At 39.9% G+C, this 57,671-nt stretch carries 48 protein-coding genes and 2 pseudogenes (1 of these 50 only partly in view); 15 read left to right on the forward strand and 35 right to left on the reverse strand.

The annotated features are described in order from the left end of the window. Positions 1-312: 312 nt before the first annotated feature. Positions 313-678 (reverse strand): winged helix-turn-helix transcriptional regulator, encoded by a 366-nt coding sequence (locus NSQ84_RS15255; RefSeq protein WP_063387824.1) that lies wholly within the window; start codon positions 676-678, stop codon positions 313-315. Positions 679-994: 316 nt separating this feature from the next. On the opposite strand from NSQ84_RS15255, the gene NSQ84_RS15260 reads away from it, so the two are divergent. From NSQ84_RS15260 to NSQ84_RS15275, 4 genes are all read left to right on the forward strand, one after another. Next, the gene (locus NSQ84_RS15260; protein ID WP_063387825.1) at positions 995-2,161 is read left to right on the forward strand and encodes an iron-containing alcohol dehydrogenase; all 1,167 of its coding nucleotides are present in this window, start codon (positions 995-997) and stop codon (positions 2,159-2,161) included. A gap of 119 nt (positions 2,162-2,280) precedes the next feature. Beyond that, the gene (gene zwf, locus NSQ84_RS15265; protein ID WP_327873417.1) at positions 2,281-3,738 is read left to right on the forward strand and encodes a glucose-6-phosphate dehydrogenase; all 1,458 of its coding nucleotides are present in this window, start codon (positions 2,281-2,283) and stop codon (positions 3,736-3,738) included. Positions 3,739-3,839: 101 nt separating this feature from the next. Beyond that, positions 3,840-4,733, forward strand: a complete 894-nt coding sequence (gene gnd / locus NSQ84_RS15270) for a phosphogluconate dehydrogenase (NAD(+)-dependent, decarboxylating) (RefSeq protein WP_327856695.1) — start codon at positions 3,840-3,842, stop codon at positions 4,731-4,733. Between the two features lie 123 nt (positions 4,734-4,856). Beyond that, the gene (locus tag NSQ84_RS15275; RefSeq protein WP_063387828.1) at positions 4,857-6,191 is read left to right on the forward strand and encodes a glucose-6-phosphate isomerase; all 1,335 of its coding nucleotides are present in this window, start codon (positions 4,857-4,859) and stop codon (positions 6,189-6,191) included. A gap of 131 nt (positions 6,192-6,322) precedes the next feature. Here the strand turns inward: NSQ84_RS15275 and NSQ84_RS15280 are convergent, their stop codons facing one another. Further along, the gene (locus NSQ84_RS15280; RefSeq protein WP_327873429.1) at positions 6,323-6,505 is read right to left on the reverse strand and encodes an IS3 family transposase; all 183 of its coding nucleotides are present in this window, start codon (positions 6,503-6,505) and stop codon (positions 6,323-6,325) included. Between the two features lie 84 nt (positions 6,506-6,589). Between NSQ84_RS15280 and NSQ84_RS15285 the strand changes: the two genes are divergently transcribed. Further along, the gene (locus tag NSQ84_RS15285) at positions 6,590-6,916 is read left to right on the forward strand and encodes a hypothetical protein (RefSeq protein WP_327873419.1); all 327 of its coding nucleotides are present in this window, start codon (positions 6,590-6,592) and stop codon (positions 6,914-6,916) included. Beyond that, complete coding sequence (locus NSQ84_RS15290) at positions 6,870-7,250, forward strand: hypothetical protein (RefSeq protein WP_327873420.1); 381 nt, start codon at positions 6,870-6,872, stop codon at positions 7,248-7,250. Before NSQ84_RS15285 ends, NSQ84_RS15290 begins: the two co-directional genes overlap by 47 nt. Positions 7,251-7,791: 541 nt before the next feature. Here the strand turns inward: NSQ84_RS15290 and NSQ84_RS15295 are convergent. From NSQ84_RS15295 to NSQ84_RS15325, 7 genes are all read right to left on the reverse strand, one after another. After that, positions 7,792-8,571: a 4'-phosphopantetheinyl transferase superfamily protein gene (locus NSQ84_RS15295; RefSeq protein ID WP_327873421.1), complete on the reverse strand. Its 780-nt coding sequence runs from the start codon at positions 8,569-8,571 to the stop codon at positions 7,792-7,794. 328 nt (positions 8,572-8,899) lie between these two features. Beyond that, positions 8,900-9,118 (reverse strand): MbtH family protein, encoded by a 219-nt coding sequence (locus NSQ84_RS15300; RefSeq protein ID WP_063387831.1) that lies wholly within the window; start codon positions 9,116-9,118, stop codon positions 8,900-8,902. Then, the gene (locus NSQ84_RS15305) at positions 9,096-16,286 is read right to left on the reverse strand and encodes a non-ribosomal peptide synthetase (protein WP_327873422.1); all 7,191 of its coding nucleotides are present in this window, start codon (positions 16,284-16,286) and stop codon (positions 9,096-9,098) included. Before NSQ84_RS15305 ends, NSQ84_RS15300 begins: the two co-directional genes overlap by 23 nt. A 16-nt stretch (positions 16,287-16,302) precedes the next feature. Further along, positions 16,303-17,214 (reverse strand): isochorismatase family protein, encoded by a 912-nt coding sequence (locus tag NSQ84_RS15310; protein ID WP_327873423.1) that lies wholly within the window; start codon positions 17,212-17,214, stop codon positions 16,303-16,305. A 4-nt stretch (positions 17,215-17,218) separates the two neighbouring features. Continuing rightward, positions 17,219-18,859, reverse strand: a complete 1,641-nt coding sequence (locus tag NSQ84_RS15315) for a (2,3-dihydroxybenzoyl)adenylate synthase (protein WP_327873424.1) — start codon at positions 18,857-18,859, stop codon at positions 17,219-17,221. Between the two features lie 483 nt (positions 18,860-19,342). Continuing rightward, on the reverse strand, positions 19,343-20,584 hold the full coding sequence (gene dhbC / locus NSQ84_RS15320; protein ID WP_327873426.1) for an isochorismate synthase DhbC: 1,242 nt from the start codon (positions 20,582-20,584) through the stop codon (positions 19,343-19,345). A 22-nt stretch (positions 20,585-20,606) separates the two neighbouring features. Next, positions 20,607-21,392, reverse strand: a complete 786-nt coding sequence (locus NSQ84_RS15325) for a 2,3-dihydro-2,3-dihydroxybenzoate dehydrogenase (RefSeq protein ID WP_063387836.1) — start codon at positions 21,390-21,392, stop codon at positions 20,607-20,609. Between the two features lie 1,533 nt (positions 21,393-22,925). Here NSQ84_RS15325 and NSQ84_RS15330 point away from each other — a divergent pair. Beyond that, positions 22,926-23,203: pseudogene (locus NSQ84_RS15330) on the forward strand (hypothetical protein); the annotation flags it as partial. Between the two features lie 2 nt (positions 23,204-23,205). Then, positions 23,206-24,135: a hypothetical protein gene (locus tag NSQ84_RS15335; protein ID WP_339212065.1), complete on the forward strand. Its 930-nt coding sequence runs from the start codon at positions 23,206-23,208 to the stop codon at positions 24,133-24,135. A 598-nt stretch (positions 24,136-24,733) separates the two neighbouring features. Here NSQ84_RS15335 and NSQ84_RS15340 read toward each other — a convergent pair. The 3 genes from NSQ84_RS15340 to NSQ84_RS15350 form a co-directional block, all read right to left on the reverse strand. After that, a complete protein-coding gene (locus tag NSQ84_RS15340; RefSeq protein WP_144598184.1) occupies positions 24,734-25,351 on the reverse strand; it encodes a hypothetical protein in 618 nt (205 codons plus the stop codon). 103 nt (positions 25,352-25,454) lie between these two features. Continuing rightward, on the reverse strand, positions 25,455-26,099 hold the full coding sequence (locus tag NSQ84_RS15345; RefSeq protein WP_063388946.1) for an ABC-2 transporter permease: 645 nt from the start codon (positions 26,097-26,099) through the stop codon (positions 25,455-25,457). Positions 26,100-26,106: 7 nt separating this feature from the next. Then, on the reverse strand, positions 26,107-26,955 hold the full coding sequence (locus tag NSQ84_RS15350; protein ID WP_066248045.1) for an ABC transporter ATP-binding protein: 849 nt from the start codon (positions 26,953-26,955) through the stop codon (positions 26,107-26,109). Positions 26,956-28,112: 1,157 nt separating this feature from the next. On the opposite strand from NSQ84_RS15350, the gene NSQ84_RS15355 reads away from it, so the two are divergent. The 4 genes from NSQ84_RS15355 (at position 28,113) to NSQ84_RS15370 (ending at position 33,403) form a co-directional block, all read left to right on the forward strand. After that, positions 28,113-29,729, forward strand: a complete 1,617-nt coding sequence (locus NSQ84_RS15355) for an alpha-glucoside-specific PTS transporter subunit IIBC (protein ID WP_066250752.1) — start codon at positions 28,113-28,115, stop codon at positions 29,727-29,729. A 188-nt stretch (positions 29,730-29,917) separates the two neighbouring features. Beyond that, entirely contained in the window at positions 29,918-31,276 is a 1,359-nt protein-coding gene (locus NSQ84_RS15360) for a 6-phospho-alpha-glucosidase (RefSeq protein WP_327874081.1), read from the forward strand. Positions 31,277-31,584: 308 nt separating this feature from the next. Further along, the gene (locus NSQ84_RS15365; protein ID WP_094244504.1) at positions 31,585-32,376 is read left to right on the forward strand and encodes a MurR/RpiR family transcriptional regulator; all 792 of its coding nucleotides are present in this window, start codon (positions 31,585-31,587) and stop codon (positions 32,374-32,376) included. Positions 32,377-32,902: 526 nt separating this feature from the next. Beyond that, positions 32,903-33,403: a PTS glucose transporter subunit IIA gene (locus tag NSQ84_RS15370; protein ID WP_144598524.1), complete on the forward strand. Its 501-nt coding sequence runs from the start codon at positions 32,903-32,905 to the stop codon at positions 33,401-33,403. Positions 33,404-34,164: 761 nt separating this feature from the next. Here NSQ84_RS15370 and NSQ84_RS15375 read toward each other — a convergent pair. From NSQ84_RS15375 to essA, 14 genes are all read right to left on the reverse strand, one after another. After that, positions 34,165-34,404 (reverse strand): hypothetical protein, encoded by a 240-nt coding sequence (locus NSQ84_RS15375; RefSeq protein ID WP_130157206.1) that lies wholly within the window; start codon positions 34,402-34,404, stop codon positions 34,165-34,167. A gap of 67 nt (positions 34,405-34,471) precedes the next feature. Continuing rightward, complete coding sequence (locus NSQ84_RS15380) at positions 34,472-35,098, reverse strand: hypothetical protein (protein WP_327873752.1); 627 nt, start codon at positions 35,096-35,098, stop codon at positions 34,472-34,474. Between the two features lie 402 nt (positions 35,099-35,500). Continuing rightward, complete coding sequence (locus tag NSQ84_RS15385; RefSeq protein WP_066251020.1) at positions 35,501-36,142, reverse strand: hypothetical protein; 642 nt, start codon at positions 36,140-36,142, stop codon at positions 35,501-35,503. After that, a complete protein-coding gene (locus tag NSQ84_RS15390; protein ID WP_327873495.1) occupies positions 36,139-36,861 on the reverse strand; it encodes a TNT domain-containing protein in 723 nt (240 codons plus the stop codon). The genes NSQ84_RS15385 and NSQ84_RS15390 overlap by 4 nt, the downstream gene beginning before the upstream one ends. Before the next feature lie 54 nt (positions 36,862-36,915). Further along, entirely contained in the window at positions 36,916-37,320 is a 405-nt protein-coding gene (locus NSQ84_RS15395) for a hypothetical protein (RefSeq protein ID WP_063389154.1), read from the reverse strand. A gap of 17 nt (positions 37,321-37,337) precedes the next feature. Continuing rightward, positions 37,338-39,239 carry a hypothetical protein gene (locus NSQ84_RS15400; protein ID WP_327873494.1) on the reverse strand — a complete coding sequence of 634 codons (1,902 nt, stop codon included), beginning with the start codon at positions 39,237-39,239 and terminating at the stop codon, positions 37,338-37,340. Positions 39,240-39,243: 4 nt separating this feature from the next. Continuing rightward, a complete protein-coding gene (locus NSQ84_RS15405) occupies positions 39,244-39,573 on the reverse strand; it encodes a hypothetical protein (protein WP_066249523.1) in 330 nt (109 codons plus the stop codon). Next, complete coding sequence (locus NSQ84_RS15410; protein WP_066249519.1) at positions 39,566-40,270, reverse strand: DUF5081 family protein; 705 nt, start codon at positions 40,268-40,270, stop codon at positions 39,566-39,568. Before NSQ84_RS15410 ends, NSQ84_RS15405 begins: the two co-directional genes overlap by 8 nt. Then, positions 40,267-40,566 carry a WXG100 family type VII secretion target gene (locus NSQ84_RS15415; RefSeq protein ID WP_066249517.1) on the reverse strand — a complete coding sequence of 100 codons (300 nt, stop codon included), beginning with the start codon at positions 40,564-40,566 and terminating at the stop codon, positions 40,267-40,269. Before NSQ84_RS15415 ends, NSQ84_RS15410 begins: the two co-directional genes overlap by 4 nt. Continuing rightward, positions 40,553-40,945, reverse strand: coding sequence for a hypothetical protein (locus NSQ84_RS15420; RefSeq protein ID WP_066249513.1), 393 nt, complete (start codon positions 40,943-40,945; stop codon positions 40,553-40,555). Before NSQ84_RS15420 ends, NSQ84_RS15415 begins: the two co-directional genes overlap by 14 nt. Beyond that, positions 40,938-45,473 (reverse strand): type VII secretion protein EssC, encoded by a 4,536-nt coding sequence (gene essC, locus NSQ84_RS15425; RefSeq protein ID WP_327873493.1) that lies wholly within the window; start codon positions 45,471-45,473, stop codon positions 40,938-40,940. The genes NSQ84_RS15420 and essC overlap by 8 nt, the downstream gene beginning before the upstream one ends. Positions 45,474-45,633: 160 nt before the next feature. Continuing rightward, on the reverse strand, positions 45,634-46,944 hold the full coding sequence (gene essB, locus NSQ84_RS15430; RefSeq protein WP_327873492.1) for a type VII secretion protein EssB: 1,311 nt from the start codon (positions 46,942-46,944) through the stop codon (positions 45,634-45,636). 57 nt (positions 46,945-47,001) lie between these two features. Then, a complete protein-coding gene (locus NSQ84_RS15435) occupies positions 47,002-47,253 on the reverse strand; it encodes an EsaB/YukD family protein (protein WP_066249503.1) in 252 nt (83 codons plus the stop codon). 14 nt (positions 47,254-47,267) lie between these two features. Next, entirely contained in the window at positions 47,268-47,651 is a 384-nt protein-coding gene (essA, locus tag NSQ84_RS15440; RefSeq protein WP_339212794.1) for a type VII secretion protein EssA, read from the reverse strand. A 146-nt stretch (positions 47,652-47,797) separates the two neighbouring features. On the opposite strand from essA, the pseudogene NSQ84_RS15445 reads away from it, so the two are divergent. From NSQ84_RS15445 to NSQ84_RS15455, 3 genes and pseudogenes are all read left to right on the forward strand, one after another. Continuing rightward, positions 47,798-48,218, forward strand: a pseudogene (locus NSQ84_RS15445) (transposase); the annotation flags it as partial. Positions 48,219-48,448: 230 nt separating this feature from the next. Further along, positions 48,449-48,760, forward strand: a complete 312-nt coding sequence (locus NSQ84_RS15450; RefSeq protein ID WP_207225826.1) for a cupin domain-containing protein — start codon at positions 48,449-48,451, stop codon at positions 48,758-48,760. Between the two features lie 8 nt (positions 48,761-48,768). Further along, the gene (locus tag NSQ84_RS15455; RefSeq protein ID WP_130158898.1) at positions 48,769-48,999 is read left to right on the forward strand and encodes a hypothetical protein; all 231 of its coding nucleotides are present in this window, start codon (positions 48,769-48,771) and stop codon (positions 48,997-48,999) included. 132 nt (positions 49,000-49,131) lie between these two features. On the opposite strand, the gene NSQ84_RS15460 is transcribed toward NSQ84_RS15455, so the two are convergent. From NSQ84_RS15460 to NSQ84_RS15500, 9 genes are all read right to left on the reverse strand, one after another. After that, positions 49,132-49,527: an HI0074 family nucleotidyltransferase substrate-binding subunit gene (locus tag NSQ84_RS15460; protein WP_063389150.1), complete on the reverse strand. Its 396-nt coding sequence runs from the start codon at positions 49,525-49,527 to the stop codon at positions 49,132-49,134. Beyond that, positions 49,515-49,826, reverse strand: a complete 312-nt coding sequence (locus NSQ84_RS15465; RefSeq protein WP_130158900.1) for a nucleotidyltransferase domain-containing protein — start codon at positions 49,824-49,826, stop codon at positions 49,515-49,517. Before NSQ84_RS15465 ends, NSQ84_RS15460 begins: the two co-directional genes overlap by 13 nt. An 86-nt stretch (positions 49,827-49,912) precedes the next feature. Further along, a complete protein-coding gene (locus NSQ84_RS15470; protein WP_339212072.1) occupies positions 49,913-51,820 on the reverse strand; it encodes an ATP-dependent endonuclease in 1,908 nt (635 codons plus the stop codon). Positions 51,821-51,907: 87 nt separating this feature from the next. After that, positions 51,908-52,108 carry a hypothetical protein gene (locus NSQ84_RS15475; protein ID WP_327873271.1) on the reverse strand — a complete coding sequence of 67 codons (201 nt, stop codon included), beginning with the start codon at positions 52,106-52,108 and terminating at the stop codon, positions 51,908-51,910. Positions 52,109-52,393: 285 nt separating this feature from the next. After that, positions 52,394-53,788 (reverse strand): 23S rRNA (uracil(1939)-C(5))-methyltransferase RlmD, encoded by a 1,395-nt coding sequence (gene rlmD / locus NSQ84_RS15480; protein ID WP_339212073.1) that lies wholly within the window; start codon positions 53,786-53,788, stop codon positions 52,394-52,396. Then, positions 53,785-54,675, reverse strand: coding sequence for a DNA-3-methyladenine glycosylase (locus tag NSQ84_RS15485; RefSeq protein ID WP_144598477.1), 891 nt, complete (start codon positions 54,673-54,675; stop codon positions 53,785-53,787). Before NSQ84_RS15485 ends, rlmD begins: the two co-directional genes overlap by 4 nt. Positions 54,676-54,734: 59 nt before the next feature. Continuing rightward, complete coding sequence (gene pdaA, locus NSQ84_RS15490; RefSeq protein WP_327856984.1) at positions 54,735-55,532, reverse strand: delta-lactam-biosynthetic de-N-acetylase; 798 nt, start codon at positions 55,530-55,532, stop codon at positions 54,735-54,737. 123 nt (positions 55,533-55,655) lie between these two features. Beyond that, a complete protein-coding gene (locus NSQ84_RS15495) occupies positions 55,656-57,200 on the reverse strand; it encodes a fumarate hydratase (RefSeq protein ID WP_144598478.1) in 1,545 nt (514 codons plus the stop codon). A 147-nt stretch (positions 57,201-57,347) separates the two neighbouring features. Beyond that, positions 57,348-57,671: the end of a pyridoxal phosphate-dependent aminotransferase gene (locus tag NSQ84_RS15500; protein WP_339212076.1), read on the reverse strand. It continues 840 nt past the right edge of the window; only the last 324 of its 1,164 coding nucleotides appear in the window; its start codon lies beyond the right edge, outside the window; the stop codon is at positions 57,348-57,350.

Genomic DNA, 57,671 nt, shown 5'->3' on the forward strand with positions numbered 1-57,671 from the left:
TGATAAGTGATAATGTTATTATAAAGTACATCATCAACTTTACCAAGTACATACTTTTACGTAATATAGTGTGAAAAAGTATACTATAAGTAAAAATGTACAAATTAATGAGTGATCAACGTACATGCAGAAAAACCAACGGGAAGCGATCTGCCCGTTGGTTTTTTAGTGTTTGACTCACTTATCATTCATTTTCGTTGCTTTTTTGTTAATCGCTATCTTGGAGGGAAGGGATCTCTACAAATTGCGCGTCAATAAAAGCGCATAATAACAAAAGAAAGTTTGTTTTGAACCTTTAAATAGAGAGAGTTTTTACTTGACGGACTCATGAATTTTTACTTGGTCTTTCACAACAGTCTCCATGTAGTTTTTGCCCCATTCATACATAGCATCGAGAATCGGCATTAGACTTTTCCCATATTCGGTCAGTGAATATTCCACTTTTGGCGGAACAACGGGATAGACTTTGCGATGAACAATGAGGTCTTCTTCCAGCTCCCGCAATTGGTTAACAAGCATTCTTTGGGTGATGCCTGGCATGAGAGCCTTCAGTTCACCAAATCGCTTCGTCCCCCATTTTCCTAGATGCCATAAAATAAGCATTTTCCATTTCCCCCCGATGACAGCAAGCGTCAATTCTTTTTCACAGTTATATACCTTACCACAAACATGTCCCATTTCTTGCACCTCCGTATCTATTATGACAGATAGTATACTTTTTATCACTATATGCTAAAAATGCACATACTTACAAACAAACATTATACACATTTAAGTACTTCATTTCCACAAATAATAGTCAGTGTTTTTTCCTTCTCATGGGAATATGTCCCATTCATCGTATCTCTTTGTCCATTATAACATTTAGGTATACTTTTATATACTATATTGTATTTTTATCACTACATGATAATAAAGTGCGTACTTTTAAAAATATATTATACCTATTATACTAGCGTCTGTATAACAAATCATAAGCACAGGAGGGAACAACATGAATCGTTTTACTATTCCACGCGATATTTATTTCGGAGAAAATGCTCTCGATGTTTTGAAAACGTTGGAAGGATCAAAAGCTGTTCTCGTCATTGGTGGTAGCTCCGTCAAGAAAAATGGGAATCTTGATAAAATTCAACAACTTCTTTCAGAAGCCAATATAGAAACAACAGTGATCGAGGGGATTACGACGGAACCGACGACCCAAATGGTCAAAAAAGGTGTACGTGTTCTTAATGATTTTCAGCCTGACTGGGTAATTGGAATTGGCGGTGGATCGGTAATGGATGCGGCGAAAGCGATGTGGCTGTTCTATGAGCATCAAGAATTAACATTCGAAGAAGCGACTCGTCCATTTAGTTTGCCGCGATTGCGTACAAAAGCAAAATTCGTGGGAATTCCAACTACAAGCGGAAGCGCATCTGAAATATCCAATTTATCAGTGATTACCGACGCGGAAACAGGTGTCAAATATCCATTGGCTGATTTCGAATTGACACCAGATATGGCAATTATCGATCCGGTTATGGTTCAATCCATGCCGAAGCATGTGATAGCTTACAGTGGAATGGACGCGATCACACACAGCATTGAAGCATATGTAGCTAAGCCTCGTACCGTTTTCACCGATTCGATGGCGATTGAAGCTGCTGAAGTACTTAAAGAGAATCTTCTCGCTTCTTATCTGGGAGATCTAAGAGCTCGTGAGCAAGTCCATTATGCTCAGGCGATGGCCGGCATGGCATTTGCTAATGCGGTACTAGGAAACGTGCACAGTCTTTCGCATAAAAGTGGTCCAACCTTTAATATTGCGCATGGATGTGCCAATGCGATTTATTTACCATATGTGATTCAATTTAATCGCAAGGTAGTCGAGGACCGTTATGCATCAATTGCAGAACGACTCGGTTTGAAAGGTGAAAACAATAAAGAATTGGTAGATTCTCTTATTTCTTGGATTCGTGACTTGAATCAAAACATGAATATTCCAAATACACTCCAAGAGTACGGAGTATCCGAGGAGATGTTCCACGCACACGTAGATGAAATGGCAGTCAATGCCGTGAAAGATCCATGTACAAGCACCAATCCGCGTGAAACATCTGTAGAAGAAATGAAAAAATTATACATCGCAGCGCTTTATGGTCTAGATGTTAACTTCTAATTGACAAGCATCATCAAAATTTCTTAACCAAAGATAAAAAGATCGGATTCCATTTGAATCTGAATCTTTTTATCTCACTGTATTTAAATGTTTTCGGTTTAAAGATGGGGGAATGAAAATTGGATTCTATGACCTTTGTCTTGTTTGGAGCAACAGGGGATTTAGCTAAAAGAAAAATTTTTCCTGCATTATATCATTTATTTCTCGATCAAAAAATGCCTCATTCGTTTTCCATTATTGGTTTAGGTAGAAGAGAATGGTCGGATGATGAGTTTCAAACACATGTGGAACATTCAGTAAAAACATTTTCTACACGTTTCATCCATGACCGTTCGAAATTGGAAGAATTTCTTCGCGCATTTCGTTATAGTCCTTTAGATGTAACGAATATGGACGGGTATAAAAAGCTACTGAAAATCGTTCAGCAACGTGAAAAAGAGTTGAATATTCCTGAAAACCGCATGTTTTATTTATCTGTTGCGCCAGAGTTTTTTGATGTAATTACGTCGAACATCAAGGAAAGTGGATTAGGCTCTACAAAAGGTTGGAAACGTCTAGTTATCGAAAAACCATTTGGGCATGATTTGAAATCAGCCCAAGATTTAAACGAAAAGTTAAGTCAAGCTTTCGAAGAAGATGAAATTTATCGGGTAGATCATTATCTCGGAAAACCAATGGTCCAAAACCTCGAAGCTTTAAAATTTGCCAACCCTGTGTTTCAAGCATTATGGAACAATCAGCACATAGCCAATGTACAAATTACAGCTAGTGAAACGGTTGGGGTAGAAGAAAGAGCGGGTTATTATGACCGGGCAGGGGCGATTCGCGATATGTTTCAAAATCATATGCTGCAATTGTTAATGATGACAGCCATGCACGTGCCAAAACGGATCAGCTCACAAGACATCCGTAATGAAAAAATAAACATCATGGAATCTCTTCGACTACTACCAAAAGAAGAAGTAGGTTTACACGTTGTTCGCGGTCAATACGGTCCGGGAGAAATCCATGGCAAACGAGTTGTTGGATATAAAGAAGAACCTGGGGTTGATGCTTCTTCCACAACGGATACATTCGTTGCGGCTCGTTTATGGATTGATGATGAGTTTTGGAACGGGGTGCCATTCTATATTCGTACAGGTAAAAGAATGAAGGAAAAGTCCACACGTATTGTTATTGAATTCAAAAATCCATTAAAGGAATGGTACTTTCCAAAAAATGAGAAAACGGCTCCTAATCTTTTAGTGATTGAAATCAATCCGAACGAAGGGATTTCGTTGCAATTCAATAGTAAAAATGTATTAAACGATGGAAAGATGGAGACCGTTCATATGCGCGTTGCGACTAACCAAAAAAATGTACCCGAAGCCTATGAACTCTTAATTTTTGATGCTTTACATGGCGACACGACTTTCTTTGCTCATTGGAAAGAAGTTGAATTATCTTGGAAGTGGATACAGCCTGTTTTAGAAGCGTTTGAGGAAAATCTTCTTCCTCTTCACACATATCGTTCAAGTTCGATGGGACCAGAGGCTTCTCATAAATTATTAGAAGAGGACGGATTTCATTGGTGGTAGCTCGTGTCGAACTTCATTCTCATCAAATGAACTATAGGTTAGCTGTGCGTATATACGTATAAAATGTGAATGGCTAAAGGTAAATCTAGGAGGCAATGAACATGAAAGTCGGATTAATCGGTTTAGGAAAAATGGGATTAAACTTAGGTAAAAATCTCATTGACCATAAGCACGAAGTAGTGGCATTCGATGTAAATTCAGAAGCGGTTGAAGAAATAAAAAAATATGGGGCTACAGGTGTATCCAGTTTAAGGGAACTCGTTTTATCATTAGAAAAGCCAAAAATTGTTTGGATGATGATTCCACACAACGTTGTTGATTCGGTGATTCGTGAGATTATACCATTTCTAAGCGAAGGCGACATTGTGATTGATGGTGGCAATTCTCACTATAAGGAATCGATTCGTCACTATAATGAGCTAAAGGAGATTGGAATTCACTTTATGGATGCGGGAACTTCTGGCGGAGTCGAAGGTGCTCGAAACGGAGCATGTTACATGGTTGGAGGGGATCGTGAAGCTTGGAGCATTGTCGAACCTCTTTTCCGAGATACAGCTCTACAAAATGGGTATTTATATGCGGGAAAAGCAGGCAGCGGCCACTTTTTAAAAATGGTTCACAATGGAATTGAATACGGTATGATGGCTGCCATTGGTGAAGGATTCGAAATATTAGAGAAAAGCGAATTCGATTATGACTACGAAAAAGTAGCAAGAGTGTGGAACAATGGTTCGGTTATTCGTTCATGGCTCATGGAATTAACCGAACGCGCATTTTCAAAAGATGCAAAATTAGATGAAATCAAAGGGATTATGCACTCTTCCGGTGAAGGGAAATGGACAATTGAAACAGCTTTAGATCTGCAAACTGCCACACCTGTCATCGCCATGGCCTTATTGATGCGGTATCGTTCATTAGAAAACGATACATTTACAGGTAAAGTGGTAGCCGCGCTACGCAACGAATTTGGCGGACATGCCGTGGAAAAGAAATAAATAGTTGCAAGCATTTGAAACATCTTCACGAAAGGTTCAATGAAATCGCATAAGAGTAATTTTCAGGTCCAAGATCTACACGGAAGAACGATGGTGAATTTTCGAAAAGAAAGGAGAAGGTATATGGCTATCTCTTTTGATTACTCCAATGCTTTACCATTTATGAAAGAGAGTGAACTAGATCATCTAAGTGAATTTGTAAAAGTGGCTCATACTATGCTTCATGAAAAGAAAGGACCAGGATCGGATTTTCTTGGTTGGGTTGATTGGCCGATTCGTTACGATAAAGACGAATTCGTGCGAATCAAACAAACTGCTGAAAGAATCCGGAGTCATTCAGACGCTCTTGTCGTAATCGGCATTGGCGGATCTTATTTAGGGGCGAGGGCAGCTATTGAAGCATTGTCCCATACTTTTCATAACCAGGCGAACGATACGACGCAAATTTATTTTGCGGGTCAGAATATCAGCTCTACTTATATCTCTCATTTATTAGATGTATTAGAAGGCAAAGAGCTGTCTATCAACGTTATTTCTAAATCAGGAACAACGACAGAGCCTGCCATTGCTTTCCGAATTTTCCGCGACTACATGGAGAAAAAATATGGAAAAGAGGAAGCAAGAAAACGTATTTATGTTACCACTGATCAAGAAAAGGGAGTATTAAAAAAGCTTGCCGATCAAGAAGGATATGAAACGTTTGTTATTCCAGATGACATAGGCGGAAGATATTCTGTGCTGACAGCAGTTGGCCTGTTGCCAATCGCCGTAGCTGGATTGAATATTGATCGAATGATGGAAGGGGCAGCATCGGCATATTATAAATATAACAATCCTGATCTTTTAACCAATGGAAGTTATCAGTATGCCGCTGTGCGAAATATTTTTTACCGTAAAGGGAAAGCGATCGAATTATTGGTGAACTATGAACCGTCCCTTCATTACGTATCCGAATGGTGGAAACAGCTGTTTGGCGAAAGCGAAGGGAAAGATCAGAAAGGACTATTTCCTGCATCCGTTGATTTTACAACAGATTTACATTCCATGGGGCAATACGTTCAGGAAGGTCGCCGCAATCTGATCGAAACAGTGCTGCAAGTTAAAAAACCGCGAATCGAACTGACGATTCAAGAAGATCGAGAAAATATCGATGGATTGAATTTCTTGGCCGGTAAGACACTGGATGAGGTAAACAAAAAAGCGTTTCAAGGTACGCTATTAGCACACGTAGACGGCGGAGTGCCTAACTTAATTGTTGAACTGGACGAAATGAATGAATACACCTTTGGTGAAATGATATACTTTTTCGAAAAAGCTTGCAGCATGAGCGGACATTTACTGGGCGTGAATCCGTTTGATCAGCCGGGAGTGGAGGCTTACAAGAAAAATATGTTTGCCTTACTTGGCAAGCCGGGTTTTGAAGTTGAAAAGGCAACTCTCATGAAACGGTTATCTTAATAACGTTTTTATATAAAGGCAACCGGAAGATTCAACTTATAACGGATTGAAAAGCAGGCTACCTGTTCCTATACTCCGCAGGAGTGAACTGCCCCCCTGTCAAGTAGTCAGTAGAAATAATAAAAATATACCTAAGCGGCTTTAGCTCTATATTCCATGGGGCTAAGGCCGTTTAATCTTTTTGGATACCTTTCATCATGATAAAAGCGGATGTACTCATCAATCGCAAGAGATAATTCTTCAAATGTCTGATACTTATGTAAAAAATAATACTTCTCGTATTTGAGCGTTCTCAAAAAATTCCATTGGACCATTAAAATTTTTAAAGGTAAATTATCAAAACAGAATTTGTTAAAGGTAAATATTTCAAAAATTCGACCAATTGAAACTGGAATTAGATGATAACGAACCTTCAAGATATACAAGCGAAATTAAATCCTTTAACGAAGGATACCGATAAAGATGGCATAAAAGACGCGGAAGAAGACAATGACTCTGATAAATTGAACACAAAAGAAGAGTTTATCGTAGGGACAAACTCAACTAACGCTGACTCTGACAAAGATGGCATAACTGATGGTGATGAAGATAGAGACAACGATAAAATAGCTAATTATCTTGAATTTGAATTGGGATATAACCCGAAAAATTCTGATAGTGATCAGGACGGTTTAAAAGATGGTGATGAAGATTTTGATAGAGATGGGGTTCCAAACAGTTTATGAAGTAAAAGAACTTGAAATAAAGTTAATTGACTCAGATGGTAAAAAGTTCAAATTGGAATATGAACTTTCAAAGGAAGAATTAGAAATCAAGTTTAAAGATGAAATTGGAATTATGGACCCTAAAACGGTTGTTGATCGATTAACCTTAACTCCAGATCTAACAGAAGAGGAGTTAATTGATCAAGTGAAGCGAGTTCTTGGTATTAACACTTTTTTAGAACTAAAGATTGAAGTTGAATTTGTCAACGGAAAAGAACTAGAAGTCAATAAAGATGCGGATAAGGATAAAAATGATAAAGATACGGATGAAAATGCGATGAATAAACGCTTATGACACAATAACAGATCCACGATTGAAAACTCAAGATGTGTCTGAAACTAATTGCTTAAGTGGAAAACAGTAACAAAATTAGGATTTTAATTGCAGACAAGAAGGATTTCTACCTCTTGTCTTTTTCTATTAAAATCTTTTTATAAAAAACAATTAAAATAATGTGAAACCCATGGTGCTAGTTGAGCGTTGACGCCCGACTAGCACCATGGGTTGTAATAAATCTTTTTATAGTTTGCTTCTGTCAAAACGCCGATTTTGACTTAAAATAGAAGGTTTTAGGTAGATTATTTAAATTTTTCCTTATAATCATTTAACTATTTATTTATTAAATGATCTTCAGACAAATATTCTATAATCGGCAATAAATACGAACGTTTGGTGTGTCCTAATTTTTATAATTCCTCCATAAGCGATCAGGGGCTGGATCTCCCGTTAAGGCAAAGTGAATGAAATCCAAATGATTTCGAAATCAAACCATTGTGTCTTGCCTTCTTTCTCTTTCTCACAACTGCTGCTTTCACCTGAACTTTGTAAATAAAGTTTAACGATGATGATCATGTATCTCTAAATCCATTTTCATGAGCATTCCCGCGTCGTAGAGCAGAAGGTTTATCGGGAGATGGCTGAAAATTGCCAAGGATGCCTGATATTCGGGATGGAGGAAAAAATCCATCAGCACACATTGTGATAACAAATCTTGGTGTCCTTCAAATTTTTTCAAAACGGGTTTCTGATAGGGACCGGATACTTCCACCTTCTGGGGAGAGGTGTTCAGTCCTTCTCCCGTTGCTTTTAACACCGCTTCCTTTCTTGTCCAATAGGAAAGGATGCCTTTCAGCCTTTCCTTTTTCGGCAAATTGCTGAGGTGAACGGCTTCCTTTTCGGTAAGAATTCCTTCTATCATATGTGTGGTGTCATAAGAAATGAACGGCCGGATCCATTCCACATCCACTCCCACCAAAGCATTTACTGTAAAGGCAACCAAAATGATCTCCCCTGAATGAGACACAGACCAGTGCAGTTTGTCATCAGGCAGCCGAGGCCTGCCATGGGGCTTCTGGCATTTGGGACATGTCCTGTCTATGGGCACTTGATGCGGCGGCATGTTCAATTGTTCCGCCAAAACGAGTCTGCTTAGTGCACAGCCGATAATGAACTGGATCCGGTCTTGCTCCTTTCGAAAGGATAGCGCATATTCCAGCTCTGCATTACTAAGCAGCTGAAAATGCCATGGCTGAAAATCAGTCGTTTTGGCCAAATAAACATGGCATGTGTCATTCCATAAATGGGGAACAGAATGGATCACTTCCCATTGTTGCATGTCTTTTTTCTCCTCCCCTATACAGCCATTTTTCTCCATGCATCAATCACCATCGTTCTTTTTCCTCATATAAAAGTCGGCCGCCTTTATTGATAAAAAAAATTAATGTCCATGAGAGCTTTTAAATCTTAGCCTACTTTTGCTCTCACTATGAGCAAACATAAAGCAGTTGGAAAAAGCGGCACGGTAACGGATCACAGCAAGTTTTTTTCATTTTTACAACCGCTTCATGGACATTTCATTCTTTGCCACACCCATTGGCTGTAAGCACGACTGCCATTCTCCATCGTTCCTCATACCGGCATTTTGCTTTCCTCTGTCTTTCTAATTACTTCACAATGCCATGGGTTTGCTGTTTCAAACTGGCCGGGCGCATGTCTGTCCAATGGGATTGAATATACGCCAGGCAATTGGCGCGGGTATCTTCTCCAAAGACGATCCGCCAGCCGGCGGGAACGTCTATCGGAGCAGGCCAAAGCGAAAACTGCTCTTCCTCATTTACTAACACAAAAAAGGACAACTGTTCATTTTCGAACGGATTCTTCATTTTTTTCCTCCTTCCATTTCTGGATGTTTCCGTTTTCCTGCAAGAAATCAGCCAGTATGCGTCCGATTTCCGCCAGCGGGCCTGGTTGACACATATCTTTATGACGGCAGCTGATCGGATATTGAATCAGCTTCCCGTCCACGTAGTTCTGCCATGTCTCTGGATCGATGGGGTCAAACCAGTCCGGGATGATGGTTGACCGGAAGAACAGCACATCTCCCCGATAGCGGCGCGGTACATATTCGCTTAAAATTTTGACGGAATTCACGTACGTATTTTTTAAATCTAAAATAGTTGATTCTTCCAAACTCGCCAATGCACTGCCTTCCTGCCGCAGCATGGCAATGGTATTCTTCAGATTGAGCGGTTTGCCATCCATGTTGTCCGGATCATAACCGCCTAACGCGAGGAGGGCTATCATCGCTTCTTCCTCATCGGGCGCCTGGGAAATAGGCAGCAAATGGCTCGGATAGGCATCCAGCATCACTAAGAGTCCCACTTCATCACCTTGTTCCTGCAGCTGTGCCGCCATGGCATGGGCCACATTCCCTCCGAGGGACCATCCCAGCAAGTAGTAAGGACCCTCTGGCTGTACAGTTTTGATTTGCCGGATATAATCTGCGGCCATGTCATCCAGTGTCTCCGGCAGCTTCGCTTTTTCCCCGATACCACGGGCTTGCAGTCCATAGATCGGATAATCCGGCCCCAATGTATTCATGAATCCGGCATAGCACCAGCTGAGTCCTCCCGCCGGATGCACGCAAAAGACCGGCGGACGGCTTCCGGATGTTCTGAGCGGCAGCAGCACATCGAATGATTTCTGACTGCCTCCCATCTCAAGTTTTTCCGCAAGGCTGCGGACCGTCGGTGCTTCAAATAAAACTCCAATATTCAGTTCCAAGCCAAAGGTTTCCCGAATCCGGCTCATCAATTGAACCGCTAAAAAGGAATGTCCCCCCAGTTCAAAGAACCCGTCATCAATCCCTACGCGGGGAACTCGAAGCACCTCCATAAACAATTCGCAGAGCATTTCTTCTTGGGGAGTTCTCGGTCCGCTCTTCACCAGGTCGATGCTGATTTCCGGTTCCGGTAATGCCTTCCGATCCAATTTGCCGTTAGGCGTTAACGGGAGGCGATCCATTTTTACATAAGTGAAAGGAATCATATAATCCGGCAAGCTTGCTGCGGCATGTCTTCTCAATTCGTCCGGTTCCACGTCATGTTGAGGCACCACATATGCAACAAGCCGCTGATCTCCCTCCTGCAGCTCCCGTACCACCACCGCCGCTTGGGCAACATCCGGATGTTTTACTAAAGCTGCTTCAATTTCTCCCAATTCAATCCGGTATCCGCGGATTTTCACTTGATGGTCGGATCTTCCAATATAATCCAAGGAGCCGTCTTCACTCCATTTCGCTAAATCCCCAGTCCGATACATGCGGCTTCCCGGCGGGCCGAAAGGATTTGCCACAAACCGTTCTGCTGTCAATCCGGGCTTTCCTAAATATCCTCGCGCCAAGCCCGCACCGGCCACATACATTTCACCGACAACGCCCGGCGGCACCGGCTGGAGATATTCATCTAACACATACACGTTTAAATCAGGAATACCCGCGCCGATGAAGCTATTTCCTTCCATGGAGAGATGGCTTCGGTTCAGTGCAAGATAGCTGACATGAACAGTTGTTTCTGTTATGCCGTACATATTAATCAGAGTTGGCTGTTGATCACCGTGCCGTTCATACCAATCTTCCAGCCGACTGAGCTCCAGCGCTTCTCCGCCGAAAATGACGTAGCGCAAGGCCAGCTGTTTGGATCGATTCGGATATTCCTTGTCCGCCTGCATCAGCTGATAAAAGGCGGAAGGGGTTTGATTCAGCACTGTTACCTGTTGTTCCACAAGCAGCTGCAAAAATTCCTTCGGCGAACGGCTGATTTGATGGGGCACGATGACAAGACGACCTCCGTATAAGAACGCTCCCCACATCTCCCAAATCGAAAAATCAAAGGCATAGGAGTGAAATAAGGTCCAAACATCCGCTGCCGTAAAATGGAACCAATGGTCCGTTGATTGAAACAGACGAATGACATTTTGATGCGGGATGAGCACCCCTTTCGGTTTTCCCGTTGAACCAGACGTGTAGATGATATAGGCTGTATGAAGCGGCGACAATGGTTCTGTGCGCATCGAATCATCCGGATTAATATCCGGATAGACGGCTAAAAGATGTTTGGTCCGTTCTTCATCAAGTATCAGCCGAGGAATTTCATTCCCTTCCGGCAGTTTTGATGCGGCATCTCTTCTAGTGATCACATACATCGGCCGAGCATCCTCCATCATATATTCCAGCCGTTTTTTCGGATAATCCGGATCTAGCGGGAGATATGTGCCCCCAGCTTTCAGCACGGCAAGGATTCCGATGATCATGTCGAAGGATCGGGGTAATGCCAGTGCCACCGTTTTTTCAGGACCGACACCTTTTTCAATCAGGTAATGGGCAAGCCGGTTGGCCTGTTCGTTTAATTCCCTGTAGCTCAGTACAGCACCGTCATAAACTGCGGCAATGGAATCGGGATTTTTTTCCGCTTGGTTTTCAAACAATGCTGCAAGACAGTCTGAAGACATTGCAACAGACTGACGACTTTTTTCCAAAAAGAGCGTGCGTTCTTCCGGCAGAAGCAAATTGAAATCACTGATGGGCCGGTCCGGATTTTCCGAAATGGCCGCAAGAAGCAGCAAAAATCGTTTCGCAAAACCTTCCACGCTTGTATGACGAAATAAATCACAGCTGTACTCAAACAGACCGGTCAGCCCGTCCGGAGAACCGTTTTTGGTCCTGTGTTCCTGAAGCTCCAGCGTTAAATCAAATTTCGCCGAACCGACATTTTGAATCTCCAATTTGCTTTCAAGACCCTCCAATTCCAGCTTCGGTTCCGGCGTATTTTGGAAGACGAACATAACCTGGAATAACGGATGCTTCGATTTTGATCTTGCCGGATTCAACACTTCTACCAGCCGTTCAAAGGGCAGATCCTGATGTTCATAGGCGGATAGATTAACCTGTCTCACCCGTTCCAACAGTTCCCGGAAGCTTGGATTTCCTGATGTGTCCATGCGGAGAACGAGCGTATTGATAAACAATCCGACAAGATCCTCAAGCGAATCGTCATTTCTACCGGCAATGGGGCTGCCAATCGGAAGATCCGTTCCTGCCCCCAGCCGTGTAAGGAAAACCGCAAAAGCTGCCTGAAGAACCATAAAAAGGCTTGCTTTGTTTTCCCTTGCCAGTTCTAACAGACACTGATGAAGATCTGAATCGATTGAAAATTTTACGATACCGCCTTTATAGCTGGACTCTTGCGGACGTGTATAATCCGTCGGCAGTTCTAGTTCTTCCGGTAAATTCGCTAATGTTTTTTTCCAGTAATCAAGCTGTGTGGCAATGAGACTTTCTGGATTGCTTTCATCCCCCAGCAGCTGTTGCTGCCAGAGGGCATAATCCGCATAGGTGACCGGCAACGGGTTCCAGGATATTTTTTCATTCCGGCAGTGCGCCTGATAAGCTTTAGCCAAGTCACGGGTTAAAGGGGTCAGCGACCAGCCGTCAGCAATGATATGATGCAGCAAGATTAAAAGTACATGCTTGCGAGATCCGAGTCGATACAATTGGACTCTGATTCCCGGTTCATTGGCCAAATGAAAACTGTATCGGACCGCTGCCTGCAATTCGTCGGCAAGCTGACTTTCACTAATGTCTTTCTTCATCCATAAAGGCTCAACTTGATGGGGTTGTAAAATCACTTGTTTGGATGCTCCGGCATCGTCTGGGAAAATCGTCCGCAACGGTTCGTGCCGCTCAATGACATCATATAGTGCTCTTTTCAGCGCATTTTCATTGAGATCACCCGTTAAAGTGACGACCACCGGTATGTTATATGTAGGACTTGGACCTTCCAAATGATATAAAAACCATTGCCTGCGCTGGGCAAAGGATAGGGGAATTTCCCCATCATGAACTTGCGGTAAAATAGGCGGCTTTGTTTGTTCTGCCTCTTCCACATGTTTCACAAGTTCTGCGACCGTCGGTGATTCAAACAATTTGCCGATCGGAATGTCTGCACCGAACACATCCCGAATACGGCTTAACAGACGGGCGGCCAATAGTGAATGTCCGCCCAATTCAAAGAAATGATCATCAATCCCAACGGAAGACAGCTCCAAAACTTCTCCAAATAACTCACATAAGATTTCCTCCTGGGGCGTTCTTGGCTTGCGCCCTTTTGCTGTGATGCCGGTCTCGGGCGCCGGCAGCCTTTTTCGGTCAATTTTTCCATTGTGAGTCAACGGAAATTCATCTAGTACCATAAAAGCGGATGGCACCATATAATCCGGCAGTTTTTTACTGACAAATCGGCGGAGTGCCGTAACATCAAAGCTGTCTTTCCATCTTTCATGAGGAATAATGTAGGCGGCTAGCCGCTGATTCCCTTGATAATCTTCATAAACCGTTACAACGGCGCGGTCCACACCTTTAAATGCCGATAGCACCGTTTCGATTTCGCCGATTTCGATTCGGAACCCCCGAAGCTTAATTTGATGGTCGGTCCTGCCGATATATTCCAACGCCCCATCCTTCCTCCATCGGACCACATCCCCTGTTCGGTACATGCGGCTTCCCGGCGGACCGTAGGGATTGGCTATGAAACGCTCGGCGGTTAAATCCGGACGACCTAAATATCCCCTTGCCAGCCCGTCACCGGCAATATATAATTCACCAGCGGCTCCGGTCGGTACCGGCTGAAGCCGGTCATCCAGTACATACACTTGAGTATTCCAGATAGGACGGCCGATGGAAGGCACTGCGTTGTCATCGGCATGAAGATACGAATAGGTGGACCAGATCGTCGTTTCCGTCGGACCGTATAAATTGATGACCTCTGCAGAAAGATGTTTTAGCTCCTTGGCCAGCCCGCTCGGGAGCGCCTCGCCTCCTGTTAAAACCCGAAGGTTCGATATGCATTCCGGATTATGTGATACCAGCATATGCCAATGGATTGGTGTTGCCTGCATTATCGTGATGTTTTCCTTTATTATCATCTCCGCCAAGGCCTTCGGATCCTTTGCCGCTTCTTTCTCCGCCATGATTAATGCGGCGCCGCAAATCAATGGCAGATACAATTCCAATGCCGAAATATCAAAGGAAACCGTCGTAATAGTAAGGAACCGGTCCTGTTTCCCTATCCGCACCGTCTCCTGCATGGCAAACAAAAAGTTGTTGAGGCTCTGAAAGGGCACTACCACCCCTTTTGGTTTTCCGGTAGAGCCTGATGTATATAAAACATAAGCGGGATGATTGGCTGAACGGCTTATGTCTACATTGTGATCAGGCTGATCCCGCAACGTTTTTTCCGTTTCCGGATCATCCAGCAGGATCATAGAATGAGCCGGAGCATGGCCAAGTTTTTCTTTAGCAGCAGAGGTTGCCACAATGCGGACAGGGTTCGTATGTTCCAGCATATATTCGATACGGTCTTTTGGAAAATCAAGATCCAGCGGCAAATAAGCCGCTCCGGTTTTCAATACGGCCAGCATCGCCGCCACCAAAGATGCGGATCGGGGGAGGGCCAGCGCAATGAATGATTCCGGTTTGGCGCCTTCTTTCATGAGCAATCGGGCCAGTTTGTTCGCCCTTTGATTTAATTCTTGATAGGATAGCACCTCATTTCCACAAATAATGGCCGTAGCATCCGGATGATCGGCTGCCTGTTTTTCAAAAAGCTGCAGAAAATGCTCATCCGGCATGGAACGCCAAGTATCGTTCCATGCAGTCAGTACTTGATGCCGTTCCTTTTCAGAAAGAAGGTTAATCTTTCCGATGCACATATCCTCTTTCAGTGATGCCACTGTTTCCAGCAAATGCACAAAACGGGTTTGATGGGCCTCCAGCTCATCGATCCGATACAGTTTCGGATTTGCATCAAAATCGATGCGCAGCCCGTTTCCATCCGCTCGATCATATACTTGAATGACCAAATCATCCACCGGTCCTGCAGCTAAATTACGGGGAATACCGATATGGCCGTCGAAGCTTAGGTAATAGTCAAAAGGCATGAGATTCACTTGAGGGCCGAACAGCCGCTGATGTTCCCCTAAAAGCTTCAAATCCCGCCGCAGTTGTTCATGCCGGTATTTTTCATGTTTTTTCGCTTCAGCCATTTCCTTTCTGACTTGACGAAGAAGATCGGACAGTAAATCATCCGGATCGAGCTGCAAACGGAGAGGCACAATGTTCATCACCATGGCGGGCACATTCAAGGCCACAGATCCTAATCGGTTCATCATAGGCAGCCCGAGGATCACGTCCGTTGTCCCCGTAAACTTATGAATGTATAGGGCTGCCGCCGCAATGAACATTTCATGCCATCCCGCGTTCAGCCGTTGAGCAGATTGTTTGAAACGCTCTGTATCGGACGACGATAAATGGAACGTTCTCCGAAGAAACGTATCCGAAGTCCGTGCCGTTTTCTGGCATAGGCTGACCACATCGGGTTCATCTTGAAACCGATCCATCCAATAGAATCGATCCGCTTCATACTGCGTGGACGCTTCATACTCTTTTTCTTCCTCCAATATCTTCTGGATGGAGCCGAATGCTTCCCCTCGAATGGATCGTCCGTTTACAAAAGCCGTGTAAACTTGAGCGACTCTTTGGGCAATCAGCGAAAAACCAAATGCGTCAATGGCAATATGGTGAATGCGCTGATACCAATAATAGTGCTCCTCGGAAATTTTGAATAACGCTTCGGTATACAGAGGATCGTTTGTCAAATCAACAGGCGTCGATAAATCTTGTTTCATCCACTTTATTGCTTCTTCATGAGGATTTGCTCTATTGCTCACATCAACATATTGGAAAGGAATCTCCTTCGACGGGGAAATTATTTGAAACGGTCCGTTCTCATTTTCACTAAACCGGACATGCAAAGATTCCACTTCCGAAAGGACCTTTTCCAGTGCTTTTTCAAACAGAACAGGATCCACCGGACCTTTGATTTCGATATATTCACCGGTGTTAAAGATAGGGTTGCCAGGATCCAGCTGCTGGGCAAACCAAATACCTGCTTGAGCTTTGGATAAAGGCATGTATTGATCTTGACAATGTGACATGGATATGCCTCCTTTATTACGAATCTTGAAGGGATTCGATCATACTCGCTTTGGACAATAATTCCCACCATTCTGACAGAAACGGACGGACGGCAAGGCGCGCAAAGGTGATCTCCGCCCCTGCTCTTCTCCATTTCTCTACTAACACCATCATGCGGACGGAATCCAATCCTCTGTGGAACAAGTTTTCATCAATGGAGATATTTTCCGGTTCTTCCTGTATCAATTCCGCTACTTGTTTCCGCATCTCTCCTAAACTCATTGGCAACGAATGCCGAGGGGCTGACTGTTCTTTTTGAAGCAGGTCCAATGCATGCTCGGTAGTCAGCGTGTACGCGCAGCGGCTCGCCGCATATCGTACGGCCATTTTATGCTCCTCAAGGGAAAAATCGGCCACCGCATCGGCTACAAAAAACGGCTGTATGTCCTGCATATAGGCATCCGCAGCGGTTAATAAGCATCCAATATGGGCATACACACCACAAATGATGAGCTGATCCCTTTCATGCTTTTGTAAAATTTCTAACAAATTAGTTCGTTTAAATGCGCTGTATCTCCATTTAGTCAGTAAAATATCTTGATCCCCTGGGGCAATTTCTTGACGGATAGCCATTTGATCAAGATCTTGTCCGATCCCGTCTCCCCAAAAATCTTGGAGAAGACCCCTCTGTTCTATTGTTTGGCCCCCGGGCTGGGCAGAGTAAATCACCGGTATGCCCCGCTCTTGGCACACCTTTTTCAGCCGCTGAATATTCTCGACTAATTCTTTGATCGGGGAAGCATTTGGGGTAAATTTGTCTAGAAAATAATTTTGCATATCATGAATCAAAAGGGCTGAACGCTTCGGATCCAGTGTCCAGGATACTCTGTTTTCGATTAATTCCGAAAGTTCAGGTATCGAATAAGACGGAATATGAGGGATTGCCATTTCATCACTTCCTTTCAACAAATTCACTAGGTTGTACCAGTGGTGACAGCTTTTCTGCAACAATTTTCCTTAATGCCCGTTTATCAATTTTTCCTACCGGGGTTTTTGGAAAGGAATCCACGAATTCAATCCGGTCTGGAATCTTAAAGGAGGCCACACCTCGTTTTTCCAAAAATAACTTTAGTTCAGCTGCTTCCAATGCGGAATCACTAGGGATGACGAAGGCACAGGACCGTTCACCCAGAAATTTGTCAGGGATTGCCACAACGGCCGCATCTCGAACGGACGGATGCTCCAAAAGATGATTTTCCATTTCCTCCGCCGCAATTTTTTCACCCCCCCGGTTAATTTGATCTTTAACCCGACCTTCCACCACAAGGTAGCCTGACGGTGTCAGTTTCACCAAATCACCGGTTCGGTAAAATCCATCCGCAGTAAAAGATTTGGCATTTTGTGCCTCCGCTTTATAATAGCCGCGAATCGTGTAAGGCCCCCTTGTCAACAGTTCACCGACCTTGCCGGGCCCCACTTCGTTTTCCTCTTCGTCCACGATTTTAATTTCATCGTATGGGCTCATCGGTCTTCCTTGAGTATTGATAACAATTTCGTCGGGATCATCCAGTCTTGTATAATTGACCAACCCCTCTGCCATCCCGTAGACTTGCTGCAGTTTGCAGCCAAGCACGGGCTGTACCTGTTTGGCAACTTCAGGGCTGAAATTTCCTCCACCCACTTGCAGGACTTCCAAGCTCGATAAATCATATTGGCAATCTGAATAGGCATCCAGCCAAATCCAAACAAGAGGGGGAACCAATGACGTAATGGTCACTCTTTCTTTCTCAATCAAGGCAAAGGCCTCGTCCGGGCTGGGACTGTCCGCCAGCACCACTTTTCCTCCGGCGTAAAGTGTTCCCAACACCCCCGGCGAGCTTAAAGGATAGTTATGGGCAATGGGCAGAACCCCAAGATAAATGCTGTCTGGATGAAGCCGGCAAATATCTGCACTCAGCCGGAGGGTATAAATATATTCATCATGGGTGCGGGGAATCAACTTCGGCAATCCTGTGCTTCCTCCGGACAGCTGGAGAAATGCCACATCACTTGACTGTACAGTTGGCAATTCTGCCGGTTCGGTAAACACGTTTTCATAGGATTCAAATTCCTCAGCTTCTCCAATTACAATCACGTGTTTCAATGTAGGGACTTCATTCTTCACTTGTCTAGCAAGGGAGCGGTAATCAAATCCTCTGTATTCATCTGGAATGATATAGGCCTTCGCCTCGCTGAATTCGCAAAAATGCCGGATTTCGTTGTAGCGATGGGAAGGTAAAGTAAAAACTGGCAATGCTCCTAAATAAAACAGGGCAAAAATGGTCTCAAAAAACTCAATTCGATTTGGCAATTGGATCACTACACGATCTTCCTTTTGAATGCCGATCCGCTGCAACCCGGAAGCAAGCTCAGTAGCCCTTTGATCAAGTTCCCGATAGGTCAATTCGCTCCCATCAAAGGACACCGCAATCCGGTCTCCATAATTCAAAGCACGTTCCCGCAGCAAATCGCCAAAGGTTTGTCCTGCCCAGCAGCCCTCTTTCCGGTAAAATGCAGCCAGCTCCTCCGGCCATTTTGTATATCCTTCTAACATCTGTCATCCTCCAATTTCTTTTATTTATGATTCCGTGCATATAAATTTCCAGCCATGTAAAGGAATTCAAATTTTTCATCAAACGTTTTGTTGCGATTCCATTCGGCTGAAGACGCCATGAGGCTCTTCTGTTTTACTTTTCAGCATCTTTTCAATGCCAACGGAACTCAGAAAGCCGTCTATTTTACTTTTCGACATCTTTTCAATACGGAGCTAAGACAGAAGATGCCATGAAGCTGTCTATTTTGCTTTTCAACATCTTTTTAATGCCGACTGAACTGAGGAAGCTGTCTGTTTCACTTTTCGACATCTTTTCAATACGGAACTAAGATAGAAGATGCCATGTTTTGTCCAACCAGATACTAGTCAACTGCGGTCTGGTTTATGCTAGTGGCGACCTCTTTCCTACCATTGAAGTACTTTGCTTTATGCTAAATGTCATCGTCAAGCATGACATCTTCCTTACCATGGAGTGCTCTGCTTTTATGCCAAAATGTCATCGTCAAGCCCCAGCGCTCTCATCATGGTGCACAGTTTTGCCGATGTTTCCGACAATTCCTCCTCCGGCACCGATCCTTCCACAATGCCGGCTCCAGCAAAAAGGCGGAGGTTTTGTTCTTCCACTTCTGCACAGCGGATGGTGACAATCCATTCTCCATCTCCATCGATGTCACACCAGCCTACTGTACCAGTAAAAAATCCCCGTTCAAATGGCTCGATGTCCTGTATCGCCTGTTTTGCCAATAAAGTCGGTGTGCCGCAAACCGCTGGTGTCGGATGCAACGCTAAAGCAAGCTCAAGGGACGAAATGGACGGTGATAACAGTTCCCCGCTGATGACTGTGGAAAGATGCCACATCGTTTCCGTGCAGAGAAGGGATGGTTCCTTTGGTACATGCAAAGTTTTGCAGAAAGGTTTCAGAGCTTTGGTCACTGCCTCAATCACTATCGCATGTTCATGGCGGTTTTTCTCTGAAATAAGTAAAGCATCTGCTCTCCTCCGGTCCTCTTGCGGATCATCCCTTCGGGGCGTTGATCCTGCCAACGGATTGACAATGACTTGACTGCCTGATGTTGACACGAGCAGTTCCGGGCTCGCCCCCAACAGCGTCCCCGTCCCCTGTTGAGCTAATGTTGCGGGGAATGTTCGATCGGACCCGTCTCCCTTTAGCAACGGTGCCGCAAAAGTATAACCATTTGGATTACGGATGGCCAATTTGTAGAGAAGCTTCGACACATCTGGCTTTTCCGTTGATGTCAAATGGACCGATCTCGATAGCACAATTTTCTGCAGTTCACCGTCCTTTATTTTTTGTAATCCTTGTTCCACAGCTTTTTTATACCCATGGGACGTCGGAACTGGGGTCACATGATAATGCCAGACCGCCGGCTGTTCCTCCTTTGTCAGCATATGATCAAAGGAAAGAGGACCTGACCATTTAACCTCTAAAGGCACCATCAGCCTGGCCGGATACATATCATCGAAGGGAATGGCCCCTGCCACCATGGGATGGGTACCTCCTTTTTCTTTTACATCCTGCAGCAAGGTTTGAATTTGTCCAAGCAGCTGTTTTGGATGATGCCTATACCCCGTCGTCGGCACTGTTTGAACAATGCCTTTCGTTAACAGCGTTCTAGTCGGGGAGGCCATGAAAAAGGATATCCCTTCCTGATATTCCGAAAGAATCTGTTCTGCTGATGCGAAATGCATGGTATTCATTTTCATTTGTCATCCCTCCCAAGAATGGTTAACAACCCAGTGTCGCTCCGCCGTCCACCCTTAAATCATGCATCGTAATATGGCGCGATCGTTCCGAAACAAGAAATAACACGGCATCGGCAATATCCTGCGGCTGTGCGAGCCTTTTCAATGGAATGCCAAGACGGAACTCCGTTAAGGAACCGGTGATTACTTTTTCCGCACCGTTTTCATCGGCCCACATGAACCGCTGCATGTCCGTTTCCGTTGATCCCGGTGAAACTACATTACATCGAATCTGATACGGCGCCAACTCAAGCCCTAAACATTTGGTAAACATCGTTGCCGCCGCTTTTGAAGCCGCATAAGCCGACATGTACATTCTCGGCACCGTTCCCGCATTGGAACTTACCGTCACAATGACACCTGACCTGCGGGGAGTCATCCGGCGGCTGACGGAACACGAAACATGGAACACTCCTAAAGTGTTCACTTTAAACACCTCTTCCCAATCTTTATCAGAAAAGGTTTCCACGGCCCCCATCCGAAAAATGCCAGCTACATTCACCAAGATGTGGATGGGCCCCATCTTTTCTTCTATCTCGTTGACGATACGATCCACTTCATCACGATCAGTCACATCCGCTGGAAATGCTTTGACGTCATATCCGCGCCTTGTTAATTTCGAAACGGTTCTGTCCAATTTCTCAGCATTCCGATCAACTGCCGCTATCTTTGCACCATGTTCTGCCAGCAGGCTGATCACCGCTTCTCCAATTCCTTGGGCAGCTCCAGTAACAAGAGAAATTTTCCCTTTTATCTTCCATTCATCCATCTGATCCCGCCCTTTCCAATATTGCAAACAAATCTTAAATGGAAATTTGTTCTGTTGAAAATGATAATGATTTTCATTATCATCGTATTTTTCATTATGAAAAAGAAAAAAAACTTTGTCAAAGCTTTTCCCGAAAAATAATTCATAGGCCCCAATGAATATCTGATTCTATTTCTTTCGTTTAGCTGATAAGTACTGACCACCATTACAAATATAGGAAGATAGTACATGAGGCATCACTGTATGGAAACAACAAAATTGATCGCAGTTTTCCCCCTTCGAATACCTTTTGCCTTCGTAAACTCCGTTGAGCACGCGTTCCTTTTGCAGGTCCGATATCAACAATTTCGTTTTTTTAGGATAGGATTAAGATGCGGTAAGTATTTTGACAGAAAAATACCCCGAAATCAGAAATGTTTATTTTCCGAGATCGGGGTTAGAGTTTATTTTAATAGGGCATAAAAAAGAAAAGGGATTTAGAAGATAAGAAAAAACATGATGATATGATCCCCTTATAGTAGACAGAAAAAAGACAGGAAAGATTGCAACTTTGGGATGGCGTTTTTAGTTGGAAAACGAACTCTGTATAGGTTGAATGTTTTAACTTGCCTAGTCTAGGATTAATTGACCAAATCCTCAATCATAAGGTTGTGGTTGCCAGGTCATTTTCGCCTAGGCAATCGGCTACTTTCTCGTTATTGCGAAGCTTTATAATGCAGGATGATAGGCTTATTTTTTTCATTGTTGCTTTAATAAACTAATTTCACCAGTTGTATGTTCGGAGTCTGCGGAATCAGCCACAAAATTTTCATTTAATGATATAGTCCAAATCTCTTCGTTATGTCTCATTAAAACAACAGCAAGAGTGCCAAACTTAGTAATATGATCCCAGTAAAATAATTCCTTTTTACCATTATGAGTAACTGAAATACCTTCTGAATGGCTTACAACCTCAACGTTATTTCCTTGCCATCGACCATGGATTTCAGCCCCGACATAATAATAGAACCTTCCGTTTCCGCGATCACCATAAGTCCCGATAAATTGTTGAATCGTATGATCAACGGTTTTATATGTAACGGCGGCAATAACATTCGCTAACTATTCCACTTTAAAATTCCCCATCTGTTTTATAGGGAAGCCTTTCTTTTGGACGAGACAGAATTCCGTAATAAGACCTCAAGTAAACGGCATCCCCACTCTAATTGATAATACATGTTTAAAATCAGGCGATATACTTATGATATTTTTAACTTTTTTACCATTTGCAACAAACAATCCCTCATTGACTACTTATTCCATCCAATTTCTGGCTGACGCGCCTCAAATCCTAGGATATTTTACTTAAAATAGAAAGTTTTAGGTAGATTATTTAAATTTTTCCTTATAATCATTTAACTATTTATTTAAAAAGCCGATTATAAATAATGAAATTGTTTGGTTTTCAATTTAATTATCACTTTGATGACTATTGTGTGCAGAAAAGCTTTGCGGAAGACCAACCAAACATGAACTCTGCAAGTTCCGATTTTTGCAATTACGGGATATCTGGAAGTAGGTACGCTTTTTACATAGCACGAATCACAATATTAATCTGGTCCAAACCCGTACTACTATAGTTCGTTTGTTGATACTTTAAAAAAACAACACAACGCAGACTGGAAACTGGCGATTTTAACTATGGCAATCACATTTTAATCGTCGATTTAAAAACAGGTAAATCAATCGATTTCTTTAGTGCGTTGAATTTTTACTATGGAAGCAAAGTGGAACCATTGCCTTCCATTAATTATTTAGATAGGAGGGAATAACCGTGAAAATTGATCTTGGATATATCGGAGCAATAGTCGCTCGAAATAGAGCCAAAATGCCATCCGTACACGAAATCAAAAATCCATTGGCCGGACAACAAGTGGAAGTCAACCGAAACGGACAAGCCTATAAACTTACGATTTCGGATGAAATCAAACAAGTTCAAGGCTTGATGGCCATACCGATGGAAAAGTTTTTTCACGTAGAAAACGTTGACCCTTCTGATATTTTCTCTTATCGGCCAAAGGATCAATGGCTTGTGTTCAGCCAATATTTATATGAATCCAAATACTTCGATTCGCTAAGTAATGAAGAAGTAAAAAAAGTAGAATCCATCTTACAACACATAACGGACGGAGTAGATAGTTTGTCGCCATATCTAGGGATTAGCCTTTTTGGAATTAGTAAAGAACAACAGCATTCTTATGAATCCCATCTTGAATTGGCTTCTTCAACAGCTGCACTTCAATACTTCAGTGATACGTTTTTAAGCGGTGATGTAAAAAAAGGATTTGATCAACTGATTCAAGATTATGTCCGCCACAATACGAAAATAGCCATAAATCACCAATCGGTAGAGGAGCGATTCATCGCAGCACGAGCCAAAATCAGGTCACTAAATGCTCCTTTAACATACCAACAAAGCCGTGAGCTGTCCATGACGAATAAACTTGGGAAAACGGTATATACACAAGCAGAAATTGAATCAGTCATCAAAAATTATCAAGAAATGTTTGAGAGCATTCAAAATGAAGAAGATTTGTCTGGAGTGCTTGCAAAAGCAAAAGAACAACTGCTTTCATTTGCTACGAAAGGCATCTCACCAAGGGATATAGATTACCAATTGGCAAGAGATTTTGTTGCACAGCGTGCCGATGACACATTCAATCGAATTGAGAATTACTGGCGTATGTTATTGCAAGAAAAATAAATTGTTCATTTGATCCGTGTTAAAAGATAGGGGGAAGTTTTTGCACTTTTTAACAAAAGTTGAGCAAAATATGGAAAAAGCTCAACCAACAGAAAATTGCTTGCAATGAAAATTACCGTTTAATAACTGAAGAAATCAATAATCTGCTTTCGAATAAACTGAAGCTTAAGCTGGAAAAATCTACTATCAATCCAAACGTGAACGAAAGAAATATGAGGAAAGACTACAAAATGATTTAATAGACATTTCAATGAACTAACTTCTGAGATGCTTCACCGTTTGGTTGATCGAATCGAAATAAAAGAAGATGTTTCACCAAAGATTTATTATCATTTCAAAAATGATGTTTTAAAAGAATAAAAGATATAGGAAAAGCACGTTTCATGATTTCCAGAAACGTGCTTTCAGCTTATCGACAAAGTCGACAAACTGAGATTAGTTTAAAAAACTAATCTTTTTGATTCCATTAAAAACCAGTTACGAGTGGCATAGGGGGATACCGCGATAATAAAGAAAAAGCTGAGGTTCTATGAATTAAGACTTCATATTTTAGTGTTTATGATAAATTAAATCAGTTTCGTAACTATCACCGCTGTAATTATTTTTTTAAATACAATCTCTTTAATTCTTTTGTTTCTTCTTTCTTTAATTTTAAATTGTAATGTGAAATGATCTTTTTCATTAAGGAGTCAAATTGCTTTAAATAAAAGCCATAATTGTAAATTATCACAAATGCACTTGGCAATCTTTTGTTTCGGACAATTGGGATTATATTATTCTCAAGAGACAAGTAAAAAACATCACAACGATCTTCATTTATTTTATCAATATTTATTTTTCCAATTTCTTTCCTATACAAAGAAAAATAATTTTTCCCTATATGATCTTCAAGGATTTTATTTGCTTTATTAACATCTTCTCCTATATTTCGCAGCATTTTTCTTACGCTATTACTTGGTTTATCTTGATTAAAGTAACTATACACAACAATATAAAATGCCAATTGGCCAAATTCCGAATCGGCATATTGTCCAATCAAAAATTCTTTATTTCTTTGGACTTCATATAATCTCATTTTTTTGTTGACAATATCAGTTTTACATTTTATAGACATATCGAAATACACATTGTCTTTATCATAATTTTTTTGATAGACAGAAACTTTGTAATGCACCCCTTTGTCAAGACACAAATTGATAATATTTAAGTTATCCATTCTCTCCTTTCGCTATGAATGTGGTGCGTGTGCAAAAAAGGCTTGACATGGAGCCTCTACGGGCACGATTTTTTGCGCCTACTTGATGTACTAATCACATAGTCTAAAATTCTTTCTTTCGATAAATAATTACAGCAATTAAATATGAGAGAGTAAATACAGTAATACCAAGTACTATAAATAAAATCGGAACTAATAAAGACGAATCTATGGATAACGGTAATTTGTCTATTAAATCTTCTACTAAGAATTTGATTCCATAATAAACAAATAGACCTACAAATCCTCCTCCAAGTACAAATGCATCAGATTTGTCTGCACCAAAGATATAGAGGAACGGGTATATAAGCGCACCTGCTAAAAGAACTACGAAAATTCCAGAAGAAATAATATTAATTATGCCATTTATTTGTGTTTCAAAAATTAGATCATATGTATAAATAACAATATATGAAAGAAATGCTCCGATAATCACAACCGATAAGTAAAAAATATAGTGACTTCGGACAATATTAGACCTACTAACCGGTAAGGTAAGTACATATTTATCATAACCAGACTTACTCTCTATTTTTATAACTTCAAGTGAAGGCAAAGTCATTAATAATATAATTAACATAGCGGCCACACCACTTACCATAGGCCCTGAAAAAAATAAAAGTACACCAGAAATCAATAATGCGAGACCTACATATGCAAAAATACTTCGATAAACTAGGTAATAGTTTGTCAATAATAGACCTTTCACTTAAATTTCACTCCCTGTTAGTTAGTAAGAGACTAAGTTCTTCCATTGAAATCTTTTTAGAGCTAAGGTCCTTTGGCAATTCCATTTTATTTGATACAAGTATTCTAGAATAAGAACCATAGTCCCTTTTTGCAACAACTATATTTCTATTTAGTAAAGATAATCGTTCCTTTTTGATATCAACAATTGCAAATTTTTCAAGAATCTTGTCCTTTCTCTCATTTAATAAAATTTCACCATTTTTGATAAAAACAATATGACTAGCAATTTTCTCAATATCACTCATAATATGAGAAGAAAGTAATATCCCACCACTACTCTCTCTCACAAAGCTTTTTAACTCACCTAAGACTTGTTCTCTTGATGAGGGATCAAGCCCTCCTGTTGCCTCATCTAGTAATAGTAGTTTTGCATTATGTGACAGTGCAACAGCTATAGAAAGTTTCATTGACATCCCACGAGAAAATTTATATATTTGTTTATCTTCGGGGAGAGAAAAAGAATTAACCAATCGGAAAAAATCATCTTGATTCCAAGTATTAAATATTCTCAAAAAAACTTTATTTAGTTGTTTGATTGTTAGGTGCGCCGGTAAATTCATAGCATCGAACACAACTCCAATTTTTTCCTTCATCTTAGGCTGTTTATGTATATTTTCTTTGCCAAAGATTTTAATTCTACCTGAATCCTGAGAAACTAGACCTAGTATTGTTTTAAATGTAGTAGATTTACCTGCACCATTATCACCAATAAAGCCAACTATTGATCCTGACGGAACATTGAATGTAACATTTTTTAAAACAACTTTATTGCCATATCGCTTTGTAATATTTTGAACATCTAATAAGTACGACATTTTCTCACTCCAACATATTATCTTAGTATATATATGTATTCTACTTACACCCGTTAAATCATTTATTTTTTCAAAAATTATCTTTCTATTCAGAATAATAATGTAGAATAATACATTTTAAAAGGGGCTTTTGAATCGTTTTGTTTTTTTATTAGGTCTAAGAGCCTATGTTTTTACTTATTTTTGTTTGTACATCCAAGGTTATGAAAATAATATAGGAGAGAATAAATAGTATTTTTCCATTGATTGATGTTAAATTAATAGATGGATACTACCTTAACACTACATTAAATAAAAAAAATTTATAGAAAAATAACAAGTATCATTTACTTAATGATTAGTGTCGAACTCGATTCATCAGAAAAATGTAAGTGTAGTACTTCTTCTAGGTCCTTTTCGGTTAATTTTTCTAATATTTGTATTACGTCAAATAAATTCGTCCCATTGAAATGATAACGTGTGAATTGATTTGCAATAAATTGAGGCGAATTAATAGACCTTAAAAAGCAACCAATTTCCTTATTTATTACACGTTGTGCATTATCTCTTTTTATCGGATCCCTTTTAAATCTAGAAACCGTTTCATATACAGTATTAATAACTTCTTGAGGCTCTTTACTTTCCCCACTAATTATGGAGTAACCAAAATTCCCCTCAATTCCGCCGGAACCTTAACATCCCCAACCCCTTCCATGGCGAATCCTATTTGCCGGTCAGGGTTCGCATTTTTCAGATTTGCTATGGCGTTGTCTACGAATCGGCCGACTTTAGGCGCACCGTTTGCTGCGCCGGTTTTCAAATGCTGCAGTATTTCTAATTCATTAGCCTCCTACTCGATGTTTAGGGAAGCTAAAGCTACATAGTGAATAACCGTGAGAAAGAAATTTTATATGTTTTTCCAGTTTGAAAAGTTCGTGAAATTTTTCAAACTGTGGGAAAATGTTCAAATGGAAAGGATAAGTCCCGACATCTTGCCAAGTTATTGTTAAAAATTAGATTTTAATATAACTTAATTGTAAGCGCTGACAATTTATAGTTGCAACTATAAGCACCTTGACATTTTTGCTATGGCAATCATCTTTTGCATGAAATAACAGATCCCACAAATTACTTCTTAAGTATTGTTATTTAATTGCTAGAAAAGGAGTGGATCAAGGATGATGCAAAAATTCCAACGGTTCGGTGGGGCGATGTTTGTGCCAGTATTATTATTCCCATTTGCGGGGATACTTGTAGGTCTCACAATTTTATTTAAAAACGGGGATATTATGGGTTCTTTGGCTGATCCAGATGGAGCATGGTATAAATTCTGGACGGTAATAGAGGAAGGTGGATGGACAGTATTTAATCAAATCCCGTTGCTTTTTGTTGCCGGCATCCCTATTGGATTAGCGAAAAAAGCACACGCGAGAGCTGTTTTAGCAGCACTCGTAACCTATTTAACTTTCAATTATTTTGTAAACGCTATTTTAACGATTTGGGGGGAAAATTTTGGTGTCGATTTTAGCGAAGAAGTTGGAGGAGTGAGCGGGTTAACGGAAATTGCCGGTATTAAAACTTTAGATACAAATATTATCGGTGCGATTGTTATTTCTTCCATTGTTGTTTTAATCCACAATCATTATTTTGACAAAAAACTACCAGATTTCCTAGGTATCTTCCAAGGAACATCCTTTGTTGTCATTGTTTGTTTTTTTGCTATATTGCCTCTTGCCTTGCTTACCTCGTGGGGATGGCCGATAATTCAGAACGGAATTGCTTCTTTACAAGGGTTTTTGGCTTCCTCTGATGTATTAGGGGTTTGGTTGTATACATTCCTTGAAAGAATCTTAATTCCAACGGGGCTGCACCATTTTATATACGGTCCTTTTATCTACGGCCCGGCAGTTGTTGATGGCGGAATTGCAAAATATTGGATGGAGCATTTATCAGAATATGCAACAAGTGCTCATTCATTAAAAGAAATGTTCCCGGAAGGCGGTTTTGCTTTGCATGGTATGTCCAAAATTTTTGGAATCCCTGGCATTGCATTAGCGATATACGTAACAGCAAAACCTGAGAAAAAGAAAATCGTATCAGGTATGTTGATTGCAGCAACTTTAACATCTGTTGTAGCTGGGATCACAGAACCGATAGAGTTCACATTTTTATTTGTTGCTCCTCTTCTATTTGCTGTACATGCATTTTTAGCAGCTTCTATGGCTGCGGTGATGTATGCGTTTGGTGCAGTTGGTAATATGGGTGGTGGATTGCTAGAAATTGCCAGCTCCAACTGGATTCCGTTATTCAAATACCATACTTCCACTTATATCACTCAGTGGATAATTGGATTGGCATTTACGGTTATCTATTTTTTCATGTTTCGTTATTTAATTGTAAAGCTAAATGTAGCTACCCCAGGTCGTGAAGCAGATGACCAAAAAGAAGTAAAACTGTATACAAAAGCAGACTACAAAGCTAAAAAGCAAGCAGAAAATAAAAATAGTGCAAATAAAGAAAATGCTTATTTTGTTCAAGCTAGTGAATTTTTAGAAGCTCTAGGCGGATCTTCTAATATTGCCGATGTAACAAACTGTGCTACAAGACTCCGCGTAACAGTAGTAGATGAATCAAAAATAGCGCCTGATAGCCGATTTAGATCAGCTGGAGCCCACGGAATTGTTAAGAATGGGAAAGCAATTCAAGTGATAGTCGGTTTATCGGTTCCACAAGTAAGGGAACAATTTGAGAATTTATTGAGTGATTCTAGCAAAAAACAATATAAAGAAAACTGAAAGGCTCCACATTTACTTGCAAATTCTAAAATGTTGTTTATTTGACAAGCGGGAAAATTCCCTTCTTATGGGAAATAGAACTGAACTTGAGATAGCGACCAGAATGGTTAAGGAATATTGTTTTCATACAAATGAATTGTTATAACTTGGATGAAAGAGGATATTGCATTAAAGGAGGAAACCTAAAAATGAAAAAATTCTCGGTATTAATTGCAGGCGGGGGAAGTACTTTTACTCCAGGGATTGTTTTGATGTTATTAGATAATTTATATAAGTTTCCAATTAGAAAATTAAAACTTTATGATAATGATGAGGAACGTCAAGCAACAATTGCAGGAGCTTGCGAAATAATTCTCAAAGAAAGAGCTCCGGAAATAGAATTTTTGGCAACAACAAATCCTGAAGAAGCCTTTACAGATGTTGATTTTGTCATGGCGCATATTCGTGTAGGAAAATATGCAATGCGTGAATTAGATGAAAAAATACCTTTGAAACATGGTGTAGTTGGTCAAGAAACATGCGGGCCAGGCGGAATTGCATATGGAATGCGTTCTATTGGAGGAGTATTAGAATTAATTGATTATATGGAAAAATACTCTCCGGATGCATGGATGTTAAACTATTCCAATCCAGCAGCTATTGTTGCTGAAGCTACCCGTCGTTTGCGGCCAAATTCCAAAATATTAAACATTTGCGACATGCCTATTGGAATTGAAATGCGCATGGCACAAATTTTAGGTTTAAATGATCGTAAAGAAATGAATGTCCGTTATTTTGGATTAAACCATTTTGGCTGGTGGACAGAAATCCGTGATAAAGATGGAAATGATTTAATGCCAAAACTAAAAGAACATGTAGCTAAACATGGATATAATGTACCAAATAGCGCAGATAACCAGCATGTAGATCAAAGTTGGAATGAAACATTCTTAAAGGCGCGTGATGTATATGCATTAGATCCAAATACATTGCCGAATACGTATTTGCAATACTACTTCTTCCCAGATTATGTTGTGGAGCATTCTAATCCTGAATATACAAGAGCCAATGAGGTAATGGAAGGCCGTGAAAAATTTGTTTTCGGCGAATGTAGAAAAATAATTGAAAATCAATCGACAGAAGGCAGTAAACTTCATATAGATGAACATGCAGCATATATTGTAGATTTAGCACGTGCCATTGCATATAACACTCATGAAAGAATGTTATTAATTGTCGAAAATAAAGGATCAATTATTAATCTTGATCCAACTGCAATGGTGGAAATTCCTTGTATTGTTGGAAGTAATGGTCCAGAGCCATTATCGATAGGAGAAATTCCACAATTCCAAAAAGGATTAATGGAACAACAAGTATCAGTTGAAAAATTGGTTGTTGAGGCGTGGGTTACCCGTTCTTACCAAAAATTATGGCAAGCAATAACATTATCCAAAACAGTACCAAGTGCAAAAGTTGCTAAAGAAATATTGGATGATTTAATTGAAGCAAATAAAGATTTCTGGCCTGAACTTCATAAAGATGATGTGGTAGTGAGCGAATCTTTTTAAGATGATCGATTTTATCAAATAAAAAGTACAAAAGGGTAACAATCTTTTGTACTTTTTTTGTTTCACTCCTCCTTCTGTTAATGAATAATTATTTTTTGCCAAGCAGCAGACTTACACCTTTTTTTCCTTTAAACTAAGTATTGTAGTGTTCTGGCATTACATTTGGCTGCTTCCGAAGGAATGTAAAGGATAATAATCCAGTACAGTTCCATATAGTTCTGCCAGCGAATTTATTCGCAGTTAACGGCACGGCCATTTGGAGATGACAAGAGCAAACATAAATTATTTATTGAAGGAGGGGATATGGCTTGAGATTAGAAGAACTTATTAATAAACATTATAAAAAATTAAATGAGACAGATTTACACATCTTAAAGTACATTATGAATAATAAAAATACTTGTTATTCGTTAGGGATTAATAATCTAGCTGAAAAATGCAATGTTTCCCGCTCTTCAATATTGCGGTTGGCACAGAAATTGGAATTTAGTGGATATAGTGAATTCCGAGTGTTCTTAAAATGGCAAGGTCGAGAGGATCCGGTAGAAGAAAAAAGCGGTGTAGAAATTTTGCAGGAAGATCTTCATGAAACAATCAAATATATTCAAACCAAAGATTTTTCGGATGTTTGTGAATTGATATATAATGCCAATCAAGTATTTGTTTTTGGGACGGGCACTGCACAATTACATTGTGCATTAGAGTTGCAAAGAATGTTTCTGCCGCTTCAAAAGTATTTGAATGTTATCCACTCCCAATTGGAGTTTGAAATAATTGTAAAGGATTTGCAGAAAAACGATGTTGTGATCATTTTTTCTTTATCAGGGGATACACCAACAATTTTTCCTGCAGTGCAAAATTTAGTTGCCAAAGGAATTCCTTTTATCTCTATAACAAATTTAGTAAATAATCGTTTGGCTAGAATGACTCCGTATAATTTATATGCCAGAAGTTCAAATCTCGCAAGCCATAACGGAACAAAATTGAAAACATTTGCCCCTTTTTTTATTATTGGAGAAGCTATTTTTAGCCATTATGTTGACTACCTGAAAGAGAAAAAAGAAACAATTGAAAGGGCGGGAAAAGATGAAGACGCATAATACAACGTGCCAACAAAAACATTCGAATGATTCCCCTTCCATATTACAAAGTTTGCGCATTTTTAAAATATCGGTCATCTTTTTTATACGTCCCATTTCTCTTTCTTAGTTATTTATATATAATGTCGCTGCAGGCAAACCAACCTTTTTTTGCTCAAGTAAAAGAGGATCCTTTTATTAAAATTTGTTTGTGTTTGCCATGTTAAATCTTTTTTTGGTGTATTGACAAGAATGGTGTTGTCAGATTTATAAAACAGATCCAGTTAGAAATAGGAAGGTTGGCGATTTCATTATTGCTGGTTGAAATATATTTGGCAGTATGTTGCTTCTTTTAGCTATTAGCAAATACCGGAAAGCACATAAAGAATTAATAAAAAATAGTACGTTGAACCGGAAGGAAAAAGGAGCAAATTTAAGATTTGTCGGAAGTACCATTATTGTTGGATTGCTGTCTGTTCTTTGTCTTGTCTTTATTATTAAAATACAATTTTCATAAAATTATTATAGATAGAAAGAAGGAATTAGTATGTTAAAAAAAATATTTGCGAAAAATCCCAAAACTATTATAGAAGAAATTTTTTCACCTATGTATGGCGAAGTAATTTCATTATCAGAAGTACCGGATCCCGTGTTTGCCCAAAAGATGATGGGGGATGGGATAGCGGTTATTCCTAAAGACGGAAAGGTGGTGTCCCCTGTAAAAGGACAAATTATTCAAGTATTTCCTACTAAGCACGCAATAGGTATTCGAACAAAACATGGGTTAGAAATATTAATTCACGTTGGACTAGATACGGTTGAATTAAATGGTGAAGGTTATGAAGTAACTGTGAGTGAAGGGCAAAAAGTAAAAATTGGAGATCCCATAATGAATGTTGATATAGAATTTATTGAAAAAAATAATAAAGAAATCGTAACGCCAATTATTATTACAAATAGCGCTGAAAAGACTGAGAAAATAGTTGTGCGGGAAGCTGGTGAAATACAAAGGGGAGAGTATATATTGAAATGCTATGTTGTAAATTAGGGCAATTTCATCCTAACATCCGAAATACCGCGAAAAATTTTGCGAATCCCCTAGATGATGCACATTCTTACCAAGCATTTGTGCATTTTCCAAATATATTTCTGTAAAATGATGCAAGGTATTTTCTGCAAGAAGAAAATTCAGAGTGTCGCAGTATATCTTTATCAAAATTTTGTATAAATATACATATATGTGATCTATCCATCAAGGGCTTGACATGGATCTTCTGTAGCCATGATTCTTTAGCCAAGCGCCAGCTTCAACAGTTTTGGCAAAACCAAAAAAGGTTATCATGGCTCCTCCTCCATGTAAAGCTCCTTTGCATATCACTGCATAAGGATTTTGCAATTCTCTGCACTTTTATTTTCAAAAAACAAACCTATTGTAATTAAGTTTATTATAATCTCCCTGTTCTCCGTGTCTAATTTTTAGACTAACATCAATTTTATGTTTCTATTACTTAAATACCTTATTGTTCTTAGCTAATATTATATATCCTAAAATAACAGCTTTTCTGTTCTAAGCCTTTTTATAAAGTTATCAAGGGCATCACTTTCATTATTAAATATTACTTCCGAACCTGTTACAATATTGGATCTTTATTATCATGGATAACATAAAAAGGATTCAAAAACCCCTCTTCTCTGAACCATTTATTACGGTCAAATTTAATTTCCATTAACTATTAATTTTATTTCATCGACATGGAATAGCTTAGAAGCTTTGGATAAGAAGTGCGGTCAAATTAAAATGTTTATTTTCTATCTACCTATTTTTCCCATCGTTATCATATATAAAAATTTGAAAATTTGATTCTCATTTCCCCTCTCGATAATTGAAAAATTTTGTCTTTCATCCACATTATATAAGATCCAATTATCACCTTCAAAGTAGCAACCTGTTGAAAATGGTACATTGGTTTTTCTACCAATAACAATATTCAATTCTTCCAAATCTATGCCTAACTCTTTTATTTTATTTTCATATTCAGTTCGTGTCATTTTTTACCAACCTCCTTTATTTTGTAATATACCGATATCCTCTAAAGCTTTCACATTTATTGGAGTGTTAATTTGTTTCGCACCACCCGTAGTTATTTTCCCATGGAGCTGCTTCCCCCATAACACCATATATTGAGTCTATTTCTTTTTCTTTACACAAAGCTACCAATTCAGGATTTGATTGAAAAGCTTTATATTGAGAATACCAATTGGCAATAACATTTTCAGTAATATGAGGATTATTTGTTCCAATCTTTATATTTAATTTATCAATAATAGAATTGATTTTGTTAACAGAATATTCTGGATGGTCAATACTAAAATTTTTAATAGCATCTATTGCATCTTTATAGTACGTTTTATCAAAATAATAGGTGTTCCTCGCATACTCATTTTCAATATAACAAATAGAACGTTCACTTTGTGTACTATGATAACTATTTTCTACCACACCTAAATTGTTGCCAAAAGGACTTCCAATTCTATCTAATTCACTTGGAATTAATATTTCTCCAGTTTCTTTATTAAATACACCAATTGCAGTATCTTTATTCAAACCTGGAAAACTTGGCCAGTCAATATCTGGCCATTCTCCCCAATTAGAATAATCAGCATTTTTTATCACTCTAACATCATTTAAAACATTAAAATTTATTTTTTGTTCCGGTGTTAACTTATTAAAGTTAGCTTTCATAATTTCAATCTTTTCAGCATTAGATAACGTTTCATCACACCAAACATTATCTCTGAGATATTTATTGAAATTATCTTGTGCCTCTTTCCCTATACCTTCAAATGATTCACAAACATATTTTTCTAATTTAGGATCTATAGTACTTTCGCCTTTTCCCGTACCCTTAATGTTATATTCGAAGCCATCGTTGTTAACTTTATTCCCCCCAACATTTTTTACAAAGAAGTGCTATTTTTCAAAGTCTTTCGTTGCTCATTCCGTCATCAACCCTTAGACCGATTGGGACCGGCCCATGTCGAGATACCGCGATAATAAAGAAAAAGCTGAGGTTCTATGAATTAAGACTTCATATTTTAGTGTTTATGATAAATTAAATCAGTTTCGTAACTATCACCGCTGTAATTATTTTTTTAAATACAATCTCTTTAATTCTTCTGTTTCTTCTTTCTTTAATTTTAAATTGTAATGTGAAATGATCTTTTTCATTAAGGAGTCAAATTGCTTTAAATAAAAGCCATAATTATAAATTATCACAAATGCACTTGTCAATCTTTTGTTTCGGACAATTGGGATTATATTATTCTCAAGAGACAAGTAAAAAACATCACAACGATCGTCATTTATTTTATCAATATTTATTTTTCCAATTTCTTTTCTATACAAAGAAAAATAATTTTTCCCTATATGATCTTCAAGGATTTTATTTGCTTTATTTACATCTTCTCCTATATTTCGCAGCATTTTTCTTACGCTATTACTTGGTTTATCTTGATTAAAGTAACTATACACAACTATATAAAATGCCAATTGGCCAAATTCCGAATCGGCATATTGTCCAATCAAAAATTCTTTATTTCTTTGGACTTCATATAATCTCATTTTTTTGTTGACAATATCAGTTTTACATCTTATAGACATATCGAAATACACATTGTCTTTATCATAATTTTTTTGATAGACAGAAACTTCTTTTAACGATTGGTTATCATTTTCAACGATAAAAAGATTAGGATCCTTCTTTAAGAGTTCAAGCACATTCATCATGGACTCCACTTCCTTACAGAAACAAGTTCAATTAAATCTTCTTCAATTAATTCATTAATTGTATAAGGTTTCCCATTTTCATGGTATTTTACAAATTGTGTTCCCCCGCCTGGTCTGCCAAACCAAGGCGCAGCTTTACCAGATTTAACACTAAAGTCTTCCAATACTCTATAAACGTAATAGTTTGCTTCGTCACTATGCAATGCGAGCGCTCTCTCTTCATACGGAACACCCTTTGGAGAAAAGAAGCCTCCAGTTGGTTCTCCATATCTATCTATTAACATTCCTTCTTTCAGGATTGTGTCAACCGGTTCTTCTGCGAATCCATCATTTGGAGGCCATATTACTTCTCCAGTTTCTTGATTATAATATTTTGGATTATCATATACATCTTTATATTTAAGGTACTTTTCCTCACTGGGTGGATACATCCATTTTTCAATTTTCGCTTTATCACCTGGACTTAAACCTTTTGAATTATCTTTAATTTCTTTTATGTCCTCCAAATTCACCCCATCGACCTTGCTCAAGTATGCCCGGATTTTATTCTCCACCGCATGCGTATTTTCCGCCGGAACCTTAACATCCCCAACCCCTTCCATGGCGAATCCCATTTGCCGGTCAGGGATCGCATTTTTCAGATTTGTTATGGCGTTGTCTACGAATCGGCCGACTTTAGGCGCACCGTTTGCTGCGCCGATTTTCAAATGCTGCGGCACTTCTAATTCATTAACCTCCTACTCGATGTTTAGTAAATTCCCACCTTGTGAAAATCAGAGTATGATTGATTTCTTATGTGTTATAGTTTTAACCCTACTTTTTGGCACCCAATCCATAAATGTATCTCGATCTTTTCTGTCTAGATCTAACTCAACTCCTATTGCAACATCAGATGTAGCAACAAGATATTCATTAACATTTTCATTTAATATTTGCACCTCTAGTCCATCAATCACTCCAATAAGTTCTATTTCATAAATATCTTCTATCTCATTCTGTTCAACTTCATTAATATACACTCTAGGGAGATTACTAATGTCATAATTATCTGGATATTTTTTTTCTTTAAACCCCTTATCTAAATCTGTTGCATTATAGCTAATTAACCTAACTTTATTCTCTATTAATCTAGCCTTATAGTCCTCACCTTTATATTTGGCATATAATCCTTTTTTCAAAATAATCCCTCCAGTAATTATTTTATCGGAACAAATCTACCAACGTCTTCGTCATATATAGCGCGTAAAAATTCTTCTCCATTGATTACTTCATACAATTCAGCCCCATCTTTTGGAGCAAAGTAACCTTTAAATTTCCATTCAGGAACTATTTCTCCGTTTCTTGAAGCTGTAAATCCATTCTGTGTACATGGTGGTTCGTCAAAGACTGTACCTCCCATTCTTTTTCCATAAGGAATTTCAATACTCCCTATGTGTTCAGTCTTAAATAAGATTTTTCCATAGGAATTTCTGTTTTCTGGAAAAGGTCGTACTACCCTATCATCATTAACATAACTATAATCTAGTCTTAAGGACTCGACAACATGTGCGTAATCTTTTATATGACTTACATCTTCTGCTTTTGCAAAATAACCACCAATTTCTTTATATTCTCCATTGAGGTATTTTTCGATATCACTAGCTGGAAACGTTTTTTGTAAAAGAGTATCTTGATTAACTTTCGGCACAGAATCCCTAATATTCTTCATAAATATTAATTCTTTCTCATCCATCTCATATATTGGTTTTACTTTCATTTTATTAAACTGTTCAATTGTTATATTAAATTTTTTTAGTTGTTTAATTATTTGCTTTGCAAATCCATTACTACAACTTAAAATAACTCTGTTATTAACATCAATACCAGCATTTACATTATCCCAAAATTGTTGATATCTTTTTGCATCTTCTTCATTCATTAATTTTGCAAAAGAATCCGGAATGTTTACCTTGTCTTCCTCTTCGCCCGGCAGCCCCATCTTCCGGTCCGATATGATGTCGCGCTCATTTTTCACGGCATTTTCTTCTGCCCTGCTTGCTTTTACGGCACTGTCGTCCGCACGGTTCTTAAGCCGAGCCGTGATTTCCTTCGCCCATGCTTTCGCATTTCGAATGCGGGCAACGATGTCTTTTTCAGCATGGACAACTATGTCGGAGGCACGTTGTGATTTTTGCTGGAAGCCCGTTTTTAACCCCGTTAATAATTGAAGATCACTTGCTTCTCTTAGAGGTGAAAAGCGGGCGGCGCTGCTGAATCTAGAAAGCGCGCTGACGCCAGGGACGATATCCAATGGAGCGAGGACACCACGGAATACTCTTTCGCCTGTTCCCAGTTCCCTCCCTGAAATCCAGTCTTTTCCGGAAACGGCCGAGCTTAATTCCAGTGTACCATAGGCCATGCCCAATGCCATCCCTGCTGGCGGACAAATAAATGAGACGCCGACAATCACGACGAGCGCCGCTATTTGCCCCCAGAATTCTTTGTTCATTTGCCCGTCTTTGATCGATTCATACTGAAAGGCGTAGGAATTCAATGCATTCTTTATGTATTCTTTTTCCGAAAAGTCCTGGTGGGGATTCAGTTCTTTCCATGAGGCGTATTCCCGTTCCATCAGCCTGGCATAGTAGTTGCTGCCGCTGAACAGATCTTCTAGTCCGACCTCGGCTTTTGGCACTTCGATCGTCTCTTGTGTGCCATAAGTTCCTGGAACGACGATTATTTCTTTAACACCGATGTGGTTTTTCGTCTTGATCTCTGATATCGATAAGTTGCGCATCGCTTCGACAAAAGCATCGATATCTTGATAAAACGGCTCATCGATCGTACGGTCGACAATATCTCCGACACGGCCGCTAAAGCGGTGCAGGACGAGATAATCTTCATATAATTGTTGATATTGGCTTTTGCGGTCCGTGTGGGTGAAAGAGATGACACCGTCGCTATCATATTTGGCGATGTCTGATTGGGCGTCTTCCAAAAGATCACTGATATCTTTTAAGTTGTCGATCATGCCTTTTCCCCATGCACCGAGGCCGATCAGATCGCCAATGCCTTTCTTGGTCCTTTCCCATTCGGAAGGTATATATTTGACATCCATCCGATTATACCTCCAATTTTGCTATAATCTGTTCCGCAATTTGTTGGTCCACTTCCATCATGGTTAATAAAATGTCCATTACTAACGTTGCTGCACGACTGTAATGATCGTACAAATCCATGATCTTTTCATTCGCTTCATCGTATACAGCCATCGCTTTCATCGCTTTGCCCGCCGTATAGTAATCAAGGCTGCTTAGTTTTTTTATATTGGGAATTGCCGTTTCCTCTAATTCCGAAAGAATTCTGTTCAAATAATTAAAAACAGTCGTGATTTCATCCGGATTGACATCAATGGTGCCGGATCCTCCTCCGCCCATATTCGCGTTAGCCATGCGCTTTTGCCTCCTTATAAGGAAATTCCAATTCGTCAAAGAGCAGTTTCAGAAACCAATATTGGCTTGCATGGTAGTATTTCTTTTGTGGGATATCCACCATAATCAGATTTTGATCTTTCGTAAAAATCATCCACTGCTGATAGAATTTCGGATTGTCAGGCTCCATCGGCCGTTCAGTCATATGAAAGAATTCAAGATTCATAAACATTTTTTCCGGTTCAAAACTTTCTACTTCTCGCCTTTCTTCATGGGTTAGTTCACGCTTTAAAAAAGTTTTTTCAAGCGGCGCCGGTTCTCTTGACATTAACGGAAACTGTTCGCTTAGCAATTTGAGAACAAAAGCTTTGGCCATGATCCTTAATTGGTATAAGTTATTTTCTAGTTCCACCAAAACGATCAGCTTGTCATTTGTTTTCTCGAAGAAAGCAAACATTAAATTATTAATTCGCACATATTTTTCACTTTGAGCATAATGTTCCAGTGCTTGAATGACCAAGGCCCCCGCCTCTGTGATTTTGCCGGCAGAATCTAATATTTGTTTTTCTTTTAAGCGTTCGTGAGCTTCTTTAAAAACTTCTTCTCCCTTTAATTGGTAAATTTGTTTATCCGGGAGGCCGAATATCGTATTGCATCCAAAAGCCGCAGCCAACAAATATAATTCCGGTACGTTAAAAGCATCGCGAGCAACGTTCATAAGTTTCTCACTTCTTTAACTGATGGATCGTTCAAAAAGTCATGGAAATAACTTTCCAAATTATTCAGGGCTTTTGTCTGTTTCGCTGCAGCCTTTTCCATCTCTTGATGATATTTGTGTATAATCTCGAGATAGGTAAGAAATGCGTCTCGTGATTTTCCACTCCACCCCGCCGAGTGAATATAGGAAATTAATTGGCTGCATGTGTTCTTCGTGTTTCTAATCGACTCTTCAAGCGCTTTTGCCGTTTCTTTCGCTTCATTTACTTTGGCACCGTTGATTTTAACGCTTCCCATATAACCGCTCCATCCTTTCTTTCCGTTCTCTTTCCTCTCTTTCCGCTCTCTCCCTCGCTTCTTTAATGGCTAAGTTTTTATAGTAAATGTATCTTTCGTATGCCTTATTTTTGGCGGACACAAGAGAGCTTCTTTTCTGCTTTTCCAGTTGGAAATATTTATTCAGCTTCTGATTGAGTTCTTGCCGCTTAGGTTCAAAGTCGTTTGATGGAATGTCTGAGCTGGATAAATGAGCTGCTGTTCCTACATAGCTTTCGTAGATTCCTTCTGCTTCCGAAACATTTTGATCATAATCCGAAAGTGCATCATGAAGTTTTTCGTAAAGCTTATGGTAATCATCTCTTTTTTTCTCCGTCGCCGTTTTGAACCAATCAAACATGTTCGCTCACTTCCTCCTTTGTACGATATGGCGCGGCGATTTTAATTTTTACCGCTTTTCCATATCGGATATAATAAGCTTCGTAAGGCGGCAGGTTCTTTTCCTTATACGGCCGATTCATCACTTCCAAAATATTTTGGTCGGCAACCCTGCCAATCAACACACCCGTTTTTTGTTTTTTGATCATAGTGGAAATGTCATCATACATTCTTTCAATTCTTCCCGGGATTCCGCCAATAATGAAATAGATTCCAAGCCTTGCTCCCGTTTCCATCAGCTTTGCAAGCGTTGACTGCGACAGCGCCGACATCGTTTCAACGACAAAGGAGGCATCGGTGATTAAAACAACGAGCGGACGGATTTGGTTCTTAAAATCGCGTATGGTCGCTCGCCCGTTTGTTTCCAACTGGATTTGGCGAAATGCGTCTTCCCTTGCCTCGTATAGTTCTTGAATTTTGGCTACAAACAAATCCATCGAAGCTCCATTATCCGCATACAAATTGACATGGTTTTGATACAATTGGAATGCTGCTGCAGCATTATCCAACAAACCGACATCAATATGCTCATTGAGCGAAATGCTGGATAGAAGAGTTAAATACGTTTGTTCCACTGCATCAGCCATTTCTCCTAAAATTAATGTATTTTGGTCTTCAACAACCTGTAGTGCTACAGGCTCTACTTCTTCAAAATCCACCGCAAATGGAATGCCTCCTGACGCCAACATATCTTTTGCCTTCGGATGTTTAATGAATACAGAAAATTCAACCACTTCTGGAACCATTGGAATTGGAGCCGGCGTTTTGCCTTTCCACGCTTCACGCATACCTTTGCTCTCCGTTTGGATTCCCTCAATGATTTGCAGCGTATCTTCGCCTTTTACAGGCAAAGCTGTTTGAAAAGCAGTTGGCTGATCCAATTTGATTAGGCCGCGGCCTGGTATTTCCTCAATCGATAAATCCGTTCTCCCTACAATATTGCGAACTTCTGTAGCATCTATCATAAACAAGGCAATCTGATGTTTAATATTGGCGAGGAGAGGCGCTCTTAACGCGCTTTGCCTTCCTGCGCTGATGGCAAGATGTATACCGACGCTGACGCCTTCCCTTGCAACTTGCGCGACCATATTCTCAAAATCATCCTTATAAGAAGAGTCTAAAACGGAATCATACGTATCGATTATGAGTAGAATCGCCGGAACGTTTTCGCCGATTGCCTTTTCGTACATGCGAATGTTGGCAACTCCGTATTTACTTAATTTCTGCTTGCGCTCCTTCATCTCGTTTCGTAAGCGGCGAATAAGCTTAGCCATTTTCACTTCGTCATCTGCCATAATGGTGTCGGCGACATGGGGCAAATCTTTCAATGGCAACAAACCGTTAGTTCCTAAATCGATTAAATACATATGAACTCTTTCGGGGTTATACTGTCTGGCAATATCCACTGCCAAAGTCTGCAAATAGGTTGATTTCCCATAGCCTGGGCTGGAATAAACAGCTAAATGTCCATCCTTCTCCAAATTCAAGGTTAATGGCTTTTGCTCTTGCATTTCCGGCAAATCTAAAAAGCCGATGGTCGCTTCAAGCCCTTGCTTCTCTTGATACCAAGCTTCTGTATATTCTACTTGATGCAGCTCCGTTAAATAGATCTTCTCTTCTAACGGCGGCAGCCACGGTCTTGGCAATTCTTCCACACCGATTTTTTCAGCGTAGGCGTTGATCCAGTCGACGACAGCTTCGAGTTCAGTCGGGACTTTTACTATTTCTTTGCGGTTGGAAAGGCCGCTTAAATCCTGAGAAATCGGCTCATATTGGCCAAGCTCGTTAATCGCGTAAATCGTCGTGTCCAAAAGGTCTTGGTCCTCCTGATCCGGAACATAATTTGCGCCGCTCCATGCGCTTTGAAATAGTTCGTAAATTTCATTGTTGCCGACTTGCAGGTAGGCGCGTCCCGGCAAGGTGATTTCAGCGGCGTCCGGTGTTTTTAAAATTTCCATCGAGTCGCTTGTATTTTGGACTTTGAGTGCCAGTTTAAATTTCGAGTTGGACCAAATTTGATCGTCGACAACCCCGCTCGGTTTTTGCGTTGCCAATATCAGATGGATGCCGAGCGAACGACCGATGCGGGCGGTCGAGACAAGTTCTTTCATGAAATCCGGCTGCTCCGCTTTCAGTTCGGCAAATTCGTCTGAGATCAGGAATAAATGCGGCATCGGCTCTTTCGCTTCGCCCGTTTTATATAACTTCTGGTATTGGTTGATATGGTTGACGTTATGCTCTCCAAACAAGCGCTGGCGCTTCTTTAGTTCGGCTTTGATCGAGGCAAGCGCGCGCATCGACTGGACACCGTCAAGGTTTGTGATGGTGCCGAGCAGGTGCGGCAGCTTCCGGAACAGATTCGCCATCCCGCCGCCTTTATAGTCGATCAGCAAAAATGCAACTTCATGCGGATGGAAATTAACGGCAAGCGAGAGAATATAAGATTGAATGATTTCAGATTTCCCCGAACCCGTCGTCCCGGCGATCAGCCCGTGCGGTCCGTGCGCTTTTTCATGGAGGTTCAACTGGACAATATCCTCTTTTCCCCGCAGTCCGATCGGTACTGCCAGGCTTTTATATGTTTCGTTTCGTGCCCAGCGTTCTTCAATCCCGAGCTCCTCAACCTTTTCCACGCCGTACATTTCAAGGAAAGTCACGCTTTCCGGAATGGAATTTTTCAAGTTTTGCAGGTGGTTTAAAGGAGCCAAAGCACGGGAAATGTCTTCTTTGTTAAAACCGTCCGGGAAGTGATCTGGAACAAACCGTTTGTTTACCAATTCGCCGTTTTCGATAATGATGTTGCCATAGTGGGCATCGCGTATATCAATCACCGTTTTTACATGCTCAGGCAATGACTGCATGACATCTTCCACAAACACGAGCGAAACACCAAGTTCGATTGGATCTTCATTAAAAAACTCCATGATCGTATGGTCTAAAATCAGCTTTTCATCTGTAATAAAAATGACAAAATGCGGTGAAAAATAGATATTCTCATTTTTGTTCGCTTTCTCATCAGTTGTTAATTTTCTTTCTTTTAAAATTTGAGAGAGCGAATTGAGAACTTGGTCGCGAGATCGCTCGTGGTATATAAAACCTCTAATATTTAAATCACGCAAACTGGCATGCGGCAGCCAGCGCATCCAAGCCCATTGTTGCTTTTCTTCCTCCGGGAATATCGTCACAAATTGAACATCGTGATAACTGTGAAATAAGGCTGCTTGCATGACGAGCATTTGCAGCTGTTCCAACACAAGACGGCGCTGACCGATATATCCCACAGGCCCATTTAACAAGGACGTTACAATCGGAACATCATGCAATTTTAAAAATTGTGATCGAAGGCTGCGCGCCTCCTCGACCAGTTCATCTTTATCCTGTGTAAATTCTTCCATGCTGAATTCGATGTCAAAGCTGGCATCCACTGTCCCTGTTCCAACGCGATACATTAAAAAGTCATGGTGAAACCTCGTCTTTTCGTAAATCCGCGAGTCCACCCTTAAGGCCATATCACGGATTTGCTCCACACTTGGGTAGTGATAGTTTAAGGCATGGCGCTGTTCTTCACTTGCTTGATACAATTCATGTGTTTTTTGCTTCAAATAATCCCGGTAGCTCTCCTCCCGTTCTTTCATATCCAATCGATATTGCCGCAAGCTTTTCACATAAGAGGTGATGGAAAAAATAACTGTGACAATCGTCATAGACAGCATCACAATTAAATAAATGCCGCTTCGCTGAAAAAAGGAAACGAGTACGAAGGCTGCAATCATGACTAGCGGCGGAACAATGACACGGGCAAGTTGTTCACTCGGTTTGCTTGGCTTGCTGGATGGTTTAGCAATTTTCCGTTTATCTTCCGGAACACGGTAAATAATGCGCGGTGAACGGTGATAATCAGGATAATCCGCGTTATACTTGCTTTGTGCGCTATATAATGGCACCAATTTAGATATATAGGGTTCGGAGGCCAATATCTCCAAACGATCTCTGGTCACTCTGACCATTACACCGGCAAAAAAAAGCTCATCCCCCGCTTCAATCTTCACTTCTTCTCCATCCACAAATGTATAGTTATGATAGACAGTGCCCTGATAGACAGCCATTTGAAAAGAGTCTCCCAATTGATCACGGAACAATACGAAATCAATAGCAGTATTGGGAATCTGCACATCATCATACGTATTTTTGCCAAAGGTAATGTTCAATTTATTGGAAATATCATAGTAGTGCCAATCATTATGCTCCGTAAGGTATATTTCCAGCGGAATATTGTTTATCTGTAATGAAATGGCACCATTTATCAATGATTTATTTTCAACCTTGCATGTTTCACCATCCCAATCCACCCAAATGGTGTCGGATAAACCGCGAAAGGTAATAGTGTCAGACCATTGGCCGCCGATTGATACTCTTTTCGGTTCATGGTCATGTAAATGGCATTTATGCAATTGTTTATCATAACTCACCAGTAATAATCGTTGTGCCATCTCTTTCTCCCTCTCTACATGCAATTAAGAAAGACGCATGCCTTTTTTTCCAGTAAGCGAAATGATTGGGGTACATGAAGCGTAACGTTTAATTCTTTAAAACTAAAAATCAGCTGAACTATTAAAATGATAGCCGCTCATAAATGCAGGCAAGATCCCCTCATTTCGTTTCTTCTGTTTGGTTTTGATCAGGAACCTTTTTCTCCGTTCGATCTGTCTGTGTCCCCTTTGCTTGATCGGTTACTTGTTGTTCTGCAGCTGCCGGCGCGGATCCACCCGTTTCTTCAGTTGGATTGGCTTTCTCCGGATCCGTCACAAACAAAGATTCCAGACCATATTTTTCTCCATACGATTTTAACTTCTCTTCATATTGTTGCACCTGGTTTTGCCGTTCGGTTCCACTTAAGTTTGGATCATTTTTTGCCTTCTCAATTTTTTTAATATAGCCGTACATGATTAACACCGGATCATCGAGATACATCGCTAAATCAAGTGATTTATCCAAATCTCCGCGGCCATTGTAAATCCAATACAATAAGTAGTTAGGATCGCTTTTTAAGCTAATGGTGTCTTTTTCTTCATCGCCCAGATTTTCGGATTTAACATATGAATAGGCCAATATATATTTTCCCGAATCTGGCAATTTTTCAGGATTGACACTTTCGAGATCTGAAATGACTTCTGAATAATCCTTGGATAAAAAAGCCCTATGCGCTTCCAAAAGGTGCTGCTGAAACGGCAGCTTGAAAAAGCCGAAGTATACAACAGGAACAGCCAAAATGACTGCAGCTGCGATCATGGCAATGGATAAACGTTTAAATAGCTGAAATCTTCTTTTTGGAACGATTTGCATATTTTTCTCTGTTTCGCGCTTTTCCTTGCTATACTGATTGTGTAAAAATTCAACAAAGTCATCAAAATGATCAATTTCACTGATTTGACGTTCAAACTCGGTATCTTTTGCATTTTTCCATGAACCTGCATATAGTTCATCGAAATTATATTTTTTTGAAAATAGGGCGATACTCAAGCATTTATATTGCAGCAGGAAGGTTTCGTCGTTGATCTCATAGGGGGGTAGCACCTGTCGAATGCCTCTGTAAACCAAAAAAGGTATAAGATTATCGTCAAATATGAGATTATGTGGATGCAGGAAGAACGTAATTCGCGTATCTAAAATTTTTCTGAAACGGGCCAGATTGCACAGCAATCGCAACTTGTCACTTCGCCCCAAGCTTTGAATGGTTTCCCAATGGTTCATATTGGAATCAACTTGAAATTGGAAAGTGAGAACCTCTTCCCCGTCCTCCACTTCTACCGGAACAAACTGGTCTGTATTCTCCTTCATCAGAGCCAATTCACGAATATCTTTCACGCGGGTCTGCGATTTTGCCAGTTCTAATTTCCATTGATTGTTTTCAATAAAAAAATGATAAGACACGGAATCCATTTTAATTGTTTTTTCCTTCATGATTTCTGACTCCTTTTCAACGTTACACAGGCTATGATAAAAAGCATGGTTCTTGTTCTATAAAACAAGTAAAATATCTCCATTCGCCACTGGGAACTCGCTAATCTGGTCGTCATCCGCCAGTAAAAGTTCTTTAGTCGGGATTTTTACCGCAAAAAGGGAATAATTAGGGAGTTCGAGCCTTAAAGATTCATTCAAGTTCGACAGCAGCTGTTTTATCGGCTGATGTGCCGGTATCCTCACATCATATCGACCTTTCCCCCATTTACTAAAATCAACGGTCACATTGATATGCGTTTCAACGGGCATTCCTGATCTCCCCTTTACTCCATTATTTTTCTTATAAGAGCCAAAATTCCGCCGACCAACATAACAGCAAATCCGCTCAGAAATCCAATGGCTATCTGATTTACCCTTTCCTTTTTCTCTGCATGATCCGCAGTGCTTTGGCTAGCGGGAGAAGAATGCTGCGTAAAAAAATGTTGTGAAAATAATGTCTTTTTCGCATCGTAAAAGCTTGTTTTTGCATCGCTCGCCACCGAATCGGCAAAAATTTCTTCTTTTAGATGATTCACTGCATGATCCAGCTCTTTTTGTTTTTTCTGGACCGCAGCCCGAGTTTGTTTTTTAAACAAACCGGGCGCGATTTTTTCCAGTTCAGTTTCACTCTCACTTTGGGATTCTTGTGATTTTATGTCATCGCTGATACGGTCTACTTGTAAATCAAGCTTCCCCTATTCCAAGTCTGTGATGAACCATCTCGTCCACCTCATAGATGGAATGCTCACAAAAGGATGTTCTGGTACTCTGACGGATCTCCATCAGTGAGTTATCATCCGAAACACCGAATTCCGATACCCACCTCGTGACCATGGGAGGCGAAACGTATCGAATGTATCGCTACGAAGGGGCATTGAACGACATTCCAAGTGCGGTGGTATTGTTTTGTTGGAAAACCGATCAACCGATGACGAGCGAGCATTTGCGTTGTTTTTTAAGTACAGACACAAAAACTGAGCGATTAGGCTATTCTTGGATACTATGCGAAACGCTGGTCGATCGAAAGCTACTTTCGGCAAACGAAAGAAACATTAGGTTTCGATCGATATCGAATCCGACATGAGCGAGCCATTAAACGATTTTGGGCCATCGTACAATTTACGTATATCTATTGCATGACAGAACATTCAAGTGATTTTTCAACCGGTCTTGCGAGTGTGAGATCGAGAAAAATTCACAATCTCATTGAGTTTATTTATTACGAAGCCAAATGAGGAATGCTACTAGATTCCATTAAAAAAACCAGTTACGAGTGGCATAAGGGGATCTTTGTTTGCTTTTTGAAGATAATAATAAGTGTATCAGAGCAACTCCTACTGGACGAGATTTTTGCATTCGTCCCTTTTTTCATATTCGAAGAAAGAAGTTTAAACTGAGAAACAGTCGCCAAAAACAAAAGAAACATTAGAACTATCAAAAACGAGGGCGAAAACTTTGTCAATTCGTGAAGGAAATAAGCAAACAAATTAAGAAATCGCCCGAAAAGACGACAACACTTCCATATATAGAAGGCGACAAACTGGAAATCGGAATCACTTCATACGGTGATTTTATGGGTGAATTGCCGCATTACCACACGCAAGCTTATGAATATCAATACATTATCAGCGGAAAAACGGAATATTTAGATGTGGAAACAGGAGAACTGTACACCTTTCAAAAAGGCGATTTCTATGTAACTCCCCCAGGCATTAAATATGCTCAACGGTCACAACCCGGCACAGTTATTTTTTTATTAAAGCGCCCCCGGGGATGATAAAGTGAATGTGGAACCGACGGTTGAAATCGGGAATTGGCTTAATCAAAAAACAAAATAAAGCAAAAACCGGATACTTATTGTCAGCCGATCCTTCAGACCCGACCGGTAGAGCCGTTTTTCCGCTTTTCTCCCGAATACTGCCGGTACCGATGAAGCAAATTTCATTTACACAAGTCAATACCGAATGCATGTATTCGGTATTGACGATAAACAATCGATTGTTTGAGAAAAGATAGGGAAAATCTGTTCAATATAAAACGATGTTCATAATTCTTCCCAGGCGTAGAAAATTGAGTGGGCGAACTGCAAATGCCAATCTTAAAAAATAACGATACATCGTTAACGGAATTTTACTCTTCCAACTATATTTAATATTCTCTCTTCTCTATACGTATAATCCAGTTATAGAGAAGTTGATAGTATTTATGGAGATTGCCAAAAATTTCAACAGCTAGCTCTTCATTGTATGTATGAACTGTCAAATTCCGATCATCTACCATTTTTAATGCAATGATCGTTTCCTCATCAGATAAAATTCCAATTTCCCTGCTTGAACGAATTACTCCTTTAGGTGAACCGACATCAATTCCTTCTTTATCATATAAAAATTGTTTTACTGCTTTCCAACAAGCTTCAAAACTAAACTCAAATCGCTGAATAGCTGCATCCCGTTCAACTTCCGTTGGATTCTCTAGGAGCAAAACCTCTTGGAAAGCACGAAGAGCTTTTAAAGCAAGTTGAATACGTTCCTTTAACCGTTCCATAAAATTCCTTCCTTTTTCACTTTTTCTTTCATAGCCTGATCGGCTTTAGATAAATCGACAAGATCTACTCTGTACGGTAATGGCGATTCCTCTATTCGTTCACGAAGTTCCACCCACTTAGAAATCGGAATAGCTGAATCTGCAGAAAGAGCGATGTCAATATCGGATGTCCTCTTTTCCTCTTTACGAGCCCACGAACCAAACAGATAGACTTTTACTGATTGATCATGCAATGTTTCAACAATTATTTTTTTCAAAAACGACAGTATCTGCTCCCGATCAGCCGAATTTAAATCCATTTTTTATCAAACCCTTTTTTGAATTTGAAAATGATTATACCATAAAATGTATCATAAAAATGATTTCCATAAGATAAAGCGAAGTATTAATTTTCATCTTTCGTTGCCGCTACTTCAATATATGAAGTATTATTTTCCTTTTTACCGTATATAATCTGTTCAATTATTCCTCTCCACTCTGGATTAATATCTTCCCATTTCTTCCCCCAGTTGGAATTTATAAAATGGTAAGCTTTATATGGTTTATCGGAACTTGAAGATTTATACCCTAACAGGTCTTCCATACACTCTTTAATAGGAAAAACTCGATTTGGATCTCCTACCGCATCTAAAATTAACTTGTTAAAATTAAAGGCTTTTTCTATACCACCATCTCTATCATGTATAACATATGGATAAATACCTAAAGCGTTAAAATATTTCACTAATGGAATAATTGCAGCCTTTCCTCTTGCCTTTACAACTTCCCAATTATATGAGAAATCCTTATACATATCTTCAGGCATCCTTGCAACTGTTTCTCTTATTACAACTTCTTCTGTATCGCCTTCTACTATCAAAACTTTTTTTGTAAAGAAGACCTTTGTTATACTATCATCAATCTTTAATAACATCTTAATATAAGTTTTTTCATCTTCTATAAGGCTTTTATATGCTTCACTGACATTAAAAGGATTAGAATGTACAACTTCTAAATTTCTTTTTGAATCATTTAGTTCAACTCTATCATAATCTAAGTAAAGAGAATTTAATACTTGATGAGTATTCTTACTCAAATCAATCATGTAAGGTGAATGTGTTGTACAAATTATTTGATTATTTTTATCCATAGCTAATTCATATATTATATCTCTCATTTGTTTTGCAGCTTGTGGGTGCAAATAAATTTCAGGTTCTTCAAACGCTATTAATAAAGGTCTAATATATTCTTCCCTTGTTAATTTATTTTCACGCATACTTCTGTACCTTAACATTGCAAAAATAGCAGATCTTATCACACCTGCTCCTTGATAGTTAATTGAAGTGTGAATATTACTTCCAAGTTCAACATCAAAATTAGGCTTTATTACGTCACCTGCATTAGATAAATTTGCTCTTGCAAGAAACGTAGTGTTAGGGAACACTTCACCTAATACTTTATTCAACCCTGATAACAGCTGTGCGAAATCACTACTTTCATCATTTGGATCTAACTCCTTTGCAAGTTCTTCTAGATAATACTGTACCTTTTTAAAATTTTCTGATTTATCTCTAACATCTTCAAATAGTTGTGTTAAGGTTTTTATCAACGCTCCATTTTTTCCTGACAATTCATCATTATTTGGCTTATCCGATATAAGAAGAAATCTCGGAAGTTTATGTAATACATTTCCTGCAATTCCCCCGGGATTTTCAAACCATTTGGTTTTATTCTCATCAATTTCAAAAACTTCCTCAACACCATTGTCTTCAAGAACTTTTAACATATTTTCTGTCATTTTTTGATTATATTTTTTATCAGGGAATAATTCCTTAACAACTTCCTCACTAAGTCCATAATTTATATAATCCTGTATAGAATTACATTCTTTAAATTTTTTCTTTAAAAAGCTGTTATACTGCAACATCTCAATTTTACATTTGTTATTCCCAAGGAAGTAAGTTTTCCTATAAAATATCCTATATCCACTCTCATCCTCATCATGACTTTCATACTTAAACATTCGTTGTTTGTTAAAACCCTTCCATTTGTATGCATTTGGTGGAATATCTCTAAACTCTGAAGTTATTACAACTTTATCGCATAAAATTTTATTGTTATTATCTTCTCCAAGTATTGAAAAGAAATCTTCATCTGGCATTTTTTGAGTATCGCTTAATAAGTATTCTATGGCCTTTAATATCGAGCTTTTTCCAACGTTGTTAGGACCAATTAAAAAAGTTGCATCTGAACATAATATTTCCGTTTGAAAATGTCTTCTAAATCCTTCAATCTTAATACTATGTAGTTTCAAAAAAATACCTCCCTCTATAAACTTTAATTTTCTTTAGAATTCTCATGTTTTCTTTAAATTTCGCTAACACATAATAGCTTCTTCCCCTCAATTAGTGGATATTACTTGTATTAAGTCAATATATTTACATGGTAAGTACTTTGCATAAACTTTAAAATCACTAAAATCGTTTGATAAAGAATAAATTCTTCGTGTATCTCCACGCTCAATAATTGTTGGTGCAAACCCACTATTTACTAATTGTGATAATAAAGCCCCATAATAAAAATCTGCCTTTGCTAATGCCATTAATAATCTCCTTTCCTTATATTTTAATAGTTAATAATTCTCATCGAAATCTTCAGTAAATATTTTTTTAATTCTGTACATAATATTTATTAGATACTAACTAATGGTCACACCCCTTTAATGGAAAACACTTTCTTGGGTTATTACTTCTAAATTGAGAAGTTTTATTTTAACTATTGTATTTGGACATAAAAAAGAAAAATGTCAGTCACTCCTATAATTTTTCTAGAAATGACTGACACTGATGCACTTATATTTCATATTCACCTTTAGATTCCGCAGCCTTTAGCGTATCCCAATCCCTAGCAACGCGCAGCACTCCACATGCGCCGTGTGCGGAAACATGTCGACGGGCTGGATGTATTCGACTTTGTACAAGCTGGAAAGAAATTGAATGTCTTTTGCCAGGGTGGACGGATTGCATGAGACGTAAACGAATCGTTTTGGCTTCACTTTTTTGATTGTTTTGAGAAACGCTCGGTCGCAGCCGGTGCGGGGAGGGTCGACGACGACAACATCTGGGCGCCAGCCTTCTTTTGCCCATTTTGGCATCCATGTTTCTGCTTTGCCTGTGACATATGTTGCATTTTTGATCCCGTGTTTTTCGGCGTTTTTTTTCGCGTCACGGATGGATTCTTCAATGACATCCATTCCTCTGATTTCTGCTGCATCCTTTGCCAGCCACAAGCCGATCGTGCCGACGCCGCAATAGGCATCTACAATTTTTTCGCTTCCTGTTAAACCTGCTGCTTTTTTGACTTCGTCATAAAGTTTGACCGTTTGCACCGGGTTAAGCTGGAAAAAAGCGCGGGCGGATAGTTCAAAGGAAAGATCGCCCAATGTTTCTTGGATGACTTCTTCACCTTTTAACAAAACCGTTTTGTCGCCGAAAATCAGCGATGTTTTGCTTCCATTTATATTTTGCATGACTGATTTTACTTCCGGCGCGCGCTTCATGATCTCCGCTGCAATCAGTTCTTTTCGCGGCAATTCTTCCGCTTTTGTAATGAGGACGACTTGCACATGGTTCGTTTGAACGCCGGCGCGTACAACGATTGTGCGAACGATGCCCGTCCGTTTTCGCTCATGGTAAATCGGAATGTGAAAATCCTCCAGTACTTGTTTTACCGTTTGGTTAATTTTATCTGTCAGCGGGTGCTGGACCATGCAAGAGTGAATTGGAACAAGCTTGTGTGAATTCGCACCATACAGGCCCGCTATCACTTGCTGTTTTTCATTTCCGAGCTGAAATTGACTTTTATTGCGGTAATGCCAAGGGTCGTCCATACCGATTGTCGGACGGATGTCGAGGGCGTCAACCTCTAGGTTCGTATGGCGCTCAAGCGCTTGAATGACAATGTCCCGTTTGGCAGCAAGCTGCTGTTCATATTGCAAATGCTGCAATTGGCAGCCTCCGCATCGGTCATAATAGATGCAGGGCGGTTTCACACGATGAGGGGATTTTTTCCGTATTTTTTTAATAACGGCTTCTGCATAATTTGGTTGAATATTCTCTGCTTGAACGACCACTTCTTCCCCGGGCAAAGCTCCCGGGACAAAGACGACTTGTTTCTTAAAATACCCGACACCTTCTCCGTTAATGCCAAGCCGCTTAATGGTCAGCGGAAATTGCTGTCCCTTTTGAATCGTCACAGATACCGATCTATTTTTTATCTTCATTTCGCTTCTCCCCGTCTCTTTTCGATGCTTCGCCATAAATAAAAAGCTGCATAGCTTAAATAAGGAGCCCACTCGCGGCTGTAGTTTTCCATTTCTTCTTTTGTCGGTTTCTTTTCCAGTTGAAAATAATGCTTGACCGCATTTTGCAAGCCGATATCAGCAGCAGGAAACAGATTCGGCCTGCCTAGCCCAAATAAAAGAAAATTTTGCACCGTCCACGGGCCGATGCCGCGCACTTGAACCAATTTTTTCATAATGTCATCATCGCTCCATTCATGGAAGGCCTGAAGCGGCAGTGCTCCTTCTGCAATCAGTCTGGAGGTATCAATAACATATTCCGCTTTTCTCATGCTGAATTTCAGCGCCCGCAAATTCTCATAATTCAATTTGGCTACTGTTTCCGGTTTGGGATAAAACCATACATTATCTACTTTAAAACCAAAAGTTTGCACAAAAGCGGTCGTCAACTGATAGGCAAATGATAAATTTAATTGCTGATGAATAATGCATTTCATTAAACAAGCATACGGATGAAAATCTAACACGAGCGGCGTCCCTTCATGCTCTTGAAAAAGCGGAGCAAGGTTGGTTTGCAGGAAATGATCTTGAACGGTTTTAAGCGAATTCTTCCATTGAAATATGCGTGTCAGCTCATGGATGGCTCGTTCTTTTTGTTCATCCTGTTCCCCTGATATTTCAAATACTGGGTTTTCCTTCGATCCGATTGCTTTTACAGCGGCAACAAAAGGTTCTTCTTTTTCACTATAAAGAGGAACAAGGACGGTTCGCTTGTGCACGTCCACCTTGTTCAACGGATCAAGTGAAAGACGCTCTAACACGCGGTCGAAGTCATACGGCGGCGCCGCTTTTATCGTCACATTCCACATGTTTTTACCGACCTTTATCGTATTTTTTCGGAGCTATTATATCACATAATCCGCTTCTATTAATAAAGAAATGGACTTTCAAACATTTTCTCCATCACTAGATCGTCTAAACTTTTAAAAGTATAGCCTTGCTGTTTTAAAGTTTTAATCGCTTCATCAAGCGCATCAGCGTTGTCTTTTGATACGGTGTGCAGCAAAATGATCGCGCCCGGATGAATTTGATTGATAATGTTGTCGTATGCATATCGCCAGCCTTTTTGTTCATTCACCTTCCAGTCGACAAATGCAAGCGACCAAAAAATATTGCGATAACCGTATTTTTCGGACAATGCAAGTGTGCGTTCGCTAAAAATGCCCCTTGGCGGTCTCACATATACTGTTCCTTCTTGGCCTGTAAGCTCCTTTACTTTGTCGCTGACGGCATCAAGCTCCTTCTTTATTTTATCAGCACTTATTGTCGTCATATCAGGGTGACTCCATGAATGATTGCCGACAATATGCCCTTCTTTCACCATTCTCTTTACAAGATCAGGGGCTGTTTTTAAATAATGGCCTGTTACAAAAAACGTCGCATGTACATCGTGCTTTTTCAGTACGTCCAAAATTTTCGATGTATAGCCGTTTTCATAGCCATTATCAAACGTTAAATAAATCTCTTTTTTGCTGGGATCTCCTAAATAAAACGCTCCATATTTATTTAAAAGTTCATTCCATTCTTTCCCGGCATCAGGAGGCTGATGATTATTGTTTTTTTGAAAACCCCAATGAATCGGGTGATTGCTGACAGCAGCAGAGGCGCAGCTAAAAAAAGAAAAAAATAACAAGACAGAGCAATATAAAATCCGGAAATAATTCAAGCTGTGAATCTCCTTTCCATTATTTTTACTATTAGTCTTTATCCGTTTTTAGGAATTATGCTCCATCTTGATTTCAAAAAAATACCATAGCCAATCATCTGGCTATGGCATTGAGTTTAATATTTAGCTAAATACCGGCTCTTTAAATTGAGAAAGCTTTTCTAATGACGATTTTTCAATGTCTTCATGCAGGCTGTTGCCGTGTGAATCCATTGTGACAACGGCCGTGAAGTCTTTTACGCGCAAATGCCACATAGCTTCTGGAATTCCAAACTCCAGCAAGTCAACACCTTCAACCGCTTCGATGCAATCCGCATAATATTGAGCAGCACCGCCAATCGCATTCAAGTATACTCCGCCATGCTCTTTTAAAGCTTGCAGCGTTTTTTGCCCCATGCCGCCTTTGCCCATTACCGCACGGATGCCAAATTTTTTCATAATATCCCCTTGATAAGGCTCTTCGCGAATGGAAGTGGTCGGCCCGGCCGCTTTCACTTCCCAATTGCCGTTTTCATCTTTTAACATGACAGGTCCGCAGTGGTAAATAATTTGACCGTTTAAATCAACCGGCGCATCATGATCCATTAAATATTTATGGATGGCATCCCTTCCTGTGTAAATGATTCCGTTGATGCGAACAACGTCGCCGACTTTCAGCTCGCGGATTTGTTCTTCTGTAATTGGCGCTTGCAGCGTGATGACACGTCTTTCAGAGTCCGTTGATGCTAAATGTTCTTCTTGTGCAGCATTTTCTTGAAAATCAACATCTTCTCCATCTTGATAAAGCCATTTTATGATTTCACCCGTATTTGGATCGATATGCACGCCTAAACGGCGGAATGCCCAGCAGTTGTATGCGACAGAAACAAAAAAGCTCGCAGGAATTCTGTGCATTGCGCCGACTTTGCAGCCTAATAAAGTGGTTTCCCCGCCAAATCCCATCGTTCCGATGCCAAGCTTGTTTGCATTTTCCATAATATATTCTTCCAATTGCCGCAATTCTTCGTTCGGATTTACGTCATCGACTTCGCGGAATAATTGTTCTTTCGCTAAATCGTACCCCGATGAACGGTCTCCACCGATTCCAACTCCAATGAATCCTGCGCTGCATCCTTGGCCTTGTGCTTGATATACCGCATGCAAAATACATTTGCGGATTCCATCCAAATCTCTGCCGGCTCTTCCCAATCCTTCTAGTTCGCACGGCAGGCTGTATTGAATATTTTTGTTTTCGCAGCCGCCGCCTTTTAATATTAAGCGAACATCCATATAATCTTTTTCCCATTGTTCAAATTTTACGACTGGAAGCCCTTCGCCCAAGTTATCGCCGGAATTTTCTCCAGTGAGCGAATCGACCGAGTTCGGGCGAAGCTTCCCGTCCTTCGTCGCTTGAGCGATCGCTTTTTTTATTGTTTCCTTTATTTGAATTTGATTGATACCGACTGGCACTTTAATTTTAAATGTCGGCAATCCGGTATCTTGGCAGATCGGCGATACATTTTCATCTGCCATTTTAATATTTTCGGTTATCGTGGCCAGCGACATCGCAGCTCTTGTACCAGCATTTTCACGCTGCTTCGCCTTCAAAATAGCGCGGCGGACATCCTTCGGCAATTTTGTAGACGTTTCCACAATTAATTGATACATACTCTCATATAATTTTTCCATCCCGCTTATCCCCCTTACATTCAGTCAAAAAACTCCCACTTAACACAATTTTTATTATACTTCTTTTAATTTTGATTGGAAAGGCATTCACGTGCTGATCATTTTTTTAGGGGGATAAGGAGAGTGTTTCAACATTCATTGCAGCAGTTAAAAAAGGTTCAGCTTGCGAATTCTATCAACCGCTTCTAAAAGCCTGCTCTCATCAACTAATAAACCAACGCGTATGTATCCTTCTCCATATTGCCCGAAGCCGTTTCCTGGCGCAACGGCGACATCTGCTTTTTCAAGCAAATAATCGGCAAACTCTTCGCTAGTAAATCCTTTCGGAACAGGGAGCCAGGCAAAAAATGATCCTTTCGGAGCTTGGGCGTTCCAGCCAATTTGCCGAATAGCATTGATAAACGTATTTCGCCGTTTTTCATAAAGGGAGACAAGCTCCTCTACACACGACTGATCGCCTGTTAATGCGGC

It is taken from the genome of Aeribacillus sp. FSL K6-3256 (assembly GCF_037965805.1).
Classification (GTDB): Bacteria; Bacillota; Bacilli; order Bacillales; family Aeribacillaceae; genus Aeribacillus; species Aeribacillus composti.

Bases quoted from the DNA above. Each gene is read 5' to 3' on its own strand.
- NSQ84_RS15255 (WP_063387824.1), bottom strand. From the start codon at position 678: ATGGGACATGTTTGTGGTAAGGTATATAACTGTGAAAAAGAATTGACG.
- NSQ84_RS15260 (WP_063387825.1), top strand. From the start codon at position 995: ATGAATCGTTTTACTATTCCACGCGATATTTATTTCGGAGAAAATGCT.
- gnd (WP_327856695.1), top strand. From the start codon at position 3,840: ATGAAAGTCGGATTAATCGGTTTAGGAAAAATGGGATTAAACTTAGGT.
- NSQ84_RS15275 (WP_063387828.1), top strand. From the start codon at position 4,857: ATGGCTATCTCTTTTGATTACTCCAATGCTTTACCATTTATGAAAGAG.
- NSQ84_RS15280 (WP_327873429.1), bottom strand. From the start codon at position 6,505: ATGGTCCAATGGAATTTTTTGAGAACGCTCAAATACGAGAAGTATTAT.
- NSQ84_RS15285 (WP_327873419.1), top strand. From the start codon at position 6,590: ATGATAACGAACCTTCAAGATATACAAGCGAAATTAAATCCTTTAACG.
- NSQ84_RS15290 (WP_327873420.1), top strand. From the start codon at position 6,870: ATGGTGATGAAGATTTTGATAGAGATGGGGTTCCAAACAGTTTATGAA.
- NSQ84_RS15295 (WP_327873421.1), bottom strand. From the start codon at position 8,571: ATGCAACAATGGGAAGTGATCCATTCTGTTCCCCATTTATGGAATGAC.
- NSQ84_RS15300 (WP_063387831.1), bottom strand. From the start codon at position 9,118: ATGAAGAATCCGTTCGAAAATGAACAGTTGTCCTTTTTTGTGTTAGTA.
- NSQ84_RS15305 (WP_327873422.1), bottom strand. From the start codon at position 16,286: ATGTCACATTGTCAAGATCAATACATGCCTTTATCCAAAGCTCAAGCA.
- NSQ84_RS15310 (WP_327873423.1), bottom strand. From the start codon at position 17,214: ATGGCAATCCCTCATATTCCGTCTTATTCGATACCTGAACTTTCGGAA.
- NSQ84_RS15315 (WP_327873424.1), bottom strand. From the start codon at position 18,859: ATGTTAGAAGGATATACAAAATGGCCGGAGGAGCTGGCTGCATTTTAC.
- dhbC (WP_327873426.1), bottom strand. From the start codon at position 20,584: ATGAAAATGAATACCATGCATTTCGCATCAGCAGAACAGATTCTTTCG.
- NSQ84_RS15325 (WP_063387836.1), bottom strand. From the start codon at position 21,392: ATGGATGAATGGAAGATAAAAGGGAAAATTTCTCTTGTTACTGGAGCT.
- NSQ84_RS15340 (WP_144598184.1), bottom strand. From the start codon at position 25,351: ATGGATAACTTAAATATTATCAATTTGTGTCTTGACAAAGGGGTGCAT.
- NSQ84_RS15350 (WP_066248045.1), bottom strand. From the start codon at position 26,955: ATGTCGTACTTATTAGATGTTCAAAATATTACAAAGCGATATGGCAAT.
- NSQ84_RS15355 (WP_066250752.1), top strand. From the start codon at position 28,113: ATGATGCAAAAATTCCAACGGTTCGGTGGGGCGATGTTTGTGCCAGTA.
- NSQ84_RS15360 (WP_327874081.1), top strand. From the start codon at position 29,918: ATGAAAAAATTCTCGGTATTAATTGCAGGCGGGGGAAGTACTTTTACT.
- NSQ84_RS15370 (WP_144598524.1), top strand. From the start codon at position 32,903: ATGTTAAAAAAAATATTTGCGAAAAATCCCAAAACTATTATAGAAGAA.
- NSQ84_RS15375 (WP_130157206.1), bottom strand. From the start codon at position 34,404: ATGACACGAACTGAATATGAAAATAAAATAAAAGAGTTAGGCATAGAT.
- NSQ84_RS15380 (WP_327873752.1), bottom strand. From the start codon at position 35,098: ATGAAAGCTAACTTTAATAAGTTAACACCGGAACAAAAAATAAATTTT.
- NSQ84_RS15385 (WP_066251020.1), bottom strand. From the start codon at position 36,142: ATGATGAATGTGCTTGAACTCTTAAAGAAGGATCCTAATCTTTTTATC.
- NSQ84_RS15400 (WP_327873494.1), bottom strand. From the start codon at position 39,239: ATGGATGTCAAATATATACCTTCCGAATGGGAAAGGACCAAGAAAGGC.
- NSQ84_RS15405 (WP_066249523.1), bottom strand. From the start codon at position 39,573: ATGGCTAACGCGAATATGGGCGGAGGAGGATCCGGCACCATTGATGTC.
- NSQ84_RS15410 (WP_066249519.1), bottom strand. From the start codon at position 40,270: ATGAACGTTGCTCGCGATGCTTTTAACGTACCGGAATTATATTTGTTG.
- NSQ84_RS15415 (WP_066249517.1), bottom strand. From the start codon at position 40,566: ATGGGAAGCGTTAAAATCAACGGTGCCAAAGTAAATGAAGCGAAAGAA.
- NSQ84_RS15420 (WP_066249513.1), bottom strand. From the start codon at position 40,945: ATGTTTGATTGGTTCAAAACGGCGACGGAGAAAAAAAGAGATGATTAC.
- essC (WP_327873493.1), bottom strand. From the start codon at position 45,473: ATGGCACAACGATTATTACTGGTGAGTTATGATAAACAATTGCATAAA.
- essB (WP_327873492.1), bottom strand. From the start codon at position 46,944: ATGAAGGAAAAAACAATTAAAATGGATTCCGTGTCTTATCATTTTTTT.
- NSQ84_RS15435 (WP_066249503.1), bottom strand. From the start codon at position 47,253: ATGCCCGTTGAAACGCATATCAATGTGACCGTTGATTTTAGTAAATGG.
- NSQ84_RS15455 (WP_130158898.1), top strand. From the start codon at position 48,769: ATGTGGAACCGACGGTTGAAATCGGGAATTGGCTTAATCAAAAAACAA.
- NSQ84_RS15460 (WP_063389150.1), bottom strand. From the start codon at position 49,527: ATGGAACGGTTAAAGGAACGTATTCAACTTGCTTTAAAAGCTCTTCGT.
- NSQ84_RS15465 (WP_130158900.1), bottom strand. From the start codon at position 49,826: ATGGATTTAAATTCGGCTGATCGGGAGCAGATACTGTCGTTTTTGAAA.
- NSQ84_RS15475 (WP_327873271.1), bottom strand. From the start codon at position 52,108: ATGGCATTAGCAAAGGCAGATTTTTATTATGGGGCTTTATTATCACAA.
- rlmD (WP_339212073.1), bottom strand. From the start codon at position 53,788: ATGAAGATAAAAAATAGATCGGTATCTGTGACGATTCAAAAGGGACAG.
- NSQ84_RS15485 (WP_144598477.1), bottom strand. From the start codon at position 54,675: ATGTGGAATGTGACGATAAAAGCGGCGCCGCCGTATGACTTCGACCGC.
- NSQ84_RS15495 (WP_144598478.1), bottom strand. From the start codon at position 57,200: ATGGAAAAATTATATGAGAGTATGTATCAATTAATTGTGGAAACGTCT.